The following is a 54,822-nucleotide window of genomic DNA, read 5'->3' as shown; positions in this document are numbered from 1 at the left end:
GCGCCTGCAAGTCGCTGATGCGCGTGGGCCCGGACGGGTGGGTGGAGAGGAATTCCGGCCCGCTGCCGCCACCGGCGCTCATCATCTTGTTCCATACATTCACTGCGGCATTGGGGTTGTAACCGGCGCGCGCCATCAGCTCCAGGCCAATGATGTCGGCTTCGGATTCCATGGTGCGGCTGTGCGGCTTGCTCAGCGTGACATCCGTCACCATGCCGGCCAGGTTGAGCTGGCTCTGGCTGAGCCCGGCCAGCGAACCCACTACCGACAGGCCCATCTGCTGGGCATAGGCCTGGCTCAGGGTTTCCCGGCTGTGTTCGCGCAGCGCATGGGCGATTTCATGGCCGATCACCGCTGCCATTTCGTCATCCGTCAGCTGCAAGCGTGTCACCAGGCCGGAATACACCATGATCTTGCCGCCGGCCATGGCGTAGGCGTTCAGCTCCGGCGTCTGCGCCACATTGACTTCCCACTTCCAGTTGGCGGCATCCGGACGGAATACCGGCGTCTGGGCAATCAGCCGCTGCGCCACCCGTTTTACCCGGGCAGTCAGTACTTTGTCGGTATTGAGTTTGCCCGCACTGCGTGCCTGGCTGAGCTGCCCAGCGTAGGATTTGGCCGAGGACTGCTCCACCTCCTGCGCGCTCAGCCACATGCTCTGGCTGCGGTTGATGCCCACCACACCGCTATTGGTGGTGTTGACCTGGGCACAGCCCACCAGTGCCAGCAGTAGCGCTGCGTGGGAAAAGACTTTTCTGCAAACTTGATTCATGCCACATTCCTTGCCACGGCCTTGGGCCGTGAGTGCATGCGTGCCGCCAGCTCAGATTTCCACCATTTCGAAATCGTCCTTGCGGGCATCGCAATCGGGACAGGTCCAGTTGGGCGGGACATCTTCCCACGGAGTTCCCGGCGCGATGCCGTCTTCCGGCCGCCCGGCTTCTTCGTCGTAGATGAAACCGCAAATCAGACACATCCAGGTGCGCATACGTTTATTCCAAGCTCGGTTAAAATAGGCATTCTAATTGCTGCCGCACGATCTGACCAAAGAGGTTACCGCCTTGTCCACATTGCCCCCTCCACCAGCAGTACTCACCCTGGCTGGTTCCGACCCTTCCGGCGGCGCCGGTATCCAGGCCGACATTCTCACCCTGGCCAGCCTGGGTTGCCACCCCTTGTCCGTGATTACCGCCATTACCGTGCAGGACACGGTGGGCGTGGACGACTTCATGGTGCTGGATGCCGACATGGTGAACGACCAGGCGCGCTTCCTGCTAGAAGACATCCCGGTGCTGGTGTTCAAGATCGGCATGCTGGGCAGCGTGGAAAACGTGGCCGTGGTGGCACAGCTGATTGCCGACTATCCGGACGTGCCGGTGGTGCTGGACCCGGTGCTGCGCAGCGGTGGCGGCCACGAACTGGCCGATGACGACCTGATTGCCGCCATGCGCGACTTGCTGATTCCACAGGTGTCCATCATCACCCCCAACAGCATGGAAGCCCGCCGGCTGGCGATGAACGACCCGGACGAGGACGAGGAACTGAGCCTGGACGAGTGTGCCAAACGGCTGCTGGCACTGGGCTGCCCGCATGTATTGATTACCGGCACGCACGAAAATACCAAAGAAGTCATAAACAGTCTGTACAGTCCCAATGGCGTGGTGCGTGCCGACCGCTGGGAGCGCTTGCCGGGCAGCTATCATGGCTCGGGCTGCACGCTGGCCTCGGCCATTGCCGGCATGCTGGCCACCGGGCTGATGCTGCCCGAAGCGGTACGCGAAGCACAGGAATATACCTATCAAAGCCTGGTGGCGGGTTTCCGCCCCGGCATGGGCCAATACATCCCGGACCGGATGTTCTGGGCCCGCGAAGAAGAAGGAGCAGAGGGTGACAGTGATTAAGGGCTTGTATGCGGTATCGCCGGAGGCAGAAGACAGCGAGCAATTGCTGGCCAAGGTCAGCCGCGTGCTGGATAACGGCGTGGCCATCCTGCAATACCGCAACAAGAGCGACAACACCGTGCGCCGCCTGCGTCAGGCCAGCTTGCTGGCCAGCCTGTGCAAGAGCCGCCAGGTGCTGTTCCTGATCAACGACGACGTCACCCTGGCACGCGCGGTACAGGCCGATGGCGTGCACCTGGGCAAGACCGATGGCTCGGTGGCCGACGCCCGTGCAGTACTGGGCGCGGATGCCATCATCGGCGTGTCCTGCTACAACGACATCCGCCTGGCCGAACAGGCCGCGCGCGACGGTGCCAGCTATGTGGCTTTTGGCGCGGTGTTTCCTTCCCGTACCAAACCGCATGCCGTGGCAGCACCGCTGTCGCTGTTTGCCGAAGCAAAAAAGCTGGGCCTGCCATCGGTCGCCATTGGCGGCATCACCCCGGAAAATGCGGCTGAAGTGGTGGCTGCCGGTGCCAGTGCCATTGCAGTGATTGGCGGCCTGTTCGACGCCCCCGACCCCGCCGCCGCCGCCCGTCAGATGGCGGCCTTGTTCGACTGAAGCCGTTCTCTGCTGTCAGCCCCCTCAAACCGCAGTCCAAGCAGCCGTCAGGAGTGATGATGATTGATTTTGCTTTCGCACCGGCCTCCGCGGCCGATTTCGATGCCTTGCTGGCACTGCGTCTGCGGGCCTTGCGGGTAAGTCTGGAAGCACTGGGACGTTACGATCCGGTGCGGGCCCGCCAGCGCTTTGCCGATCATTTCCAGCCGGAATACTGTCGTCACATCGTGGTGAATGGCCAGCGTGTCGGCTGTGTTTCGCTCAAGCCAGCCGAAGATGGGCTGCTGATCGACCAGTTCTATCTGCAACCGGCCTGGCATGGCCGTGGGCTGGGCAGCCAGGTATTGCAGGCCTTGCTGGCCGAAGCCGACGAGCAGGGCCTGCCGGTGCAGGTGGAAGTGCTGAAAGGCAGCCGCGCCAATGGTTTTTACCAGCGGCAGGGCTTTGTGCTGCAAGCGGACGGACAGTACGACAATTATTACCAGCGTCCGGCCTGTGTGGCGGCCTGAATCATTTTTCCAGCATTAGCACCCACTTCCCGGCCACCAGCCGGGAGGCTTATCTGACATCCCCACCCAGGGTCTTGAACAGCGCCACCAGGTTTTCTGCCTGTGCCTGACGCGATGCCAGCCAGGCTTCGCGCTGCTGTGCCTCGGCCTGTTGTTGCGCCAATACCTCGGTTTGTGCCGCCTCGCCTACGTGATAGCGCTGGCGGGCAATCTCCAGCTGCCGCCCGGCAAGCTGCAGAGCGCTTTGCAGCGCCTGCTGCCGCTGAGCTTCCTGCTGGTAGCGCAGCAAGGCGGTTTCGGTATCGGCCAGCGCCGTCAGCACTTTTGCCGATACACCGCCAGCGCCGCATCCCGCGCCGCTTCACGCGCTGTCACCTGGTTTTTCAGCCGTCCGCCGGTAAACAGGGGCAGACTCAGTTGCGGGCCGACATTCCAGAAGCGACTGGCGGCGGCCGTGAGACTGCCTTCGTGGATGGAATCCCAGCCACCACTGCCCACCAGCACCAGCCGTGGATATTGTTCGGCCACCGCCACGCCGATATCGGCCGTGGCCGCCGCCAGTTCGCGCTCGGCCTGACGGATATCCGCCCGCCGCCGCAACAAGTCAGCCGGCATGCCCACCGGTGCCTGCGTGAGCGTGGCAGGGATGGGCCGTTCCGCTGCCAGCGTGGCCAGCAACTGGGACTGGGACTGGTCCAGCAATACGCTGAGGGCGGCCACGGCGGCACCTTGTGCGGTTTGCAGGGCTGGCAGCGCCGCTTGCAGGCTGGCTACAGCCGCACTGGCCTGGTTGAGCTCGCTGTCGGAAATCTCCCCAGCCTGACGTTGCAGCACAATCAAGCGCAGGTTTTCCCGCGCCGCTGCCAGCTGGTTTTCCAGATTGCGCTGGCGCGCCACCCAGCCACGGTAATCAATCACATTGCGTGCCACTTCCGCCGCCACCCGCAGCGCCACATCGGCCTGCTGTTCCTGCATGCTGTCCAGCCGAGCGCTGGCAGCTTCGCGGCTGCGCGCAGTATGGCCGAACAGGTCGATTTCCCAGCTGGCATCCAGTTGCAGGCGCTGGTCGTTAAAGCCGGTGCGCGGATTGGCAAACGGGATGTTGGCAAAATTTTCGCTATTGCGGCTGAACTGGTCGCGCCCGCTGCGCGCACCGGCATTCAGTTGCGGCCACAGCGCACTGTCCACCACACCCAGGCTGGCTCGTGCCTGCCGCACGCGGGCATCTGCCTGGGCCAGATCCGGGCTGGACTGCAAGGCCTGCTCCACCAGTTGGCTGAGCGCGGCGTCATCAAACACCGTCCACCAGCGCTGCAACTGCGGCTGATTGCTGCCTGCCTGATATTGGTACTGCGCCGGCAAGGTGGTTTGCGGCGCGTGGTAATCCGGGCCGACGCGCAGGCGGTGAGCGCCAGCGCCAGCCAGGGACAGAGCAAAGGGAAGAGGATACGGTGTGACATCAGTGACTCCTCTGCAGGAACATCCGGTAGGCCAGCAACAGGGTACCGGCGGCAATGGCCAGCAAGGGCCACAGGTGTGGCCAGGCCTCCGCCAGGCCATAACCCTTCAGGAAGATGCCCTTGACGATGACGATGAAGTGGGTGAGCGGGTCCACCGCGCTGACCATACGCAACGGCAGCGGCATGTTTTCCACCGGGGCCATGTAGCCGGACAGGATGACCGCGGGCGACATGAAGGCAAACGAGCCAAGAAAAGCCTGCTGCTGATTGCTGCTGAGAGCGGAAATCAGCAGGCCGAAACCCACCAGCGACAGCCCGTAGCACAGCATGGACACAATCAGCAGCCCCACCGTGCCGCTGAACGGCACCTGATACACCCATACCGCCGCCGCGGCAATGATGCAGCCCTGCACCAGCGCCACCAGCATGCCGGGCAGCGCCTTGCCGGCCATGATGTAGGCCGGGGTCAGCGGCGACACCAGCAGCTGTTCGAAGGTGCCTTCTTCACGCTCACGTGCCAGCGACAGCGCAGTCACCATCAGGCAGCCGATGGTGGTGATGATGGCCACCAGACTGGGCAGCACGAACCAGCGGTATTCCAGATTGGGGTTGTACAGGTTTTGTACCAGCAGCCGCGCCGGTGCGGCTTGCCGGCTGCGCTCGGCGGCGAACTGCTGCACCACTTGCAGCGCGTAGCCATAGGCAATCTGCGCGCTGTTGCTGCGTCGGCCATCAATGATGGCCTGCGCCGTCACCCCCTGGCCGCTGGCAAGGCGGCGCGAGAAATCCTGCGGCAGGCTGATGGCCAGCAAGGCCTGCTGGCGGTCTATCACCTGCTGCATGTCTTGCTGGCTGTGCAGCATCAGCACGTGCGGAAAGGCCTGGGTAGCGGCCAGCCGCTGCACCAGCTCGATGGATGCGGCACCGCCATCCTGATTGAACACCGCCAGTGTGCTGTTTTTCACTTCCAGCGTGGCGGCAAACGGAAACAGCAGCAGTTGCAGTAGCACCGGAGCGATCAGCAGGCGGCGGCTTTGCGGCGTGCGCAACAGCGCCTGCATTTCCTTGCGGATGAGGGTGAGCAGACGTTGCCACATCTCAGTTGCCATCCAGTCGGCGCGGTGTCCGCCAGGCGGTCAGCCCCAGCCAGAAGGCGGCGGACAGCAGCAGAAACAGCAGGTTGATCAGCAATACCGGCCAGATTTCGCCAGCCTGGAACAGTGTCTGCAAGGCGCTGACAAAATAACGCGCCGGAATCAGGTAAGTCACCGCCTGTACCGCCAGCGGCATGCTGCGGATTTCAAAAACAAAGCCGGACAGCATGATGGCGGGCAGGAAGGCCGCGGTCAGCGCAAACTGCGCGGCAATGAACTGGTTGCGCGTGGTGGTGGACAGCAACAGGCCCAGCCCCAGCGCGCTACCCAGAAACAGGCTGGTAACCACAAACAGCACCCACAGCGAACCGCGCAGCGGTACGCCCATCACCAGCGTGGCCACCAGCACGCACATGCTCATGGCGGCCATGCCCAGCAGGTAGTAGGGGATGATCTTGGACAGCAGCAGCTCGGCCCGTGTGACAGGGGTGGACAGCAGCGCCTCCATGGTGCCGCGCTCCCACTCGCGCGCCACCACCAGCGAGGTAAGCAGCGCGCCGATGATGGTCATGATGACCGAGATGGAACCGGGCACCAGATAGTTGCGGCTGACAGTAGTAGGGTTGAACCAGTAACGCGGCTGCACGCTCAGCGTGGCCGCTGGCGGCTGGCCGCTCTGGCGCTGGTTCAGCCACAGCTGGAATACCCCTTGCATATAGCTGGCAACAAAATTGGCGGTATTGGGCTCGGCCCCGTCGGTCAGCAACTGGATGGTGGCAGCACCCTGTCCCTGCCTGACCCTGGCGGAGAAATCGCTGCGCACAATCACTACCCCGCGCACCTCGCCCAGCTGCAATTGCTGACGCATGGCGGACTCGGAGGTGGACAAGCTGGCGGCGATATAGGGCGAGGCTTGCAGCGTTTGCACCAGACGACTGGCTTCTGCGCCGCCATCCTGCTGCACGATGCCCAGACGCACCCGGTTGGCATCCAGATTGATGCCGTAGCCGTAGATGAACAGCAGCAGCACCGGCAGCACGAAGGCAATCAGGATGCTGCTGGGGTCGCGCACGATCTGGTAGCTTTCCTTGCGGCACAGCGCAGCAAGGCGGCGCAGGCTGATACTCATGTGGCCTCCCGCAAGCGGTCGTCACGCTCCACCAGCGCGATGAAGGCGTCTTCCATACTGGGGTCGGGCAGATCGGTACTGATCACCATGGCCTTGAGTTCATCCGGCGTGCCACTGGCGATCATGCGGCCGCGATACACCAGGCCGATGCGGTCGCAATATTCGGCTTCGTCCATGAAGTGGGTGGTCACCATCACCGTGACGCCCTTGTCCACCAGGCTGTTGATATGGCTCCAGAATTCGCGGCGGCTGACCGGGTCCACCCCCGACGTCGGTTCGTCCAGAAACAGCAGCGGTGCTGGTGCATCAGCGCGCAGGCCAGTGCCAGCCGCTGCTTGAAACCCAGCGGCAGTTCGCCGGCATTCATGGCCAGAAACGGCTGCAAGGCAAACACCCGCACCATGTCGGCCACTGCCTCCCGCTGGCGCACACCGGACAGGCCGTAGATGCCGGAGAAAAACTCGAGGTTCTGCGCCACGCTGAGGTTGCTGTACAGGGCGAATTTCTGCGCCATGTAACCGATTTGCTGCCGCGCCTGGCTGGCGGATTTTTTCAGGTCCAGCCCCATCACCCGCGCAGCACCGCTGCTCACCGGCAACAGGCCGCACATCATCTTGAAGGTGGTGGATTTACCTGCGCCATTGGGGCCGAGCAGGCCGAAGATTTCCCCACGGCGGATGCGGAAATTCACATGGTCGGTGGCGACAAAATCACCAAAGCGGCGGGTGAGCTGTTCCGCCACGATGACGGCGTCGGCATCCACCCCGCCCGGCAATCGCGCTGGCGGCATGTGTTCGGCCAGCGGTGAATCGCCCCCAGGCCCGCCACCCAGCAAATCGATGAAGGCATCTTCCAGCCGTGGTTTGACCGCCTGCAGGCTGGCATCCGGCCCGGCATCCAGACTGGCAAGATCCGGCAGCTCGCCTGCCGTGCGCAGCACCAGCCGCACCGCGTGGCCTTGCAGCGCACCGTCTATCACCTGCGGGCAACGCAGTGCACGGCGCAATACCTGACGACGGTTGCCGGCAATGCCCTGCAACAGCAGGCTGCGGCCCTGCATGCTGTCCATCAGCGCCTGCGGGCTGCCGCTGTATTGCAGGCGGCCTTCGTGCATCAGCAATACTTCGCCGCACAGCTCGGCCTCGTCCAGATACGAGGTACTCCACAGCACCGCCATGCCGCCATCGGCCAGACTGCTGACCATGCGCCACAGCTCGCGGCGTGAGATGGGGTCCACCCCGACACAGGGTTCGTCCAGCAACAGGATGCGCGGCGAACCCAGCAGGGTGCAGGCCAGGCCCAGTTTCTGTTTCATGCCGCCGGACAATTTGCCGGCCAGCCGCTCGGTAAAACGGGCCAGATCGGTAAAGGCCAGCAGGCGCTGAAAACTTTCCTCCCGCACCGCGCCGGTGACGCCACGCAGATCGGCATACAGGGTGAGGTTTTCCAGCACGGTAAGGTCTTCGTACAGGCCGAATTTTTGCGGCATATAGCCCAGTTGTGTACGCAGTGCGTCACCCGCCGTCACCGGGTCCAGCCCTTCCACCTGCAAGCTGCCGCTGTCAGGCTTGAGCAGGCCGGCCATCAGCCGCAGCAGGGTAGTCTTGCCGGCACCATCCGGCCCCACCAGCCCGGTGATGATGCCACGGCGGATGTCGGCATCCAGCGCATGCAGGGCCGGGCGGCCGGCAAAGGCATGGCCCAGCGCGCGCAGGCGGATGGCGATATCGCTGTCTGCCGTACTCATGGCCGGGCCAGCTTCACCGTCACCGGCATGCCCTGACGCAAGGCGGCATCCGGCTGGGAGATGATGACGCGCAGGCGGTAAACCTGCGCGGTACGCAGGTCGGCGGTTTCCACATTCTTGGGGGTGAATTCCGCCGTGGGCGAGACAAAGCCCACCACGGCGGCATAGGGCTGGCTGCGGCCATCGCGATAAACCCACACCTTGCGTCCCGGCTGGGTCTGGCCCAGCTGGGTTTCGCCTACATAGGCCCGCACCCACACCGGCCGGGTGAGCGACAGGGTCAAGGTGCTGGCTCCGGCGGCCAGCATGCTGCCCGGCTCCAGCACGCGGGTGAGGATGATGCCGTCCGACGGTGCACTCAGCACGGTATCGGCCAGTTGCAACTTGGCGCTGGCCAGCTGGGCCTCGGCCCGTTTCACATTGGCGTCCACTTCGGCCACTTCCTGCGGCCGGTAGCCCTTGCTCAGTGCCTGGTATTGCTGTTGCGCGGCCTGATACTGCGCTTGTGCCTGCTCGCGAGCGGAGCGGGCGGCATCCAGCGCCTTCACCGCTGCGGCACCGCTGCCGGCCAGTTCCTGTTGCCGCTGCCAGGCAGCATTGGCATCGGTCAGCACGGCCTGGCGGGCATCCAGCGTGGCGCGGGCCTGTGCCACATCTTCCGCCCGATACCCCTGGTGCATCAGCGACTGCCGGGCCTTGAGTGCAGAGAGTGCCGCTTCGGCATCGGCCACGGCATTGCGTTGCGGGGCATCGTCCAGCCGGGCCAGAATCTGCCCGGCCTTCACCGTTGCGCCTTCGTCCACCAGCACTTGCTGCAGGCGGCCACCCACGCGGAAAGACAAATTCACCTCGCGGATATCCACATTGCCGGACAGCACCAGCTCAGCACCATTCTTGCCCTGCTGCCAGTGCCAGATACCTGCGGCCAGCAGCCCCAACACCAGCAGTCCCGCCACCATGCGTTTCTTGTTCATTGCGCCAGCTCCCTGGCACTGAGGCCTTTCAGGGCCCAGTGCAATCTTTGCTGCAAATGTTCCGGTTCCAGCGCATAGCTGGCCAAACCCTGCTCCAGCAGCGTGGGCAGGATGTGCTTGCCGCTGCTCAGCTGTTGCAACAACACCGGAAAACCCAGTGCCGACATCAGATACATCAGCTGGTGCAAGGGTGGTGCCTGACACAGCTGACCGGCCTGCTGCGCCTCGCTCAGGCATTGCAATAACAACTGTGGATGACGTGGTGCCAGATTGCGGATGAATTCCACCGCGGCCACCTCGCCCGCGCCGGCATCCAGCAGCAACTGGCTGATCACCCCGCCCTCGGCTTTGGCAAAAGCCACCAGCTGCAGCAGCATGGCCGACAGGCGGCTCAAGGGTTCGCCCTGCTGCTGCAGGCTGTCCTGCAATTGCCGGTACAAGGGCGCGTACCACAGCTCCAGCAGGGTGCTGACATAGTGCTGGCGGTTGCCAAAGTGATAGACAAAACCACCGGGATTGACCCCGGCCTGCTGGCAGATGCCCCGTACGGTCAACTGGCGCAGGCCATGCTGACGCAAGTGCTGCAAGCCATGTTGCAGCAGCAGGCTACGGGTGGGATGAGAAGCTGTTTCGCTGTTCATGCTGCCAATTTATACATGTGTATAAAAATGGCAAAGCAATATTCGGTAATGATTGATGCAGGACAGGAAATGGCTGGCCCGCCGTGGCGGGCAGGCAACAGCGGCCCATGGCCGGGCCGCGGTATCAGGCAGGCAGATGCGCCTGCAGTAACTGGACAATACGCTTGCTGGCACCACGGTGCGCCGCGGTAAACGCCAGCGCGGCACTGTGCATCTGCTGACGGCGGGCGTCGTCCTGCAACAGGCCCAGCACCTGCTGCACCAGAGCCGCAGCGTCTGCCACTTGCCAGGCAGCGCCAGCCTCCAGCGCCAATTCACTGGCCTGGGCAAAGTTGAACATGGACGGGCCAAACAAGACCGGCAGGCCGAGGCTGGCGGGCTCGATCAGGTTCTGCCCACCCAATGGCAGCAGGCTGCCACCGACAAAAGCCACATCGGCACAACCATAGTAGGCAAACAGCTCGCCCATGCTGTCGCCCAGCCACACGCGGGTAGCGGCAGCAATCTTGCTGTTGTCACTACGCCGTTGCACGGCAAAGCCCATGTCCTGTGCCAGCGCGGCAACGCTGTCGAAGCGTTCCGGGTGACGCGGCACCAGCAGCAGCAGGGTATTGCCCACCTCGGCCTGTTGCCAGGCCTGCAGGATCAGCTGTTCCTCGCCATCGCGCGTACTGGCGCAAATGAATACCGGGCGGCTGCCAATGCGCAGGCGAAACTGCGCTGCCAGTTCGGCCATGGCGGCTGGCGGGGTGAAATCGTACTTGGTATTGCCACAGACTTGCGGGGAAACAGCGCCCAATTGCTGCAAACGTTCGGCATCCTGCTGGCTTTGCGCAGCAATGGCCGTCAAATCACGCAAGGCCGGGCCAATCAGCCCCTGAATGCGGCGATAGCCACGCAGCGATTTTTCCGACAGCCGCGCATTGGCCAGGAAAACCGGCACGCCTTGCTGGCGCGCCGCATGCAGCAGATTGGGCCACAGTTCGGTTTCCATCAGCACGCCAAAGCGTGGCTGCCATACGGCCAGAAAATCCCGCACCGCACCGGGATAGTCGTAGGGCAGATAACGCACTTCGGCATCGGGGTAGAGCTGGCAGGCGGTATCGCGCCCGGTGGGGGTCATCTGGGTGAGCAGCAGCGGCGCATCCGGCCAGTGCTGGCGAATGGCCTGGATCAGCGGCAGGGCGGCACGGGTTTCGCCCACCGATACCGCGTGAATCCAGATGGCCCCGGTCGTCCGCGGCTGAGTCGCCTGGCCGAAACGTTCGTCCCAGTGCTGCAGATAGGCCGGTGCCTTGCGTGCGCGTTTTTTCAGATAATGGCGAATCAGCGGCGTGGCAGCCCACCACAGCATGGAATACAAGCCGCGCCGCCAGTTCATTGCATGTCCTTGCGCGCCAGCAATGCCTGATACACCGCTTCCACCGTCGGGCACTGGCCGATATTGCCCAGATTGGTCGCCCAGGCGGTTTCCACCACGCCGGTCTTGCTTGGGTCGGTATCGGTATAAATGGCCACCAGCGGCACATTCAGCGCATTGGCCAGATGACACAGGCCGGTATCCACGCCGATGACAGCGCGGGCATGGCCGAGCAAGCCACAGGCTTCGATCAGGTCCATGCGTGGTGCCACCATGGCCTGCGGCATGGCCGCGGCCAGGCGCTGTGCCCTTTGCTGTTCGGCAGCATTGCCCCAGGGAATGATCAGTTGCAGGCCATGTTGTGCTGCAAGTTTTTCACCCAGCGCAATCCAGTGTTGTTCCGGCCATTCCTTGGATGCACGGCTGGTGGCATGCAGCAGCACCGCGTATTCGCCTTGCGGCAACCAGTCTGGACGGGCTGCCGCCGGTACGCCAAAACGCGGGCTGCCTTCCGGCTGGTAGCCAAACACCTTGGCCAGCAGCAAACGGCAGCGTTCCACCGCAGACAAGGACCAGTCCACCCGGTGGGTCTTGTCGTACAACAGGCAGGCCAAGGGTTCGCGGATGCTGTGACGGTCGTAACCGGCCAGCGGGCCACGGCTGAGCTTGGCTGGAATGGCACTTTTCAACAGGCCCTGGCAATCCACCACCAGATCCCACTGTGTGGCTTGCAGCTGTTGATAAACCGCCTTCATTTCCGCCCGGGTTTCCGCCGCAAACAGGCGCTTGCGCCAGCGACGCCATGCCATGGGAATAACCTGCTCCACCGCCGGGTGCAAACGCGGGATGTCGGCAAAGTTTTCTTCGGCCAGCCAGCTGATACGAAGGTTGGGGTAGTGCGTTTTCAGCTCGGTAATGGCAGGCCAGGTGTGGATAAGGTCGCCCATCGACGAGGTACGCACGATCAGTACGTTCATCATGGCGCGCATTGTAACCGAAGCTTGCGCCAAACCGTTGTGATTAAGCTGGCTGAATCCACAGGCAAGTATTGTGGATAAACGCCTGTGAATAAAAATGTGCTGATTTATCCACAATCTGCCACCGTGTGGCCAGCCTGATTAATCCCAGTGCCATCAACAAGGCAAACTACTGACAGAACATGGGTTTTTCCGGGTTATCAACAGAAACGCTCTCCTCTCATTAGTCTCTTCATAATAAAATTCGGTTTAAGATAAATAAGGGAAGCAGCACAAAAATGCCTGCTCACAGGGTGGCATGGGCATGCGGCTGACAGCATGTGGATAAACCGGGTTTTCAGACTGGACGACAAGTTATCCACAAACCGTCATGGACAGCACAATGCGCTGTTCAACACCTTTTGCAGTAGCCTAAATCATTGAACAGACTGGTAAAAACAAGGTTATCCACAACAAATGACCTTCTTCTACCAGTTTCTTCCATATACATATGGGAATAACAAGAAAAGATGCGAGAGCCGCTCAGCGTTGTACTCATCACCAAAAATGCAGCTGCACAACTGGAAAAAACACTGGCCAGCGTGCAATGGGCAGACGAAATCGTGGTGGTGGATTCAGGCAGTACAGATGAAACCGTGGTGATAGCTTCTGCCTATAAGGCAAAGTTATCCACCAGGACTGGCTGGGATTCGGTCCCCAGAAGCAATTTGCCGTACAGGCTGCCAGCCATGACTGGGTATTGTGTCTGGATGCAGACGAATGGCCATCAGCAGAATTGACCAATCAAATCAAACAGATACTGAACAATCCACAGGCCGCTGCCTACCGTTTTGCCCGCAGCAACCGTTTCATGGGTCGTTTTCTGAAGCATGGAGAAGGTTATCCGGACTGGAGCTTGCGGCTGTTTGACCGACGTCAGGCACGCTGGTCGGATGATGTGGTGCATGAGTACGTGCAGTGCGATGGCACTGTGGAAAAACTGTCCGGCGACCTGATGCACGAATCGGGCGAGGACATTGCGCTTTACCTTACCAAGCAGAATCGCTACACCAGTTTGCAAGCCGAAATGCTGTATAAGCGCGGGAAAAAGGCGGGATGGAGCAAGCTGGTGTTCAGCCCGCTGTTGCGCTTTACCAAGTTTTACCTGGTACGCCGTGGTTTTCTGGACGGTTTGCCCGGACTTGTCCACATCAGCATTGGTTGCTTCAACAGCTATATCAAATACGCCAAGCTCAATGAGTTGCACCGGCTGGGCAAAAAATACTGAATCACCGCCTGTCAGGTGCAGTTACATGACCATGCCGGGGCATGAACACAGTTTTAAGCCGTTCTGAGCGTTCAGACCAATAATGAGCTGCTGACAGCACAGGAAGGCGGCAAACGGCCTTTCTGCGCTGTTGAAGCAGGAAACTGCATGGCACAGGGCATCGATGAGGGGAAAAACATGCAAATTCGTGCGGCCCAGCCTGCCGATCAGGCTGCATTACTGCAATTGATCATGAGCCATGGCCCGAATGACTGGAACTACCTGCCGCAACAGGGGGTGGAGCAGACACTGTCCGGCCTGGCCAGCGGAACCGTACAAGGCTTGCTGGCAGAACAGCAGGGCCAGTTGCTGGCGGTGATGCTGTTTGACCGCTCTGACGCCTACCCGGCACATCGTCCGGCTGACATCGCAGCCAGCGAGGCTGCTTTTCTGATTGAAGCGGTGGTAAGCCGTGAGGCGGCCGGTCAGGGCCTGGGCAGCCGTTTGTTGCTGATGGTATGTGAGGTATTGCGCCAGCAAGGCTGTCGCTGGCTGTGTGCGGACAGGCATCAGCAAAATGCCGGCTCGGCCGGCATGATGCAGAAGGCGGGTTTACAGGAGCTAGAGAGTTTTGCCGACCCGGAACGACGCTGGAGTGGTTCCCGCATGAGTACGGTGTGTGGCAGGCGCTTGTAGCCCCGCTGACGCCATATTGCGAGCCGTGCTCAGTACAACTTGCAGTTGATGCCGAGTACCGCTTGCCAGCCCGCGCTGTGGCTGGCCTGTTGATCTGCCATCCAGCGTGAGCCTGCACCCACATCCAGCGACCAGCGCGGGTTGAACGGGTGGTTCAGCATCAGCAGCAGATTGCTTTGTTCCAGATGCCAGCCACCACCAACGGCCTGGTGCCCCAGGCTTTGTGCCCGTTGTGTGTTGGCCAAGCTGGCCCAGCCCAGCAGGCTGATGCGCTGGTTGCGCCAGTTGCCCAGGGTGAGATCCAGATTCATCAGCAGCATCTTGCCCGGACTGCTATTGCCCAGCCTGTCGGCATAGCCGATGGACAGCGAGCCATCCTGCGGCAGATCCACACCATAGCGCAGCACACCCATCCAGTGGCTGGAATTGGCCCCCAGCTCCCACTGGCTTTCATTGGCGGCTGCCAGCGTCATCCAGCCGCCCGGCGCGGGCAGGCCCAGCCCGGCTTCACCTTGTTGCACGAACAGGCTGCCATAGGCGGTATCGTGGCGTAGCGACAACGAGGGTTGCAGCTTGCTGCCGGTGCCGGCATCCGTCTGGTACAGGTTGCCGTCCAGGCTCAGTGTCATGCTGTGTACGGGTTCGTCGGCAAATACCGACTGGCAGCAAAGCAGGGCGGGCAACAACATCAACACGGCAGGGCAACGCATGCAGGCTCCGGGGCTGGAAAGATGGGGATTGAAGGGGATTGCAAGTGCTCAGAGCATACGCTCCCACCCGGGTGCTGCAAACCGCAGCGCATGCAATGACAGGGGCAGAAGGGAGCTGGACAAGGCAGGATGACATGTCCGCATGACTGCATGCTGCTTGTTTTGTTACCAGAGCCTTTCCATGCTGGAAAATCCGCTACAAGTGGATGAATTCACAAGGATAAGCGCGGACTGGCAGACAAACTGCCAACATGAAATTTTATGCAAAATAAGTTAATTTTAATATTTTGCTGAAATTTTGATATTAAGTGGAACTACATCGATATTCCGGCAATCTGTCATGCATTGAAACTGGAATGGAGGGCTGAGCCATGCTTCATCATTCACCCCTGATTGCCACCATTGTCGGCAGTCTGGTATTTGCCTTCATGCTGGGCACGCTGGCCTTCCGCCTGCGTTTGCCGCCGCTGATCGGCTATCTGTGTGCCGGCATCGTGGCCGGTCCGTTCACCCCTGGTTTTACTGCGGACAGCCAGATCGCACCACAATTGGCGGAGATGGGCGTGATTTTGCTGATGTTCGGTGTGGGTTTGCATTTTTCGGTCCGAGACTTGCTGGCGGTAAAAACCATTGCACTGCCCGGTGCCATCGGGCAGATCCTGCTGGCCACCGTACTGGGGCTGGGCATGTCCCAGCTGCTGGGCTGGCCTGTGGGGGAGGGTGTGGTGTTTGGCCTGGCGCTGTCCACCGCCAGCACGGTGGTATTGCTCAAGGCCTTGCAGGAAAAGAATCTGGAACAGACTGACGATGGCAAGATCGCCATTGGCTGGCTGGTGGTGGAAGACCTGGTGATGGTGCTGACGCTGGTGTTGCTGCCCATCTTTGCCGGCGTGCTGGGTGGCAAGGGCGCGGATACGGTGATCAGCGGCAGCGCAGTGTTGTGGACCATCCTGCTGACGCTGGGCAAGGTGGCGGCCTTTGTCGCGCTGATGCTGGTGTTTGGCCGACGTTTTTTGCCATGGATGCTGGAGCGCATTGTCTACACCGGCAGCCGCGAACTGTTTCGCCTCGCCGTCTTGTCCACCGCACTGGGTGTGGCCTACGGCGCGTCCTTGCTGTTTGATGTGTCGTTTGCGCTGGGCGCATTCTTTGCCGGCATGGTGCTGGCCGAATCGCCACTGAGCCATCGTGCGGCCGAAGAATCACTGCCGCTGCGCGACGCTTTCTCCGTGCTGTTTTTTGTCTCGGTCGGCATGCTGCTCAACCCGTCGGTATTGCTGCATAACTTCTGGGAAGTGCTGGGAACGCTGCTGATCATCGTGGTGGGTAAATCGCTGGGGGCGTATGGCATCGTGCGCCTGTTTGGCCGTAGCCCGGCCACGGCGCTTACCATTGCCGCCAGCCTGGCGCAGATTGGCGAGTTTTCTTTCATTCTGGCCGGGCTGGGTATTGCGCTGGGTCTGATGAACGAACACAGCCATTCGCTGATTCTGGCCGGGGCCATTCTGTCCATTCTGCTCAATCCGCTGTTGTTCTTGTGGACCGAGCGCTACCGCAAGCGTCTGGAACCGCAGCCCGGTCAATAAAAAACCGCCCTCGGGCGGTTTTTCACTTTCTTAGTTGTCGTTCTGCTCCAGGCGGCTGGAGGGCAGCCGGCTGACGAGGATTTTGTCCACCCGGGTCTTGTCCATGTCCATCACTTCAAAACTGAAGCCTTGCCAGTCAAAGCGGTCTGCCGCTGATGGTACCCGGCCCAGCTGGAACATCATCACGCCGCCCAGCGTGTGGATATTGCCGGTGTCTTCTCCCGGCAGTGACTGATCAACCTCAAAATACTGGCGGAAGCTGTCCAGCGTCACCATGCCATCCACCAGATAGCTGCCATCCTCGCGCCGCACGATCTCGTCGTCTTCACCATCGGCATGGATGGAAGGCAAATCGCCCACCACTGTTTCCAGCACATCATTCATGGTGACCAGGCCTTCCAGTTCGCCGTATTCGTCCACCACCAGTGCCAGATGGGTGTGGGCCAGACGGAACTGTTCCATCAGCTGCATCAGCGTTACCGTGGCCGGAACGTAGAGCGGTATTTGCAGGTCGGCAATGAAATCCACGCTTTGCCCGGCCAGTACCCGGTCCAGCATGCGTTTGGTGTCCAGAATGCCCAGCACATGTTCCATGCCGCCCTTGCACACCGGGAAATGGCTGTAAGCGTGCGATATCAGCAGCTGGCGGTTGTCGTGTTGCTGGTCTTCGATATCAATGGAAACGATGTCCTTGCGCGGGGTCATCACCGCGGCAACCTTGCGATCGTCCAGCCGGAAGATGTTTTCCACCAGCTCCTGCTCGGCACGGTCGAAAATGCCTTCGTCCGCACCCTGTTCCATCAGCACCCGGATTTCTTCTTCGGTAATGGAGGGTTCATTGCTCTTGCGCGCGCCGATCAGTCGCAGCAGGGTGTCGGTCAGCCGTGACAGCAAGCGCACCAGCGGGGCAGCCAGGCGCGAGAGCAGCAGCATGGGCGGGGCCAGGGTGCTGGCGATGCCTTCCGGGTTCAGCATGGCCAGCCGCTTGGGCACCAGCTCGCCAAACACCAGCGACAAGGCGGTGATGGCGGCCACCATCAGTGCTACGGACAGCGGCTTGTTATAGGCATGCAGCTGCGGCAGGTTCATCTCCAGCCAGTCCTGCAAATGTTCGGACAGCGCCGCTTCACCGTACACGCCGGAGAAAATGCTGATGCTGGTGATGCCGATCTGTACCGTTGACAGGAAACGGGTGGGTTCCTCTGCCAGACGCAGTGCCGAGCGAGCCCCGCGACGCCCTTCTTCTGCCCATTGCTGCAGGCGGATCTTGCGCGAAGAAACAATCGCAATTTCAGACATGGCAAAGGCGCCATTCAGCACAATCAGTACAAACAGAAAGAAAATATCCACGATGGGCGGCGGGGAGGAAGATGACCCTTGCTAGCTTAGGGCAATGCTGACTGGCTGAAAAGCCGGGTTTTGCGCTGCAAGGTTGTGCTGGGCAACCCTGCAGCCATTCCGTATCAGAACAGGCTGTTCTGGCTGCTGGCGGGCATCCAGCGGATGGTGTCGCGGCCATGGGCAGCCAGCCAGGCATTGACCTGCGAGAAATGCCGACAGCCGTGAAAGCCTCGGCTGGCGGATAGCGGAGAAGGGTGCGCTGCAGTCAGCACCAGGTGGCGGCCGGTATCAATCCGCTCGGCCTTGGTCTGTGCCCAGTTGCCCCATAGCAAGAATACACAGCCGGGGTTTTGCTGGTTGACCGCATCAATCAGCGCGTCGGTGATGGCCTGCCAGCCCAGCTTGCCATGGCTGCCTGCCTTGTCCATTTCCACGGTCAGCACGCTGTTAAGCAACAGTACGCCCTGTTCGGCCCAGTGGGTCAGGTCGCCACTGGCCGGCATGCCGCCACCCAGGTCTGCCACCAGTTCCTTGTAAATATTGCGCAGGCTGGGCGGAATACGCACGCCGGGCGGAACCGAAAAGGACAGGCCCATGGCTTCTCCTGCTCCGTGATAAGGGTCCTGCCCCAGAATCACCACCTTGATGTCAGCCGGCGCCATGGTGCGCAGGCTGTTGAAAATGAGCGGCTGCGGCGGAAACAGCGTTTTGCCCTGACTGGCTTGCTGTTGCAGTTGCTGGTCGATCTGGCGCAGGCGGGCAAAGATGTCCGGCGTATTGAGGACGGCTTCCCAGGCCGGGTGTACCGGGGCCAGGGCCGGAGCAAGATAGGGGAGGGATTGCTGACTCAAAACGGATTCCATTTTGTCGGTTGATTGCCGGTTTGGATGTGGCAAACGGCGGCCGGTTCCAAAACAAAAGCCATTCCCGCTGGCAGGAATGGCTTGCTTGTGCTGCGATCTGTTGCTGCTGTCTGTACCGGACTGTCCGGCTCAGTAATGCGCCATGCCCGGGTCTACATCATTGGCCCAGGCTTCGACGCCGCCTTGCAGGCTCAGCACCTGTTCGAAACCGGCATTGGCCAGATACAGGCCAACCTGGAAGCTGCGTACGCCATGATGGCAGACGGTGACAATAGGCTGGTCATCCGGCAGTTCGCTCATGCGCAGCGGAATCAGGTTCATCGGGATGTGCAGCGAACCGGCAATGCTGGCCAGCTGCACTTCCCAGTCCTCGCGCACATCCAGCAACAACGGCTGTGCTGCCGTGCTGTCGGCGCGCCAGGCGGCCAGGTCGCGGGCGGAGATTTCGCGAATCATCAGAATACGAAACGTTCCGGCTCGATGGCTTCAGCCTTGGCCAGACGGGAAATACAGGTTTCGAACAGATTGGTTTCGCTGAAGCCGCTTTCGCTGACGCGCTTGATCAGCTTGCAGCTCATGGCCGGCAGGTCACCCACCACCACAATCATGCGGCCACCGACGGCCAGCTGGGCTTTCAGGGTTTCCGGCACCACCGGCAGCGAACCACCCACCACGATCACGTCGAACGGGGCTTGTTCCTTCAGGCCATCCAGGCCGTTGCCTTCCACCAGGGTGACATTGCCGATGCCGGCTTTTTTCAGGTTGGCGGCAGCGCTTCGCGGGTGGCGGCATTAATCTCGACGCTATATACGTGGGCCGGCCCAGGCTTGGCCAAGAGAGGCGGTCACGACGAGCCGCGCGTGCCGACTTCCAGAATCTTGTCTTGCGGCTGTACGGCGACATCCTGTGCCAGACGTGCTTCCAGCTTCGGTTGCAGCATCTTGCCGCCATTGGGCAGCGGCAGTTCGGTGTCGACAAAGGCCAGCTGGCGCTTGTCGGCAGCGACGAAATCTTCGCGTTTCACGTGAAACAGCAGGTCCAGAATCTTGGGGTCAAGTACGTCCCACGGACGAATCTGCTGCTCGACCATGTTGAAACGGGCATTTTCAAAATCCATCAGCTTACTCCGAAGGGCTGGCTGCCAGCAGCAGTCAATCGGTATCCCGAAAAACCGGCCGCCCGGACAGCGTGTCATGACGATAACTTGCGATTATCCCACATTTACCTTACCTTCACAGCATCGCTAGGGGTCCTGTGCGCTGTGTTGTGGTGTCCATATCCAGTCTGATTGTGGAATGTTGCCGCTTCATGTTGCACGGGTGAGAAATACCCTTGGAACCTGACCCGGTTAATCCCGGCGTAGGGAAGCGTCATCTGCTTGGTTCTCACCCCTTCCTTGCAGCCGGTCTTGCCGGATTTCGCTCCTTGCGCCGTTTCATCGCATGGAGGAAACCCGATGAACGCGCCCACCAAACTCAACGCAGCGATGACGGTAGATACTGCCGCCATCCAGCCCTTGCCCAATTCCCGCAAGATTTACGTGCAAGGCAGCCGTGCCGACATCCGCGTGCCGATGCGCGAAATCAGCCAGAGCGACACTCCCACCCAGTTTGGTGGCGAGCAAAACCCGCCCATCTATGTGTATGACACCAGCGGTATCTATTCCGACCCGGCCGCCAACATCGACATCCAGAGTGGCCTGCCTGCCTTGCGCGCTGCCTGGATTGCCGAACGAGCCGACACCGAGCAGCTGGCCGGCCTGTCCAGTGAATATGGTCGTGCCCGCGAGGCCGACAGCAAGCTGGACGACCTGCGCTTCAACCTGACCCGCAAGCCGCGTCGCGCTTTGCCGGGCAAGAATGTCAGCCAGATGCACTATGCGCGCCAGGGCATCATCACCCCGGAGATGGAATATGTCGCCATCCGCGAAAGCCTGAACCGCAAGGCCTATATCGAGAACCTGCAAGCGGCGGGTGGCAAGAACGCCAAGCTGCTGGAACTGATGACCCGCCAGCATGCTGGTCACAGCTATGGCGCTGCGCTGCCGGAGGAAATCACCCCGGAATTCGTGCGTCAGGAAGTGGCTGCCGGCCGCGCCATCATTCCGTGCAACATCAACCACCCGGAATCCGAGCCGATGATCATCGGTCGTAACTTCCTGGTGAAAATCAACGGCAATATCGGCAATAGTGCGGTAACGTCGTCGATTTCCGAAGAAGTGGACAAGATGACCTGGGGCATCCGCTGGGGTGCCGACACCATCATGGATTTGTCCACCGGCAAGAACATCCACGAAACCCGCGAGTGGATTCTGCGCAACTCGCCGGTCCCCATCGGTACCGTGCCCATCTATCAGGCGCTGGAAAAGGTGAATGGCAAGGCCGAGGATCTGACCTGGGAAATCTTCAAGGACACGCTGATCGAGCAGGCCGAGCAGGGGGTGGACTACTTCACCATCCACGCCGGTGTGCTGCTGCGTTATGTGCCGCTGACTGCCAATCGCATGACCGGCATCGTGTCGCGCGGTGGTTCCATCATGGCCAAGTGGTGTCTGGCGCATCATCAGGAAAACTTCCTGTACACCCATTTCGAAGAGATTTGCGAAATCATGAAGGCTTACGACGTGGCCTTCAGCCTGGGCGACGGCCTGCGTCCGGGCAGCGTGTGGGATGCCAACGATGCCGCCCAGCTGGGTGAACTGAAAACCCTGGGCGAGCTGACGCAGATTGCCTGGAAACACGATGTGCAGGTGATGATCGAAGGCCCCGGCCATGTGCCGATGCAGCTGATCAAGGAAAACATGGACAAGGAACTGGAGTGGTGCCACGAAGCGCCGTTCTACACCCTGGGCCCGCTGACCACCGACATCGCTCCAGGTTACGACCACATCACTTCCGCCATTGGCGCGGCGCAGATCGGCTGGTATGGCACTGCCATGCTGTGCTACGTCACCCAGAAGGAACACCTGGGCCTGCCCAACAAGGATGACGTCAAGGAAGGCATCATCACCTACAAGCTGGCCGCCCATGCCGCCGACCTGGCCAAGGGCCACCCCGGCGCACAGATTCGCGATAACGCCTTGTCCAAGGCGCGTTTCGAATTCCGCTGGGAAGACCAGTTCAATCTGGGCCTGGACCCGGACAAGGCGCGCAGCTTCCACGACGAAACCCTGCCCAAGGACAGTGCCAAGGTGGCGCACTTCTGTTCCATGTGCGGCCCGCATTTCTGCAGCATGAAAATCACCCAGGATGTGCGCGAATTCGCCGCCCAGCAGGGCATCAGCGATGAAGCCGCGCTGCAGAAGGGCATGGAAGTGAAGTCGGTGGAGTTTGTGAAGGGTGGGGCCAAGCTGTACGACAAGATCTGATCCTGTTCATCACCTGACTTATCCACAGGTCTGGAAAAAACGGCAGCTGCGGCTGCCGTTTTTTGTGTCCGGGTTTTATCCACAACCATCGGCGATGCGCGCAGCCTGCTGCTGGTGTTGAATCTGCATTGCAAGAAATAGTCGGCATTGCTGGACTTGCTGGTGTGCAGAATCAAATCCTTTTAATTTCAATGTGTTGATGAATTAATGCTGGCTGTGGATAAATGACAGCTCTGCATCTTGCTGTGGATAAGCAGCTTGCCACTTGGCAAAGTGGTTCCATCCATCTTGTGTTCACTGGCTCTGCCCATGGAGCCATAAGCCGTGCAGCATAATGGCTTATCCACAGGAGAGTGCCATGACCCAAGCCGTTTCCATCCGCCCGCTCGCCGCCGACGATTTTGCTGCCTGGCTGCCCTTGTGGCAGGGCTATCTGGATTTTTATCACAGCAGTCAGAGCAAAGCAGATACCGCCATTACCTGGCAGCGCTTTCTCGATGCGGCCGAACCGATGCAGGCCTGGCTGGCCTGGCAGGGTGAGCAGGCGGTAGGTTTGGTACATACGGTACTGCATCGCAGTAGCTGGACGCCGGGCAATTACTGTTATCTGCAGGATTTGTATGTACAGCCTGATGTGCGCGGCACGGGGGCCGGACGGGCGCTGATCGAGCAGGTGTATGCCTATGCGGCAGATGCCGGCTGCAGCCGGGTGTACTGGCTCACCCATGAAAGCAATGCCACGGCGCGCCAGCTATACGACCGGCTGGCAGAAAACCTGGGCTTCATCCAGTACCGCAAACAGGTAGGCTGAGGCTGGAGTGCCGGCTGCGATGCGATTATGCTGATGGCCTCACCACCAAGGACATGGTCATGATCAACGTCAGCATTCTCTATCCGTATAGCGCAACTGCCCGTTTCGATTTCGACTACTACCTGCAACAGCACATGCCGCTGGCCAGCAAGCTGCTGGCTCCGGCCTTGCTGGACATGCGGGTGGAGAAGGGCATCAGCGGCAGCGAGCCGGGCAGTACCCCCAGTTTCACCGCGCTGTGCCAGTTGCAGTTTGAATCGGTGGAGTCGTTTCTGGGTGCTTTCATGCCGATCGCGGAACAACTGCAGGGCGATATCGCCAATTACACCGATATCACGCCGCAGATCCAGTACAGCGAAATCCTGCTGGGTTAGCCTGTCTTCAGGTGTACGGCCAGTTCGCCCGGGCCCTGCTGCAACACCAGCTGTGGTGTGCCATGCCAGGCGGCCAGTTTGTGCAGCATGGCTGCCAGATCGCGGCATAGCTGTGCGGTGGGCCTGATGCCGGGTTCCAGATACAGCGCCTTGATTTCAAACACGCCTTGCTGACGGTGGGCCTTGGCATCCATGCGTCCCACCAGCCGGCCACGGTTGAGCAGTGGCAGCACGAAATAGCCAAAGCGGCGCTTGGCGGCCGGGGTATAGCATTCAATGCGGTAATCGAAGCCGAACAATTCGCTGGCGCGCTTGCGGTCCCACACCACCGGGTCAAACGGTGACAGCGCGGCGCTATGGCTGGATTTGAGCTTCCCTGCCGCAGCCTGTTGCAGCTCGGCCTGCAGGCTGTGATGGACGAAAACATCGTGCTGCCAGCCCTCGATGCGGGCGGGAATCAGCTCTCCCTCATCCGCCAGCTGGTGTAGCAAAGCGTCGTACTTGCCCCGACGCAGCCGGTAGTAATCCGCCACCCAGCCCGCCTTGACCACACCCAGCGCCCGGCAGCTGTTGCGCACCATGTCGCGCTGTGCGGACTCTATGCTGGGTAGATCGCGTGCGTCCTCCCACTCCGGCATCACCCGTTCTGCCACATCGTAAACGCGCTGAAAGCTGCGTCGCTCCTTCACCATCAACTGCCCCAGCGTGAACAGCACTTCCAGATGGCGTTTTTCCGGCTTCCAGTCCCACCAGCCATCCCCCTTGCCGCCACTGCGTTTGAAATCGGCAGAGCGCACCGGGCCGTGGGTGCGGATTGTCTGCAGCAGTGCGTCAACGGCCGGCTGGTGTTGTTCCAGCCAGCGCTGCGGGTATTTCCAACCCATTTGCGTTGGGTCCAGCATGCGGTGGCGCAGCAGGCGGTAATCCTCGCGTGGCACAAAGCAGGCTTCGTGCGCCCAGTATTCGAACAGCTTGCCCGCTGCCAGGCAGTCATCCAGCCAGACGGGGTCGTACTGCCCCAAACGGCTGAACAGCACCAGATAGGGGCTGCGCGCCACCACGCTGATGGTATCTATCTGCAGCAAGGCCATGCGGCGGATGGCGGCCAGCACATCGGCAGACGTGGCTTTGCGCCGTGCTGGCTGTAACAGCCCCTGGGCAGCCAGATTCAGAAGTCGTGCCTGGGCGAGTGAAAGATGCAGGGTCATGAGGGGCGGCGTAAGTGGTGGGTAAACACACTATATCAAGGCGGTGAGGGTGATGGGGCCCGTGCTGTTGGTGCTTTGCCATCTGTCGGTAGCAGGCAACAACCCTTGCGCTGCATGGGTGCAGTCTGCATTTGTGCATTGCATGCCGGTGTGAAATGGGGCCATCCTGCACCTCTGCACTGGAGCAAGAGGAAAACAAGATCATGGATACCGGCAAGCATCAGCTGGAACAACTATTCGCCCAGCTTGGGCTGGATAACGACGTCACCGCCATCAAGGTGTTTCTGGCCCGCCACTGGCTGGAGCCAGGCCAGGCATTACCCGAGGCGGCCTTCTGGAACCCGGCGCAGGCCGACTTTTTGCGTCAGGCGCTGGCCAGCGACGCCGAATGGGCCGAGGCGGTGGACGAACTGGCGGTATTGCTGAGCCAGAAATAAACCCCTGGCAAGTCAATCAAAGCGGGCAGTGACCAGATGGCGACTGCCCGCTTTTGCATGCGGCCCGCGGTGTCAGCTTCAGCGGGACAGGGCAAGTTGTACCGCACCGGCTGGTGGCTGCTGCTGACGTAGCGGCTGGCCGGCTTGCGGCAGGGTGAAATAGCTGATGGCGGCTTGCAGTTCGTGTGCCATTTTCTCCATGGCACTCGCAGAACTGGCGGTCTGATTGGCCGCGGTACTGGTTTCTTCCGACATCTGCGCCACTTGCTCCACATTGCTGGCAATGCCGCTACCGGCTGCCTGCTGTTCGGCCAGTGCCACCGAAATGGCACTTACCGACTGCTTGATGCTGTTCACATTGTCGTTGATGCGGCTGACCGTATCCCTTGCCTGACCGGCCTGACGCAACCCGGCTTCCATGCGTTCCACCGTGGCGTGCACATTGTTGATCACCAGTTCGCTGCTCTCCAGCATTTCGCGGATCATGCTGCTGATTTCGGTGGTGGACTGGCCGGTGCGCTCCGATAGCTTGCGCACTTCGTCGGCCACCACGGCAAAACCACGGCCCTGCTCGCCGGCGCGGGCGGCTTCGATGGCGGCATTGAGCGCCAAGAGGTTGGTCTGGTCGGCCACATCGCGGATCATCGCCACCACATTGGAAATCTTTTGCGAGCGGTCGCCCATCAGATCGGCCTGTTGCTGCGATTGCTGTGCCAGCTCGGCCACCGACTGGATGGTGCCCAGTGTTTCCACAATCACCTGTTCACCCGCTTCTGCCAGTTCACCGGACATGCGGGCATCCTTGGCCACATCCTGGGAATTGTCGCTGACCGAGCAAATGCTGACCGACAACTGTTCCACCGAGGCGGACATGGACGAGGCGGCCCGGGTTTGCTCTTCGGCACTGACCGCCACCTGTTCGGATGCGCTGGCCAGTTCGCTGGCATGCACGGTGAGCTTGCCGGTGATGCCGTCGATATGGCGCACCAGGCGGATCAGCTCTGTCTGCATGTGGGCCATGGACGTCACGATGCTGCCCTGTCTGGCTTGATCCGTTTGCAGCTTTTCCGCCAGGTTGCCCTGGGCAATGCGGCTGGCCAGCGCCACCACATCACGCGGTTCCCCGCCCAGTTCCGCCAGCAGGCGGCGGATGATGATGGTGGCCACTACTGCACCTGCGACAATGCCACCGAACATCAGCAGCAAGGACAGGATGGAGAACTCGCGGGCGTGTTGTCGGGATTTGGCAAAGTTTTCTGCCGCCACGCGCAGTTGCAGGTCGATCAGCGCATCGATGCGGCTGGAGATGGGGTCGATGGCAGGGTAGAGGCTCTTGTCGACAAATTGCTGCAGTGCTGTATGGTCGTGGCCTTGCACGATCTGGCGCAATTGCCGGATCTGTCCGTCGGCATTGTGCATGGCGGCTTCTGCGGCATCAGCCAGGCTTTTTTCTTCGTCGGTCAGGTAGGTGGCCCGATAGCTGCCCCATTGCTGTTTCAGGGTTGCCTGTGCGGCATCCAGCCCGTGCAGGAAGTCGCTGTCGCTCATGCTGCCGGCGCGCAGTTTGTGGGCGGCATCGACAATATTGACCGCATAGCTGTCACCAGCCTGTTTCAGCTGCTTCAGGCATACCACCCTGTCGTTGTAGGTGGTGGCAAAGTCGGCAAGGATATTCTGCTGGGTCAGCCAGCCAAAGCTGCCGACGCCCAGCGTAACCAGTTGCAGCAACAGGATGAGGGCAAACAGTTTTTGCCCTATGGTGAGTCGGTCCAGCATGATTAAACCCCTTGAAAGCACCGTGGCGCGGTGAGTGGTGTTATTGTGGTATTTAGTTTTAGCGTCCATTCTCATGTCATGCCAAGCGCTGTTTTGGCTTTAAGTAAGCGCACTTAGTAAGCCTGCGCAGCATGTCATCAGCCTGTCATTTCCCTTGCATGTTTCCTCAACATGGCTCCCGCCTTGCAATATGTTGCTGCTATCTATAAGCCACTGATTACGTTATAATTCCGCCCCTTCCTGCCACTGGTATTGCTTGCAGGAAAGCCCTTTTTACAAGTCAGGAATCGTCATGAGTCTGTTGTCGCACCAGATCGAGCTGCTGTCCCCCGCCAAAACTGCCGAAATCGGCCGTGAAGCCATCCTGCATGGCGCGGATGCGGTGTATATCGGCGGCCCCGGTTTCGGTGCCCGGCACAATGCCAGCAACAGCCTGGAAGACATTGCCAGCCTGACGCAGTTTGCCCACCGCTACCATGCGCGCATTTTTGCCACGCTCAACACCATCCTGCATGACGCCGAGCTGGAAGCCGCGCGCAAGCTGATCTGGCAGCTGTACGACGCCGGAGTGGATGCGCTGATCATCCAGGACATGGGCATCCTGCAGATGGACCTGCCGCCCATCCAGCTGCATGCCTCCACCCAGTGCGATATCCGCGATGCCGACAAGGCGCGCTTTCTGGCTGATGCCGGCCTGTCGCAGCTGGTGCTGGCGCGCGAACTGAGCATTCCCGACATCAAGCGCATTGCCGCCCGCGTGGGCGATGCCGCCACCATCGAATACTTCATCCACGGCGCGCTGTGCGTGGCCTTCTCCGGCCAGTGCTACATCAGCCATGCCGACACCGGCCGCAGCGCCAACCGCGGTGATTGCTCGCAAGCCTGTCGCCTGCCTTACACCCTGACCGACAAGGACGGTGGTGTAGTGGCCTTCGACAAGCACTTGCTGTCGATGAAGGACAATAACCAGAGCAAGAACCTGGAAGCGCTGCTGGATGCCGGTGTGCGTTCGCTCAAGATCGAAGGCCGCTACAAGGACGTGAGTTATGTGAAGAACATCACCGCGCACTACCGTCTGCTGCTGGATGAAATCATCGAACGCCGCCCGGAACTGGCGCGCGCCTCCAGCGGCAGCAGCGAAATCTTCTTTGCGCCGGACCCGGACAAGACCTTCCACCGTGGCAGCACCGACTACTTTGCCACCGGCCGCAAGATCGACATCGGCGCCTTTGATTCGCCCAAATTCGTTGGTGTGGCGCTGGGCGTGGTACACAAGGTGGGGCCGGACTGGCTGGAGATTGCCACCCCGGAAACCATGAGCAATGGCGATGGCATTAACTTCATGAAAAAGCGTGAAGTGGTGGGCATGCAGCTCAATACCGTGAAGCAGATCGGCCATGTGCCAGGCGGCGACCTGCTGTGGCGTTGCCAGCCGAATGATCCGGCTTTGCTGCAAGGGCTCAAGCCGGGAACCGACCTGTGCCGCAACCGCGACCACGCCTGGGAGCTGGCGCTGCTGAAGAAGTCCGCCGAGCGCAAGGTAGGCGTGTGGCTGACCCTGGACGAACAGGCCGACGGCCTGCGCCTGACCGTGACCGATGAGGATGGCTGTAGCGCCAGCGCCAGCGCGCTGCTGGCACTGGAACCGGCCAAGGATGCCGCCAAGGCGGAAAGCGGCCTGCGTGACAACCTGGCCAAGCTGGGCAACACCATGTTCGTGGCCAATGATGTGGCACTCAACCTGAGCCAGCCGTGGTTTGTACCCGCGTCCGCCATCAATGGCTTGCGCCGCGAGGCCATCGAGCAGCTGGAACAGGCTCGCCTGAGCGCCTGGGTGCGTCCGCCGCGCAAGCTGGCGGTGGAGCCGCCGGTGGAATATCCGGAAAAGACGCTGAGCTATCTGGCCAATGTCTACAACCAGTTGGCCTGGCAGTTCTACCGCAAGCACGGTGTGGAGGTGATCGACGCCGCCTACGAGGCGCATCAGGAAGAGGGCGAAGTCAGCCTGATGATTACCAAGCACTGCCTGCGCTTCTCCTACAATCTGTGCCCCAAGCAGGCCAAGGGCGTGAAGGGGGTGATGGGTCAGGTGCGCGCCGAGCCGATGACGCTGAAATCCGGCAATGAAACCTACACGCTGAAGTTTGAGTGCCGCCCCTGTGAAATGCATGTGATGGGCAAGATGAAAAAGCACATCCTGAAAGCACCGGCCCCCAGCGAAGTGCCGTATACCGCACCGCTGACTTTCTTCAAGCAACGTCCGCAATAAGGCAGGCAAGATGGCGGATATCGAAAGACTGGAAACCTGGGTCAAGTACAAGAACGGCCTGTGCAGCGATTGCATGGGCAGTTGCTGCTCGATGCCGGTGGAAGTGCGCCTGCCAGACCTGGTACGTATGGGCGTGGTGGACGAATTCGAGCTGGAAGAGCCGATCAAGAACATTGCCAAGCGGCTGGAAAAGCAGCGGGTGATCCAGCATTTCAATTTCAAGCACGGCATTTTCACCCTGGCGCGGCGTGCCAATGGTGATTGCCAGTATCTGGACCAGCAAACCCGTTTGTGCACCATCTACGAGCGGCGACCCAATACCTGCCGCAACCATCCCAAGGTCGGCCCCAAGCCGGGCTTTTGCGCCTACACCCGTAATCCCAAGGCCGCCCGCCCGGTACAGGCGGTGAAGCTATCTGGCTGATGTGGCAGCGGTTTCACGTGAAACCGCGCTTTTTTCCAAGCAAAGGACAGACATGAATCCGGTTTTTGCCCTGATGGCCTTTGCCATCGGTGTGGTGGTGCCCTTGCAGGCTGCGGTCAACAATCAGCTCAAACTGTTGCTGGGCGGCAGTACGGTGCTGGCGGCGATGATTTCCTTTGCGGTCGGCACCATCAGCCTGGCCTTGCTGGCCGTGTTCAGCGGCCAGAAATTCAGCGGCCTGAGCCAGCTGGCACGCGGCGAGTGGTGGATGTTCATCGGCGGCCTGCTGGGCGCGTTTTTCGTATTCGGTACCACCTTGCTGGCACCCCGGCTGGGCGTGGCGGCCATGCTGTCGCTGATCATTGCCGGGCAGGTGTGCGCGTCCTTGCTGTTCGACCGCTTTGGCTGGCTGGCCATGCCGCTGCGTGACATCAACCTGCCGCGGCTGGCGGGCGCGGCGCTGGTGGTGGCTGGTGTGCTGCTGGTGAACTTTGGCGACAAATGGTTCAGCCGCTGATGTGCTGAGCCGGTGTGAAATGGGAAAGGGGCTGGTCTGACAGACCAGCCCCTTTGTCTTTTACTGCCAGATCAGGGCAGACGCGGTGGCGGATAGTAGGGCGAGCTGTAACCCTGCTGACCGGGAACCTGATTGCCCTTGGCATACATGCACTGGCTGTAAGCCAGGTTGTAGCGATACTGGGCATCGTGGCCGCTGTAGCGTGCTTCACCGCTACCGGCTGCCGTGCCGGCAATCAGCCCCGCGCCTGCGCCGACACCGGCACCCTGATGGCCACCCATCAGCGCACCTGCGGCAGCGCCGACAACCGTGCCCAGCGCCATATTGCCGGCCATGGCATTGGTGGAGGCATCGGCGCTGCTGCCACCGCTGCTTGCCTCCGCATACTGGCGGCATTGCTGTTCTTCCTGGGCAAACACATCAAAGGGTTTGCCGGGCGCAGGCATCACCGCCACCGTCGGACCAAGCGGCACGGTACTGCATGCCGTCAGCCCGATTGCCGTCAATGGCAACCACAGCAGTTTGTTCATGATCTTGCTTCCTGGATTATTTGGGTGGCTGCGCCGGGACAGTCTTCCAGCCACCGGGACATTCGCTGACATAGGGGTAGTACTGCCTGGCCGCCTTGCAGTAGTACCAGACCTGGGCTGGCGGCGGGCTGGGTATTTCCTGCACCGGGGCAGGTGCCGGGGGTGCTGGCGGTACCGCCGGGGCAGCCACTACCACAGCAGGCGGATAGGGTGCCGGATAGGGGTAGACCGGTGCGTCATACCAGTACCACACGCCACCGGCTATCCACCACCAGCCCAGTTGGCCGTGGTAATAGCCGTGATGCCAGTAGCCGTCATGCCAATGGTTGATCAGCGGTGGGCCTTCATAAAAGCGCGGGTGTGCTTGCGCGACCGGGATGCCGCTGATGGCACAGCCCAACAGCAAGGCCAGGCTTGTCATGCGCGCTAGCGTTGTCATATTGCTTTCCTCATGCGCAAGGCTGGCGGGCAGACCAGCTGCCGTACACGCTACCGGGGCTGGTCTGTTCCATCCGCGCACTTTCAGTTGTTCGGCATGGGAGCGGATGCCGGACGGTGATGCGGCATGCGGCGCTGCATGCCTTCATGCATGTGCCGTGCTTCCTGGTCGAACAGCTTTTGCTGTTCCGGGCTCAGCTTCTGGTACAGCGCCTTGGTGGCAGCGGCATGCTGCTGCATCATGTCCAGGTGTTGTTGCATCATCTTGATGCGGCCATCCAGTTGCTCGGGCAGGGTGGCATCCGGTTTGGCTGGCGGCATGGCAGGCATGGCGGCCGGTTTCAGGGCATCTACATAGCTTTTCCAGCTGGCTTCCTGGGCCGGCTGGATTTTCAGCCTGTCATGCAGCATGTGCAGGTGTTGTTCCATCATGGCCTGACGTTTGGCCGGGTCCATCTGCCACATGTGTGCGGACATGTCCTTGCCGCCCATCGGACAATCATTGCCCATGGCATGAACGGTGGTGGCAGCTGCGCCGCCCAGGAGGCCGACAATCAACAGCGATTTGATCAGTTTCATGATGCGTTTCCTCGTGCAGGTCATTGTTGACGTTTGCAGTATCAGACACAGATGTCAGCCAAATATTGCCTGCCATCAGCCAATTGTTAGCAATGATGAAACATGCAATTCATGTCAAGCAGCAGTCTGCTGGCTGTTTGTCGCGGGCGGGGCTACACTGCGTCGGTTTCTCTGGCAGCAGCGTGTCTGCTGTCCATAACAGGATGATAGGCATGAGTGAAAAACAGTCCGCCGACCCGATGCACGGCATGACGCTGGAAAAGATACTGCAGGCGCTGGTGGAACACTTTGGCTGGCCGGAACTGGGGCGGCGCATCGCCATCCGTTGTTTCAATCACGAGCCCAGCATCAAGTCCAGCCTGGTTTTCCTGCGCCGCACGCCGTGGGCGCGCAGCCAGGTGGAAGCCTTGTTTGTCGAAATGAAAACCCGCCCGGCCAGCACGGCCGGCAAGGACATGCGGCCCAGGCTGTTTTCGGCGCGGCAGAAGTGATGCAGGCATGGCAGCTTGAAAATGAGGCGAAGCTGCCCCAATTGCAGGAGATGGCGGTGCCGCTACCGTAATGGCACCTTGTTGCGCGTTCTGTTGATCAGGAGATGGGATGAAACTCTACTACTCGCCGGGAGCCTGCTCCCTGTCGCCACATATCGTGCTGCATGCCAGCGGTCTGCCGTTTTCGGTGGAAAAGGTGAATCTGCGCGTTAACCCGCACCTGACCGCCAGCGGTGTCGAGTTTGCCAGTATCAATGCCAAGGGCTATGTACCGGCCTTGCAGCTGGAAGACGGCACGGTGCTGAGTGAAGGGGTGGCCATTGTGCAGTACCTGGCCGACCTGGTGCCGGAACGCAAACTGGCTCCGGCCAATGGCACACTGGCGCGCTACCGTCTGCAAGAATGGCTGAACTACATTGCCACCGAAGTTCACAAGAGTTTCTCTCCGCTGTTCTATCCGGGCAGCGATGAGGTGAAGAATGCCGCCTGGGACAAGCTGCGTGGCCGCTTTGGCGTGATTGAAGCCCAGCTGGCAAAAACGCCTTATCTGCTGGGTGATGACTTCAGCGTGGCGGATGCCTACCTATTTACCTGCCTGAACTGGGCGCACATGGTGCATCGTTCGCTGGAAGACTTCCCGGCCATCAGCGCCTTCATGAACCGGGTTCATGCACTACCGGCGGTACAGGCTGCGCTGAAGGACGAAGGCCTGCTGCGCTGAACCCACGGTAGCAAACCCAGGTACGCCCGCAATTTGCTGCGGGCGTTTTGTTTTGATATGGCAGTGCGGTTTCACGTGAAACCGTCATTGCAGGAGCAAGCGCATGGCACAACCGCCTTTGATAGAAACCGCCGCACTGGAAGCCGCCTTGCAGCGTTTTGCCGACGAACGTGACTGGCAGCGCTTTCACACCCCGCGCAACCTGATGCTGGCCCTGACCGGGGAGGTGGGTGAGCTGGCGGAAATCTTCCAGTGGCTGACCGACGAGGAAGTGGCACGACTGGCAGACGACCCGGCCCGCTTCACCCATTTGCAGGAAGAGGTGGCCGATGTGCTGCTGTATCTGGTGCGGCTGGCCAGCGTGCTGAAGCTGGATATCAATGCTGCCGTGCGCGACAAATTGCAAAAGAACGCCATCAAGTACCCGGCACCGGCGGCAGATGCCCCAGCAGCTTGATGTCGGGCAAGCTTGCTGCATTGGATTTTTGCCTGTGACAGCAATGCACGACTAAGCTTGGCAACAATAAAAAGCAGGTGCAGGAGACAGTAAATGCAGCAGGACATCATGCAACTGGCCAGTGCCATCCGGCAGGCTGGGCATATCGTGGTACTGAGTGGAGCCGGCATGAGCACCGAATCGGGCATTCCGGACTTCCGCTCGGCCAAGGGCTTGTGGCAGCAGGGCATGCAGCTGGAGGAGCTGGTGTCCATCGATTACTTCCGTGCCGACCCGGAAGCCTTCTGGCATAGCTTCAAGCAGCTGTTCCACACCAAGCTGCTGGGCAATTACCAGCCCAATGCCGGACACCGGTTTCTGGCCTGGCTGGAAGAAACCGGCAAGCAGGTGTCGGTACTGACGCAGAATATCGACGGCCTGCACGGCGTGGCGGGCAGCCGTCATGTTTCCGAGCTGCACGGCACCTTGCGCACGGCCAGCTGCCCGTCCTGCGGGCGACAGCAAGGGCTGGAATACATCAATCACCATGTGCTGCCGCTGTGTACTTACTGCATGGACGTGCTCAAGCCGGACGTGGTGCTGTATGGCGAGCCGGTACCGCTGATCGAGCATGCTTTTGACGTGGCCGTGTCGGCGGATCTGCTGCTGGTGCTGGGTTCGTCACTGGAAGTTTCCCCGGTCAACCATATCCCGCTGGAAGCAGCCCATGCCGGGGTGATGACGGCGCTGATCAACTACACGCCCACCCGCATGGACCGGGTGTTCGACCTGACCATACAGGCCGGTATTGGCGATACCTGCCAGCAACTGCGCAGCCTGTTGCCATAAGCCATTCTCACGGCCAGACCGTGCTGGCTGGCATTTTGTCGGCGCTCATTCTATTTTTAAGTGTTTTCTACCAACAGCTTAAATAGGATAGCCATGACAGACATCAACTGGACTCACTGGGGTGATCTGGCGGTACAAGCCGGCATCAATATCGTTTCGGCCATCGTGCTGTGGGTGGTGGGCCGCTGGTTCATCGGCCTGGCAGGCCGCCTGATGGATGAACAGCTGGTGGCGCGCAAACTGGACCCCACCTTGCGCCGTTACGCGCATTCCTTCCTGTCCGTCAGCCTGACCGTGGTTTTGGTGATTGCCATGCTGGGCTTCTTTGGCGTACAGACGGCCAGCTTTGCCGCCATCATCGGCGCTGCCGGCGTGGCAATTGGCCTCGCCTGGAGTGGCTTGCTGGCCAATTTTGCCGCCGGCATCTTCCTGGTGGTGTTGCGTCCCTTCAAGGTGGGCGATGTGGTGAGTGTGGCCGGCATCAGCGGCACGGTGCGTGAGGTGGGGTTGTTTTCCACCATCATCGACACCCCCGACAATGTGATGACCCTGATCGGCAACAACAAGATTTTTTCCGACAATATCCAGAATTTCAGCGCCAACAACTATCGCCGGGTGGATCTGAAAGCCCAGCTGGCCGGCAGTGCCGATCATGGCCAGGCCATCAGCCTGCTACGGGAAAAAATTGCCGCCATTCCCAATGTGCTGGCCGAGCCTGCGCCCACGGTTGCCCTGCTTGAATTCACCAACCTGGGCCCGGTACTGGCCGTGCGTCCCTATTGCCAGCCTGCCGACTACTGGCAGGTGTATTTCGACAGCAACCGGGTGATTCGCGAAGCGCTGGCCGAGGCCGGTTTCCCCAGCCCCGAGCACGCGATGGTGGTGCGTCAGGGCTGAGGATGATTCCGGGCTTCCGATGATTGACAAACACTTCTCGCTTTCTGAAAAGAAAGCGAGGCACCCCTTCTTCAATTGGCCGGGAAAGGGCGGGGGGAAAGGGAACAGATGGGAAGGCTGCGGAAGTAATCACTCTGTCGGAAGGCCCGGCTTTGCCGGGGCCGTGCAATTGCACCAGATAACCTTGTTGGCAGCCTGAAGCCCTGAATCATCAGGGCTTTTTTGCATTCACAGAAAACGCATCGGGTCGATGCGCCACTTGGTGGGCGATTCGTGGCTGACGATCTTGTCTGCCCCGCCGGCCCCCATGCTGCGCGACAGGTCCACCATCTCCGGCGGGATGTAGGTATTGCTCTTGGTGCTGAAAAACACCTTCACCTTGGGCGATACCAGATTATTGTCATTCTGTTCGATCACCACGCCAAGTTTGCCGCTTTCCAGCCGTACCAGGGTGCCGATGGGATAAATGCCGATACAGCGCATGAAGGCCTGCACCAGCACCGGGTTGAAGTGGAACTTGGACCACTCGAAAATCTTGCGCAGGGCATCGGTTGGCGACATGCCCTTGTGGTAGCAGCGGTCCGAAGTCAGCGCATCGTACACATCGACAATGGCTGCCATCTGGCCCAGCTGGGAGATTTCCTCGCCTTTCAGCCCTTCGGGGTAGCCGCTGCCATCGTGCCGTTCGTGGTGCTGGGCGGCTACTTTCACTGCGGTATCGGAGATGCCCTGGGTAGAGAGCAGGATCTGCTTGCTCTCCACCACATGGCATTTCATTACCGCAAATTCCTGTTCGGTCAGCTTGCCCGGCTTGTTGAGAATGCTGTCCGGTACTTTCATCTTGCCGATATCGTGCAGCATGCCGCCAATGCCGGCATGGTGAATCACCTCACGGCTCATGTTCATTGCATTGCAAAAGCTCACCATCAGGGCGCCGACGCTGACCGAATGCTGGAAGGTGTAATTGTCCTTGTCCTTGATGCGGCACAGCGACAGCAGCGCACCGCCGTTGCGCAGGATGGAGGAGGTCATCTTTTCGATGGACGGCTCCACCATTTCCAGCTGCACCTGCTTGCCCAGGCGCACATCCTGCAAGATGCTGCGCACGATCAGGTTGGCTTCGTTGTGAATCAGCTGTGCACGGCCGTATTCGGCTGCAGCATCCACCCGGCGTTCGGTTGGCACTTCGCGGCTGGCCAGGTCGATGATTTCCTGTTCCAGCTTGTGTTTGACTTCGGAAATGGTGGGGGCATGAGGCAGGTCCATGCCTTTGCCGGTATCGATGTAGACTTCGTGGATACCCGCATCGGCAATCTTGCGGATTGCGGCTTCATCCTTGACCAGAAAACGTTTCAGCAGAAACGGGTGAGACATCCAGTCGCAGTTCAGGTCGTGAATGTACATGCCAACCTTGAGGTCGGACACGTCGATGCACTTGATCATTTCGTGTGCTCTAAACTTGTTGGCAGCGGGAGGCTGTTGCTTGGTGTTCCGTAAATCGCGGAAAGATGTTTTTCGTTATTGTAAATTATCTGTGTCCGATTGACAGTTGGCTTGCATCTGCTTTGTGGTATGGTGGCCCGTTTTCCTGCCCCTGTACCCCCTGTTTCCATGCAATGCCGTCTCCATTGCGGTGCCTGCTGCATCGCACCGTCCATTTCCTCCCCCATTCCGGGCATGCCTTCGGGCAAGCCTGCCGGCGTACGTTGCATCCAGTTGAGCGCGGACAATCTGTGCCTGCTGTTCGGTCATCCGGAGCGGCCCGCCGTTTGTGCCGGCCTCCAGCCATCTGCTGAAATGTGCGGAGAAAGCAACAGCCAGGCCATGCACTGGCTGACCGAACTGGAAGCCAGAACCGCGCCCTAATTCTTTGTTATCAATATGTAAATCAATTTGTCATTAATAAGGCAGGGCCGCGCTATGCCGATGTGATTTATAGCTTTTTGATCACAAATTACGGCAGCACAAATGAATTTCCCCCATTATGCTAGAGGGTATGCGACTAAAAACATGCAGCTAAACAGCCAGCGCAACCATCACAACTGGATTCGGGGAAACGAGTATGGCGACGGAAAAGTGGGGTCATCTGAGTACACGCATCATCGTGGTGGCTGCGGCAGCCATCGCGGTGGGTTTCGCGGTGATGATAGGCCTGATTGCATGGCAAAGTTATTCGGCAGCCGTTGATGTGGGCTACAAGCTGGCTTCCGAGCAGGCCAGCAGTTACGCCAAGGATGCCGAGGGCGATTTCAATCAGGGCTTTACCCTGCCACATCATCTGGCCGACAGCATTCTGGGTATCAAGCGGGTGGCCGCACCAGACCGCAAGCTGGCTGACAACATGATCCAGCAATTGCTGGATGGCGCTCCGCAGTCGGTTGGCCTGTGGATGTTGTGGGAACCGAATGCCTTTGATGGCAACGATAATGCCTTCCGCCTGGACTGGCCGCGCCATGACCCTACCGGGCGCTATCAGCCCTACATTACCAAGAATGCCCAGGGCAAGGCGCAGATGGACACCATGATGTCGCCTGACCGCGTCAAGGATTTCCCGAAGTTCAAGGACCACCCGGAAACCTATCAGCCGGACTACGAAAAACCGGGCTGGGGTGATTTTTACTACGTGCCCAAGCAGCGCGGCCGCGACACCATTACCGAGCCTTATCCGTACGAAGTGCAGAACAAGAAAATCCTGGAAAGCTCGCTGGCCGTGGTAATGAAGGATGCCGCCGGCAAGATTCTTGGCGTGTCGGCCACCGACGTGGCACTGGACCAGTTGCAAAAGCGTTTTGGCGCCATCCACCTGTTTGAAACCGGCTATGTGCGCATGGTGTCCGAAGGCGGGCTGTACGTGGTGTCCGACAAGCCCGATCTCCTGGGCAAGCCGGTGCCCAAGGAGGATGCGCTGGCCAGCCATCTGGATCAGATCAAGAAGGGCGAGTCCTTCATTTACGAGGATGGCGGTTTCACCCATTTCTTCCACCCGGTCAAAGTGGGCGATACCGGACAGTTCTGGACGCTGGGGGTTTCCATCCCCACGGCAGCCATTACTGCCGATGCGAAAAGGCAATCGCTGACGGCCATCCTGATTGGCGTGGTGGCGCTGGTGGTGATCCTGTTGGTATTGACCGCCGTGGTCCGCACGCTGACCCGGCCGCTCAACAAACTGGCCGACACCATGGACCAGCTGGCCTCCGGCCGTGGCGACCTGACCGTGCGCATGCAGATTGCCAACCGCGATGAAATCGGCCGTACTGCCGATGCCTTCAACCGCTTTATCGACAGCCTGCGCGAGATGTTCATCGAAGTGCGCCAGCAAAGCCACGAAGTCAGCGTGGCGGCTGCCAGCCTGGCCGAATCTGCCAGCCAGGTGCAGCAGGCGTCCGCCAGCCAGACCGATGCCGCCAGTGCCACCGCGGCCGGGGTCGAGCAGGTTACCGTGAGCGTGCACCATATTGCCGATACCGCCGAAGAAGCCGAGCACACCGCGCGCGAAACCGGCGAGCTGACCACGCAAAGCGTGGCCACGGTCACCCGCATCACCGGCGAGATCGAGCGCATGACAAGCAGCATGCAGGCGCTGGCCGAACGTATGAACGGGCTGGGCGAACGCTCCGAAGAAGTCAGCACCATCGTACGGGTGATCAAGGACATCGCAGACCAGACCAATCTGTTGGCGCTGAACGCAGCCATTGAAGCCGCACGTGCTGGCGAAATGGGCCGCGGCTTTGCCGTGGTGGCCGACGAGGTGCGTAATCTGGCGGGCCGTACTGCCGAAGCCACGGTGCAGATCTCCCGCATCGTCAATGCCATCAGCAGCGAAACGCGCGACGCAGTGGCAGATGTGAAAAACAGCCGCGATCAGGTCAGCCAGAGCGTGGAGATTGCCGCCGAAGCCAATGCAGCGATGAATACCGTGCTGGGTCGCAGCCAGGGTCTGGTGGCCAGCATTGTGGACATTGCTGCTTCCACCCGTGAGCAATCCTCGGCCAGCCAGGAAATTGCCCAGAACGTGGAACGCATCAGCGCCATGGCACAAAGTAATGCCGATGTGGTGCAGCAGGTGTCCGATTCGGTGACGCAATTGCGCGAGCTGTCCGCCAACCTGGAAAGCCTGGTCAGCCACTTCAAGCTCTAGTTGCTGATTGTCGGCTGATGATGACAACGCCACCCTCCGGGGTGGCGTTTTGTTTGTGCGCTGAATTGGCCGATCAACATGCCTGGGGTCATGGAATTGGCAAAATGCGACACCGCTCTTATCAAGCGCAAGGTTTGGGATTAGAATCGCGGGGTTTGTTCGGAGGAGCCGTCTTGTCGCCATTTGCAGTTGTTGTCACCCGCCTCACCACCACCCGCGACGGTGGCGCAAAAGCGTTGCTGCAAGGCCTGACTGTTCCCGAACCCCGGCTATTCCAGAAAAAAAGCTCCTGATTGTTCAGGGGCTTTTTTTTTATGGGCAAAACAACATTCGCAGAATTCGCAGAACCAAGGACCCCTATCATGGCAAACCCGCTCTATCGGAAACACATCATTTCCATCCCGGATTTCTCACGCGAGGAGCTTGAGCTCGTGGTTGAAACGGCGGGCAAGCTCAAACGCAATCCGCGCAACGACCTGCTGCAAGGCAAGCTGGTGGGCAGCTGTTTCTTCGAGCCGTCCACCCGTACCCGCCTGTCCTTCGAAACCGCGGTACAGCGCCTGGGTGGCGACATCATCGGCTTTGCCGACGGTGGCAATACCAGCGCCAAGAAGGGCGAAACCCTGGCCGACTCCATCAAGATCATCAGCTCCTATGCCGATGCCGTGGTGATGCGCCACCCCAAGGAAGGCGCGGCGCGACTGGCCAGCGAGTTCTCCAGCGTACCGGTGATCAACGGTGGCGACGGCTCCAACCAGCACCCCACGCAAACCCTGCTGGACCTGTTCACCATCCGTGAAACCCAGGGCACGCTGGAAAACCTCACCATCGCCTTTGTCGGCGACCTGAAATACGGCCGTACCGTGCATTCGCTGACCCAGGCGCTGTCGTTGTTTGGTGCACGCTTCTACTTTGTTGCGCCGGAACAGCTGGCCATGCCGGAGTACATTTGTGAAGAACTGGACGAAAAGGGCATTGAATACACCCTGGTGGACAGCCTGGACGATGTGATTCCGCTGGTGGACATCATGTACATGACCCGTGTGCAGCGCGAACGCTTTGACGAAGCCGAGTTCAAGAAAATCCAGGGCCAGTTCGTGTTGCGTGCCGACATGCTGAAGACCGCGCGCACCAATATGAAGGTGATGCACCCGCTGCCGCGTGTGGATGAAATCACCGTGGATGTGGATGCCACCCCGCATGCCTATTACTTCGAGCAGGCCAAGAACGGTGTGTATGCCCGTCAGGCGCTGCTGTCGCTGGTACTGAACGAAACCGTCTAAATCAGGGAAGGAAACATCATGCAATACACCCGTACCGTCGAAGCCCTGAAACAAGGCACCGTCATCGACCACATCCCGGCCGGGCAGGGCGTCAACATCCTGCGTCTGTTCAAGCTGGCCGAAACCGGCGAGCGCATTACCGTTGGCCTGAACCTGTCCTCGCGCCACATGGGTGCCAAGGACATCATCAAGGTGGAAAACGTGGCGCTGACCGAAGAACAGGCCAACGAACTGGCCCTGTTTGCCCCCAAGGCCACGGTGAACGTGATCGACAACTTCGAAGTGGTGAAGAAGCACAAGCTGGAATTGCCGGAAAGCATCGAAGGCATTTTTGCCTGCCCCAACTCCAATTGCATCTCGCATGCCGAACCGGTGAAGAGCTTTTTCTCGGTACGCGCACAATCCAAGGACGTGAAAATGAAATGCAAGTATTGCGAAAAGGTGTTCAGTAAGGATATTGTTGCAGTCGTGCGCTAAGTCGTGCAGAGGCAGAGAATAGAGAACTTCAAGAACGGACGCTGTTTCAACAGCGCAGTAGCAGAACAGAAAACGCCGCAGGAAACTGCGGCGTTTTTCTTTATTCTCGCCTTCGGTAAGGAAGGCGAGGCACCCTTGCAGGGCAAGGGCGGGGGGAAGGGAGTAGACCGGAAGGCTGCCTGCCGGGCAGCCAGCTTGTTGATCAGGCCGGGCCTTCGCTCTGGCCGTCGATGAATTTCTGCATGTAGACCAGGTCCAGCCAGCGGCCAAACTTGAAACCCACCTGCGGCAGCACGCCCACCTTGATGAAGCCCAGTTTTTCGTGAAAGCGGATCGAGCCTTCATTGGCGGCATCCACCGCGCCCAGCATGGTGTGCTTGCCCAGCGCCTGCGCGCGCGGGAACAGGGCGCTGACCAGAGCGCTGCCAATGCCCTTGCCACGGGCGGCCGGGGCCAAGTGCACGCTGTGCTCCACGGTAAAGCGGAAACCGGGGCGCGGGCGGAAATCGCCAAAACTGGAAAAGCCCAGGATTTCGCCGTTTTCTTCGGCTACCAGCACCGGATAGCCTGCGGCCAGACGGTCCTGGAACCAGACGGCAAACTCGCCGGGATTGAGCGGGTCGTCATTGTAGATGGCGGTGGAGGTGGCAATCACCTCGTTGTAGATATCCAGGATGACGGCCAGATCTTCCAGCTTGGCATCACGAATTTGCATGGTTTCTCCTCTTGCTTGCTTGGTGGCCGGGCAGGGCAGTGCCACGGCCGATAGTCTGTTTCAGCCTTGTTCGGCCGGGGTATCGGTTTTCTTGCGCGGGCTGCGTTTTTTACGCACGCTGGCCGGCTTGCCGGTGCTGGCTGACTCTGTGCTGTCCGGTTTTGCCGCCGTGTTGTTGGCCGTCTCGCTGCTGTCGATTTCCTTGAGCCGGATTTCGCTGTGCAGCTTGGAGCCGTTGCGCTGCTCCTGCACGGTGAGGAAATCCAGTTTTTTCACCATTTGCGACAGGCGCGAATGGCCGTAATTGCGCGGGTCGAACGAAGGGTCGTTCTTGGCGATGTAAGACCCCACGGCGGATAGCTCGGCCCAGCCGCTTTCCCGTGCCACCGCGTCGATGGCAGAGGTGAACATGGCCTGCAGCGGGTGGATGTCCCTGGGTGCTGCGGGTTTGCTCTTGCTTTGGCGCGTGCTGCGTGCCTTGGGCTTGTCGCTGCTGACTGCCACCTCCGGTGTTTTTTCCGGGCGCAGGATTTCGGTAAACACGAACTTGTCGCAGGCGGCGATGAAGGGGCGCGGTGTCTTGGATTTTTCGCCGATGCCGATGACAGTGAGCCCGCCTTCGCGCAGGCGGGTGGCCAGCCGGGTGAAGTCGCTGTCGGATGACACCAGGCAGAAGCCATCGAAGTTGCCGGTGTACAGCAAATCCATGGCGTCGATGATGAGGGCCGAGTCGGTGGAGTTCTTGCCGCTGGTGTAGGCAAACTGCTGAATGGGGTGAATGGCGTGTTTGTGCAGTACCTCTTTCCAGCTCTTGAGCTGGGTGGTGGTCCAGTCGCCATAGGCGCGCTTGACAATGGCGGTGCCGTATTTGGCCACTTCGGCCAGCAGTTCGGCGGTGAGGCTGGCCTGGGCATTGTCGGCGTCAATCAGTACAGCGAGTTTGCGGTTTTCCATGCACGCGGTTCCCGTGGAGCAATGGGTCATGCTAAGCCGCAGGCAAGCGGACGTCAAAAACTGTGCAGCTTGTGATCAGACGGCTGCGCTGGCTTTTCATGTTGCCTTGCACAAAGCTGGCACGGCATTTGCTGTACCAACAGTGGCATATCGCCCAACAGGAGGTTTCGCCATGCCCTTCTTTTCAAGCCCGCGCAAGCATACCCCCGCTGTGCAAAAAACCAGTGATATCGTGATGTTCAACTACCGTCGTCCGGTGCGTGCCCGTCAGGTGGCACTGGGCAGCAATGGCCGGCTGTGGCTGGTGGAGGCGCTGGATGCGGTTCATGGCATCTGGGTCTGGCAGGATGAATACAATGGTGTGGACCAGGCGCTGGATGAAGCGCGCCGCCTGAGCCTGATGCTGTCCTGATGGCCCAGCGAGGCTTTTGTCGCATCGGCACTGCCTTGAAACAGTGCAGTGATTCACCAGAACCGGGATTTTTTGATCAAAAAAAGGGCGCGGATGATGTCATCCGCGCCTGAACCACCCTCTCTTTACTGCTACAACACTCACAAATCCATCAGGCTACCTTGCGTTTGCCGGCCTGCTGGCGAAACTGCTCCAGCAAGGTTTTCTGTTTGTCACTGGCCTGACGATAGGCCGCTTCCTTGATGTGACCAAAGCCACGCACGCCTTCGTATAGCTTCACCAGCTCGGTAGCCGTTGCCAGATTGTCCAGGCTCAAACCAGACAGCAGGCCGTCAACCAGCTGCTCGAACTCGGTAATCAGCCGGCGTTCCAGTTTGCGGTCGGACTGCCAGCCAAACGGGTCCAGTGCAGTGCCACGCAAGAAGCGCAGCTTGGCCAGCAACTTCATGCCCTTGAACAGCCAGGGGCCGAAGGCGATTTTCTTGGCCACGCCACCGGTAACCCAGCTGGCACCAATATGGAAACGCAGCTGGTAATCACCTTCGAACTGGCTGGCAAGCTCGCGCAGGAAGTCGCCGTCGGTGTACAGGCGGGCTACTTCGTACTCGTCCTTGTAGGCCAGCACATGGAAGTAGGCACGGGCCACCGCCAGCGACAGGCTGCTGCTGGCCGGGTTCAGCCCTTGTTCCGCTGCCTGAACCTTGCCCACCAGCGCTTTGTAACGCTCGGCCAGTGCCTGGTTCTGGTAGTTCAGCAGTTCCTTGGCGCGGTGATGCAGTACGCCATCCAGCGTTTCACGTGGAACAAACTGCACCACGGAAGACGGGTTGGTGAGTGCTTCCACCCGGCCCGGATCGTGGGCGGCATGACGCCCCCAGATAAAGGCCTGCTGATTGAATTTCACCGCAGCGCCATTCAGGCGGATGGCTTCCATCAGCGCTTCTTCGCTCACCGGCACCAGGCCCTTCTGCCAGGCGTAACCCAGCATGAACATATTGCTGGCAATGGCATCGCCCATCAGCGCGGTGGCCAGACGGGTGGCATTGACTTCCCAGAAGCGGCCGGCACCGACCGATTCGATCACCGCATCCTTCATGGCACGGCTGGGGAAGCGTACGTCCGGGTTCTTCAGGAAAGCGCTGGTAGGGGATTCGTAGCTGTTGACGATGGCGTGGCTGAAGCCCTCGCGCATCTTGGCCAGTGCTTCCTCCGCGGCGGTGACCACCAGGTCACAGCCCAGCACCAGGTTGGCATCGCCAGCGGCAATGCGCACGGCATGCAGTTGCTGCTGGCTGTTGGCAATACGCACGTGCGACCACACCGAGCCGCCTTTTTGTGCGAGGCCTGCCATGTCCAGTACGGTAACGCCCTTGTTGTCCAGATAGGCGGCCATGCCCAGTACCTGGCCGATGGTGACCACACCGGTGCCGCCCACGCCGGTAATCATGATGCTGAACGGGTCTTCAAGCGCCGGAATCTGCGGCGCAGGCAGGGTGGGCATGCTGTCCAGCGTGGCGGCGGCACCGCTTTGCTTTTTCAGTTTGCCGCCTTCCACGGTGACAAAGCTGGGGCAGAAGCCTTCCACGCAGGAGTAGTCCTTGTTGCAGCTGGACTGGTCGATCTTGCGTTTGCGGCCCAGTGCCGTTTCCACCGGCAGCACCGACAGGCAGCCGGATTTCTTGCTGCAGTCGCCACAGCCTTCGCACACTTTTTCGTTGATGAAGGCGCGCTTGGCCGGGTCGGGGAATTCACCGCGTTTGCGGCGACGGCGTTTTTCTGCGGCGCAGGTCTGGTCGTGAATCAGCACGGTGGTGCCTTCGGTTTCACGCAGCTCTTTTTGCAGGCGGTCCAGTTCGCGGCGGTGGAACACGTCCACGCCGGGAGCGAGGCCTTGCACGCTCTGGTATTTGTCCGGGTCGTCACTGGTGATGACGATGCGCTTGACGCCTTCGGCCGCCAGCTGGCGGGTAATCATCGGCACGTCCAGATAGCCATCCACATGCTGACCGCCGGTCATGGCCACCGCGTCGTTGTACAGCAGCTTGTAGGTAATGTTGACCTTGGCCGCCACCGCCGCGCGGATGGCCAGCAGGCCGGAGTGGAAGTAGGTGCCGTCACCCAGGTTGGTGAAAATGTGTCTGGTATTGGTGAACGGTGCCTGGCCTACCCAGGTAATGCCCTCGCCACCCATCTGGGTGAAGGTTTTGGTGCTGTCGCCTTCAATCCAGTGCGCCATGTAGTGACAGCCGATGCCGGCCACGGCGCGGCTGCCTTCCGGCACGCGGGTGCTGGTGTTGTGCGGACAGCCGGAGCAGTAATGCGGCACGCGGGCAATGGCTTCGCGCGGCTTCACCAGCTGGGCTTCTTTTTCGTCGTAGAACTTCAGCCGGTCGTGAATCACCGGGCTGTCGAAAATCAGCGCCAGGCGGCTGGCAATGGCGCGGGCAATCATGGCCGGAGTCAGCTCGCCGGCAGCGGGTAGCAGCCAGTCGCCGTGCGGCAATGCCCATTCGCCTTTTTCGGCAAACTTGCCCACCACGCGCGGGCGCACGTCATCACGCCAGTTGTATAGCTGTTCCTTCAACTGGTATTCGATGATCTGGCGTTTTTCTTCCACCACCAGGATTTCATCCAGCCCTTCGGCAAAGTGGCGCACGCCTTCCGGTTCCAGCGGCCACACCATGCCCACCTTGAAGATGCGCAGGCCGATGTCGGCGGCCAGGGCTTCGTCGATGCCCAGGTCGTCGAGCGCCTGCATCACGTCCAGATAGCTCTTGCCACAGGTGATGATGCCCAGACGCGGCTTGGGCGAATCCAGCGTGATGTGGTTGAGCTTGTTGGCGCGGGCATAAGCCAGCGCGGCATACAGGCGGTGGTGCAGTACGCGTTTTTCCTGCACCAGCGGCGGGTCCGGCCAGCGGATGGACAGGCCGCCTTCCGGAATGGGGAAGTCCTGCGGAATGACAAAGTTGAAGCGTTCCGGCGAAATGTCCACTACCGCCGAGCTTTCGATGGTGTCGGAAATGGCCTTGATGGAAACCCAGCAGCCGGAGTAGCGGCTCATCGCCCAGCCGTGCAGGCCGAAGTCGATCACTTCCTGCACGCCGGACGGGGACAGTACCGGAATCATGCTGGCGGCCAGGATGTGGTCGGACTGGTGCGGAAAGGTGGAGGACTTGGCCGCGTGGTCGTCACCGGCCACCAGCAGCACACCGCCCTTGGCACTGGTGCCGGCCACGTTGCCGTGCTTGATCACGTCGCCGGAGCGGTCCACGCCGGGGCCCTTGCCGTACCACATGGCGTACACGCCATCGTACTTGGCCCCTTCGAACATGTTGACCTGTTGCGTACCCCACACCGCGGTGGCGGCCAGGTCTTCGTTCAGGCCGGGATGAAACACCACATTGTGTTGCTTGAGGTAGGGCTCGGCCTTCTGCATGGTCTGGTCGACATTGCCCAGGGGCGAGCCACGATAGCCGGTGACATAGCCTGCGGTATTCAGCCCGGCTGCACGGTCCAGCTCCTGTTGCAGCATGGGCAGGCGAACCAGCGCCTGGATGCCTGTCATCAGCACCTGGCCGGTGGGGGCGGTGTATTTCTCTTCCAGATCAACATGACGGATCGACATGGTTTCTCCTCCTGCCGCTCAGGTCCTGTCCGGTAAGGTGGCCGGTACGGCCTGCGGCTTGTTTTCGCTTGTGGCGGGGGCGGGTTTTCCGGCAAGAAAGCACCCGCCTTTCATTATGTTGTAGGCCGTTTTGCTGCCAGAGAGCAGCCTTTTGGCAGGCGCAGTGGCAGGGGCTTCATGTGGCGGACTGTAGCTTACGTTTACGTCAACGTCAAAGGTATTGACGGACAGGCAGGTCAACTGCGGCGATTGTGCCAGTGCAGCATGGTCTGGCCGTGTTGCCGCGGCCGATTGTTTGTCTGGCAGAACAGCATGTTATGGCAGCCATGGTTTTTCTGCGCGGCAGAAGCCGTTAAGCTGCACAATCAAAAAACCAGTCATCGAGCGTGTCATGTCCGCTATCCCTTCCCGTCAGGATGCCACCCGTGGCGTCCTGTTTGCGTTTATTGCCTTCGTCATCTGGGGCCTGTTTCCGCTGTACTGGAAGCCGCTGCACCAGGTGCCTGCCTTGCAGATTCTCTGTCACCGCATTGTCTGGTCTGCCGTGTTTGTGGCCGGCATCCTCACCGTGCGCCACAACTGGGCCTGGCTGGGCGAGGCAGTGCGCCAGCCACAAAAGCTGGCCATTTTCGGCTTGTCCTCGCTGATGCTGTCGCTGAACTGGCTGATTTACATCTGGGCGGTGAATGCCGGCCACGTGGTGGAAGCCAGCCTGGGTTATTTCATCAACCCGCTGTTCAATGTCTTGCTGGGGCGTCTGTTCCTGGCGGAGAAGCTCACGCCCATCCAGCGTACGGCGGTGGCGCTGGCTGCGGCCGGTGTGGCCTGGATTACCTGGTGTACCGGCACCTTGCCGCTGATTGCCCTGTCGCTGGCGGCTACCTTCGGCCTGTATGGCCTGCTGCGCAAGAAAGCACCGCTGGCCTCGCTGGAGGGACTGGCGCTGGAAACCTTCCTGATGGCACCGCTGGCCTTGCTGGCGCTGGGCTGGTTTCAATGGCAGGGGCAGGGTGCTTTCCTGCATCAGGCGCTGTCGCTGGATGTGCTGCTGGTGGGTGCCGGCGTGGTGACTGCCATCCCGCTGTTGCTGTTTGCCGCCGGCGCGCGACGGCTGAAGCTGGCCACGGTGGGACTGATCCAGTACATCGGCCCCACCATTCAGCTGGCACTGGGCGTGTTGTTGTTTGGTGAGCCCTTCGATAGCGGCAAGCTGTTCGGCTTCAGCCTGATCTGGCTGGCCTTGCTGCTGTATTCGGCCGCCGGCCTGCTGCAAATGCGGGCCGACAAGCGGACAGCTGCCGCCTGATGTCGCCCTGAGTACCAGCTGAGCAGCAATAGGTAATCACCACGACTTGGCACTTTAATGACTTTGGCATTAAATGTGCAATTCATGGCCTGTCATCTTTTATTCCCAGTCAGGCCGGGTTTTTGCACAGGAAATGTCAGCATGGTACGCATCTTTTCCCGGGTGAAGCACAGGCGGCAAGCCCGGTCCTCCTCCTTGCCCGAAGAGCTGTCGGCGCATGAATATGCCCGCCTGAGCCAGACCTCAGGCGAAGTGCCCACAGCGGTGGCGACACATGCCGCCCCGGATAGCTGGCTGCAACGCTGCTGGCAATACTGTAAACAGCGCATGCACCGTGAATAGCCGTTGACCGCAAACGGCTTCCGGTCGACACTGCCAGCTGGCCTGACCGGCGCGTCCATACCGCCTTGTCGGGCAGCAATGCCTTGATCCGGCAACCATTGCCGTGGCATTGAATGCAGACACCGTGTCGGCCTCATCCGGCACCGACCATTACGGAGCGTGCGCATGCCTCAGTCGCTGCCACTGGAATTTGATTGTGATCCGGCCCGGCTGGACCGCGACATGATTCACCATTACCTCAGCCAGCAGTCCTATTGGGCTGCGGGGTTGCCGCGTGACATTTTCGAGCGCTCGCTGGCGGGCTCGCTGTGCTTCGGTGCCTATGCCGACGGTCAGCAGGTGGCCTTTGCCCGCATGATTACCGACCAGGCCACCTTTGCCTATCTGGCCGATGTTTTTGTGCTGCCCCAGTGGCGCGGGCAGGGCATCAGCAAGGCCTTGATGGCTTTCATCATGGCGCATCCCGGCCTGCAGAACCTGCGGCGCATGATGCTGGCCACGGCGGATGCGCATGGCCTGTATGCCCAATATGGCTTTACCGCGCTCTCCAGCCCGGAGCGCATGATGGAAAAGCTGGATCAGCAGGTCTATCAGCGGCTATCCGCTGAATTGAGCGCGCAACAAGGATAGGAATCATGGAACTGGCAACACAGTACTTGCAGGGCAAGGGAATCGAGCTGGGGCGCGGCGCGCATAATCCGCTGGCTCCGGCCGACTGCATCAGCGTGGCGCCGTGTGACGGGGTGCGCTATGTGGATGAACGCGACCTGGCCGACTACCGGGTGTATGCCGCCGAACAGCAGCGGCATGGCCGCGGGGTGGATCAGGTGGATGTGGTGGCCGAGGCTACCGACCTGCCGTTTGCCAATGGCGAGCTGGACTACGTGGCCAGTTCGCATGTGCTGGAGCACCTGCCTGCCATCTTTACCGCCTGGCAGGAATGGTTGCGGGTGCTACGTCCGGGCGGCATCAATTTCATGATCGTCCCCAAGCGCGATGCGCTGGTGGAGGACAGCGTGCGGCCGATTACCGGCTTGCAGGCCCATGTCGAGGCCTTCGAGCAAAGGGTGACGCCGCAATCCCTGCTACCGGAACTGCCCTGGCGCACGCATTATCACGTGTTCACCCTGCAAGGCCTGTTCGATGCACTCAACTGGTTCAACCAGCAAGGTCTGGGCGCTTACTGGCTGCTGGAAGCACAGGAGGAAAGCGACAGTAATGTCGGCAACGGCCATACCCTGGTGCTGAGCAAGCAAACCAGCTTGCCGGTACTGGAAGGCAGCGTTGGCCAGCTGGGCAGCGCCTTTAGCAGCGAACGCTATGAGGAGGCGGCCTTGCTGGCCCGCCAGGCCCTGTCGCTGAATTTCCGTATTCATGAAGCCTGGTTCATCCTGGCCATGTCCCAGCTGCAACTGGGCGATTCGCGCGCGGCCGTGCAGTCGCTGACCCAGGCACTGGTCTTGCAGCCCAAGCATGCCGAGTACCGCAATGTGTACCAGCAACTGCTGGGCCAGCCATTCAGCTACCCGATGAGCCTGGTCGACTACCTGGCGCGCATGCTGTGACCGGCAAGCTGTTCTGGACTGATCCCTACCAGACCACGCTCACCACCACCGTGGCGCGGGTGGACGGCCAGCAGTTATGGCTGCAGGACACCATCTTCTATGCCTTTTCCGGCGGGCAGGAAAGCGATGCCGGCACCATTGCCGGCTGGCCTGTCGAACTGGCGGAAAAACAGGGACAGGACATTGTCTACACCTTGCCGCCGGAGCATGGTCTGACTGCCGGGGCGCAGGTGACGGTGGCCATTGACTGGCCGCGCCGCTACCGCCTGATGCGCTTGCACTTTGCCGCCGAACTGACGCTGGAAACCATTTACCGCGACTTTGCCGGGGTGGAGAAAATCGGCGCACACATTGCGGCGGACAAGGCGCGCATCGACTTTGCCCTGCCCGAACCCATCACCCCGCATCTGCCCGCCATCACGGCCAGGGTGCAGGGCCTGATAGATGCTGACAGCGAGATTGTCAGCGCCTTCTCCGACATGGAAGCCCAGCGGCGCTACTGGGAAGTACCCGGCTACTGCCGGGTGCCCTGCGGTGGCACGCACTTGCGCCGTACCGGCGAGGTGGGCCACATTGCACTCAGGCGCAAGAATATCGGCAAGGGCAAGGAGCGGGTGGAAATCACCCTGCTGGACGGTGCGCCATGCTAGGCAGCTGTCTGTGCGGTGCCATCACGTATGAAGCGGATCAACTGGACCTGCCCGTCAGCCATTGTCATTGCCACACTTGCCAGAAAGCCCATGCCGCGCCCTTTGTGCCAACGGCCGGGGTGCTGCGCCAGCATTTCCGCTGGCTGTGTGGCGTGGAACAGCTGGGCAGTTTTCAGTCCTCCCCCGGCAAGCTGCGCCATTTCTGTAGCCAGTGCGGCAGCCATCTGCTGGCCGAGCGCGAGGGCAGCCCTTATGTCATCCTGCGCGTGGCCACGCTGGACGAGGCCCCGGCACAGCAGGCCAGTCAGCATATCTGGACCAGCCATGACCGGCCCTGGCTACTCGCCGACACGGCACCGCGCTGGCCGGAGTGGCCGCCGGACAGGTAAGCTGGCACTTTTCCCAACACCTATCCGGCCCTGTGCCGGGGACTGACTGGATTGTCATGTGGTACGACCTTGCCGCCGTGGGCGCGGCAGCCTGCTGGGCCTGGGGCGCCATTCTGGGCGCCGGCCCGGCCATGCATTTTGGCCCCTTCACCTTTACCCGCCTGCGGCTAAGCCTGATGACGCTGCTGTTGGGCGGCATCAGCCTGGCCATTGGCGGCTGGCACAGCATGCAGTGGGCCAATGTGCTGCCCGCCTTGCTCTCCGGCCTGACCGGCATTTTCCTGGGCGACACCCTGTATTTTTCTGCGATGAACCGGCTGGGGCCGCGGCGTTCCGGCCTGCTGTTTGCCACGCACTCGGTATTTTCCGTACTGCTGGGCATGTTGTTTCTGCAGGAAAAGCTCAGCCTGCTGGCCTTTGTCGGCAGCGTGATGGTGTTTGGCGGCGTGATGCTGGCAGTGGCATTTGGCCGTGGCAAGCAGCAAGGCAAGGCCTGGGAGCATCCGGCCCATTTCAAGCTGGGCGTGGCACTGGGCATGGCGGCAGCACTGTGCCAGGCCTTGGGCACCTTCTTTGCCAAACCGGCCATTGCCGGCGGGCTGGAGCCGGTCACTGCCTCGGCCATCCGCATGGGTGTGGCTTGCCTTGCGCATAATGTGTTGTGGCTGGGTGGCCTGCCGCTGGCCAGGAGCCGTGGGCCTTATACATTGCGCATGCTGGGGCAGACGGGGCTGAACGGCGTGGTGGCGCTGGGCCTGGGCATGACGCTGATCATGCTGGCACTGCAACATGCCAATGTGGCCACGGTGGGCATGCTCTCCGCGCTCAGCCCGGTGTTGATCCTGCCCATGCTGTGGTGGGTGAACAAGCAGCCGCCGGCGCTGGTGGCCTGGCTGGGCGCTTTTGTCAGCTGTGCCGGTACGGCCTTGATCGTGCTTCGCTGAAATTTACCCGCCTGCCATTTCCTGTGGCAGAGGGCATCGGGGTATGATGTCGGGGCTGGCACAAGAGCCAGCCCTGTTTACTGGTGGCAATGGCAGTGTGCCTTTGCCCGCAAGCATGATGGATCGCTGATGATTTCCCATATCCAGTCCAGCCTGACTGAAGCGCAAACTGCACTGAACAATCTGCTGGCTAATCCAGAGGCGCTGGCCAGCATCGAGGCCGCTGCGCAGCAACTGATTGCCAGCCTGGCCGCCGGTGGCCGCATCTTTTCCTGCGGCAATGGCGGCTCCATGTGCGATGCCATGCACTTTGCCGAAGAGCTGACCGGCCGTTACCGCAACAACCGGCGCGGCATGGCGGCCATTGCCATTTCCGACCCCAGCCACATGAGCTGCGTGGCCAACGACTTTGGCTACGAACACGTGTTTTCGCGCTATCTGGAAAGCCATGGCCGGGCTGGCGATGTGCTGATCGGCATCAGCACCAGCGGCAATAGCCAGACCATCGTCAACGCCGCCACCGTGGCGCGTGAGCTGGGCATGAAGGTGATCATCCTCACCGGCCGTGCCGCCACCCGGCTGGAACCGCTGGCCGATGTCTACGTCAACACACCGGGCGGCCAGTATGCCGACCGCGTGCAGGAGCTGCACATCAAGGTGCTGCACATCCTGATCGAGCTGGTGGAGCGGCATTTCTGCCCGGAAAACTACTGATTGCTGCATTGTTGGATCGGTAATGGAAAACGGCCCTGACGGGCGTTTTAGGCTGCTGACAAAGTAATCTGGTTCGCTTGCACCGGACCTGGCAAAGCCGGGCCTTACGGCCAAGCACCTGATTCCGCAACCTTCCCGTCTAATCCCAATCCCCCCGCCCTTTCCCTGCCAATTTAAGCAGCGAGCCTCGCTTTCTTTTCAGAAAGCGAGAGGCGGTTTGTCAACAAGTTGAAACGGCCCTGACGGGCTTTTTTACTGATTCGCCCGCACCCAGCGGTGCCACTGGCAGTACAGCTCGGGATCGATGGCGGCAATCACCGAACGTTTCCACACGGTATCCGTCCAGTAGTCGTCAGTATTCAGGCTGGCCAGCCGGCCGCCGGCTTCTTCCAGGATGACCGCGCCGGCAGCGTAATCCCACAGCCGCTGACCGCCATGCAGGTAGAGGTCGTAGCGGCCTGCTGCCAGAAAGCACCAGTCCAGCGTGCTGGAACCCATGCTGCGCTGGCTGCCGAACGGTGCCACGCTGCTCATGCGTGCCGCCAGTTTGCCGGAGCGCAGGTATTTCACTTCCACCGCAGCAATGGCATCGCCCATGCTGTTGCGGGTGGTTTTCAAGGGCAGGCGACGGCCGTTGAGCCAGGCCCCCTGGCCGCGGCGGGCATAGAACATTTCGTCTGACACCGGGTTGTAGATCACCCCCAGCTCGCTGACGCCGCGCACCACCAGCGCAACGGAAATGGCAAAGTAGGGCAGGCCGTTGACGAAGTTGGTGGTGCCGTCGATAGGGTCCACCACCCACAAGCCGTCAGGGTTGTCCTGCCACAGCGCATCCTGCTCTTCGCGCGTCATTTCCTCGCCCAGCACCGGGTGCGGCAACACGCGCGGCAGCAGTTCGCCCAGCGCTTGCTGGCAGGCCATGTCGGCTTCGGTAAACAGCGAGCCGTCGTCCTTGCGCGTTTTACCCACGCGCAAAAAGCGCGGCATCACCTCCTGGCGTGCCACGTCACGGACAACCTGCATCACCTGTTCAACCACCTGCATTATGTTCTCCTGGGTCCCGCTGCTATCGGTCAGCCGCTGCGGGCAAGGTAGGGTAAGCTTGGCTCACTCTGGAAGAATAGTTGCAAATCCGGCATGCCATGCCCCCATTCAATGGTGGTGCTCATCAGGAATGCGGACGCGTCATGCGTCGTCAGGGCCGGGCCTGGCGGGAAAAGCTGTCAGAATAGCCACTTGCCAAAGACGAGTTGTTGCAACTGCAGCAAACAAAGCAAAATACCGTTATCACCACGGACTTTCAATACGCCATGCCAAGGTTTTTTATCGAAACAGCCCTGGCGGCAGGCCAAACCCTGTCGCTGCCCGATGCCGTTGTCCGTCACATCCAGGTGCTGCGCCTGAAGGAAGGCGACAGCCTGACCCTGTTCAACGGACAGGGTGGGGAATACCAGGCCAGCTTGCTGTCACTGCAAAAGCGCGATGCCAGCTGTGAAATCACCCGCTTTGACGACATCAGCCGCGAATCGCCCATCTGGCTGGGCCTGGCGCAGGCCATTTCCAGTGGCGACCGCATGGAATTCACCCTGCAAAAGGGGGTGGAAATGGGCGTATCGCTGTTTCAGCCGATTGCCGCCGAACGCTCGGTGGTGAAGCTGTCCGGCGACCGGGCCGACAAGCGGGTGCAGCGCTGGCAGGAAATCGTGCAATCTGCCTGCGAGCAATGCGGCCGCAATACCTTGCCGCAGGTGCTGCCCATCCTCAGTCTGAATGAATGGCTGCAGCAGCAACAGCAGGCGGATGCGCGCCTGATCCTGTCGCCCCTGGGGACGCAAAAGCTGGCGGATATCGCCAGCGCACCCAAGCGGGCCTGGCTGATGGCCGGGCCGGAAGGTGGTTATTCCGCCCGCGAGGAAAGTGCCGCGCTGGATGCCGGCTGGACTCCGCTGAAACTGGGCCCGCGCATCCTGCGTACCGAAACCGCTGCGCTGGCGGCGGTGGCGGCGGTGCAGGCGGTGTGGGGGGATTACTGTATCTAGAGCTTGGTTGGTAGCGCCATTCCCATCGTGTTTGGAAATATGGCGAACCGCTTCGCGGTGATGTTTACATGGCGGGGCAGCGACAAGAGTGGTCGCCATCACGCTGACGATGCATGACATTCCCCGTGGCGCGCGCCGTCGGAGCTGCGTTGGGCAAGGTTTTAAGCCGCTGCATGTTTGAGCCATTCGACGTTAGCGAATGGCGAGTTCACGCTGACGATGCATGACATTCCCCGTGGCGCGCGCCGTCGGAGCTGCGTTGGGCAAGGTTTTAAGCCGCTGCATGTTTGAGCCATTCGACGTTAGC

General features: G+C 60.6%; 57 protein-coding genes, 2 pseudogenes and 1 riboswitch (1 of these 60 only partly in view). Of the genes and pseudogenes, 32 read left to right on the top strand and 27 right to left on the bottom strand.

Going from position 1 to position 54,822, the window contains the following annotated elements; genetic code table 11:
• Both AWT75_RS09375 and AWT75_RS09370 read right to left on the bottom strand, forming a co-directional pair.
• Window positions 1–772 carry the 5' portion of a M48 family metallopeptidase gene (locus tag AWT75_RS09375; protein ID WP_045845914.1) on the bottom strand. Its footprint begins 47 nt before the window's first position, so only the first 772 of its 819 coding nucleotides appear in the window; it begins with the start codon at window positions 770–772; its stop codon lies off the left edge, out of view.
• 51 nt (window positions 773–823) lie between these two features.
• A complete protein-coding gene (locus tag AWT75_RS09370) occupies window positions 824–988 on the bottom strand; it encodes a rubredoxin (protein WP_045845915.1) in 165 nt (54 codons plus the stop codon).
• Window positions 989–1,061: 73 nt separating this feature from the next.
• Here AWT75_RS09370 and thiD point away from each other — a divergent pair, with 73 nt between their 5' ends.
• The 3 genes from thiD to AWT75_RS09355 are packed head-to-tail and all read left to right on the top strand — an operon-like array spanning window position 1,062 to window position 3,011.
• Window positions 1,062–1,901, top strand: a complete 840-nt coding sequence (thiD, locus tag AWT75_RS09365; RefSeq protein WP_045845999.1) for a bifunctional hydroxymethylpyrimidine kinase/phosphomethylpyrimidine kinase — start codon at window positions 1,062–1,064, stop codon at window positions 1,899–1,901.
• Entirely contained in the window at window positions 1,888–2,502 is a 615-nt protein-coding gene (gene thiE, locus AWT75_RS09360) for a thiamine phosphate synthase (RefSeq protein ID WP_045845916.1), read from the top strand. Before thiD ends, thiE begins: the two co-directional genes overlap by 14 nt.
• 59 nt (window positions 2,503–2,561) lie before the next feature.
• On the top strand, window positions 2,562–3,011 hold the full coding sequence (locus tag AWT75_RS09355; protein WP_204376916.1) for a GNAT family N-acetyltransferase: 450 nt from the start codon (window positions 2,562–2,564) through the stop codon (window positions 3,009–3,011).
• A gap of 49 nt (window positions 3,012–3,060) precedes the next feature.
• Here the strand turns inward: AWT75_RS09355 and AWT75_RS09345 are convergent.
• From AWT75_RS09345 to waaC, 9 genes and pseudogenes are all read right to left on the bottom strand, one after another.
• A pseudogene (locus AWT75_RS09345) lies at window positions 3,061–4,571 on the bottom strand (efflux transporter outer membrane subunit).
• A complete protein-coding gene (locus AWT75_RS09340; protein WP_062788971.1) occupies window positions 4,471–5,568 on the bottom strand; it encodes an ABC transporter permease in 1,098 nt (365 codons plus the stop codon). The pseudogene AWT75_RS09345 and the gene AWT75_RS09340 overlap by 101 nt, the downstream one beginning before the upstream one ends.
• Window position 5,569: 1 nt before the next feature.
• Window positions 5,570–6,694 (bottom strand): ABC transporter permease, encoded by a 1,125-nt coding sequence (locus tag AWT75_RS09335; RefSeq protein WP_062788970.1) that lies wholly within the window; start codon window positions 6,692–6,694, stop codon window positions 5,570–5,572.
• Window positions 6,691–6,888: an ATP-binding cassette domain-containing protein gene (locus tag AWT75_RS22130; protein ID WP_204376915.1), complete on the bottom strand. Its 198-nt coding sequence runs from the start codon at window positions 6,886–6,888 to the stop codon at window positions 6,691–6,693. The genes AWT75_RS09335 and AWT75_RS22130 overlap by 4 nt, the downstream gene beginning before the upstream one ends.
• The gene (locus AWT75_RS09330) at window positions 6,888–8,441 is read right to left on the bottom strand and encodes an ATP-binding cassette domain-containing protein (RefSeq protein WP_204376914.1); all 1,554 of its coding nucleotides are present in this window, start codon (window positions 8,439–8,441) and stop codon (window positions 6,888–6,890) included. Before AWT75_RS09330 ends, AWT75_RS22130 begins: the two co-directional genes overlap by 1 nt.
• Entirely contained in the window at window positions 8,438–9,415 is a 978-nt protein-coding gene (gene hlyD, locus AWT75_RS09325) for a secretion protein HlyD (protein WP_062788969.1), read from the bottom strand. The genes AWT75_RS09330 and hlyD overlap by 4 nt, the downstream gene beginning before the upstream one ends.
• The gene (locus AWT75_RS09320) at window positions 9,412–10,056 is read right to left on the bottom strand and encodes a TetR/AcrR family transcriptional regulator (RefSeq protein WP_062788968.1); all 645 of its coding nucleotides are present in this window, start codon (window positions 10,054–10,056) and stop codon (window positions 9,412–9,414) included. Before AWT75_RS09320 ends, hlyD begins: the two co-directional genes overlap by 4 nt.
• Window positions 10,057–10,180: 124 nt before the next feature.
• A complete protein-coding gene (gene waaA / locus AWT75_RS09315) occupies window positions 10,181–11,437 on the bottom strand; it encodes a lipid IV(A) 3-deoxy-D-manno-octulosonic acid transferase (protein WP_062788967.1) in 1,257 nt (418 codons plus the stop codon).
• Window positions 11,434–12,393 (bottom strand): lipopolysaccharide heptosyltransferase I, encoded by a 960-nt coding sequence (gene waaC, locus AWT75_RS09310; protein ID WP_193394074.1) that lies wholly within the window; start codon window positions 12,391–12,393, stop codon window positions 11,434–11,436. Before waaC ends, waaA begins: the two co-directional genes overlap by 4 nt.
• Window positions 12,394–12,902: 509 nt before the next feature.
• On the opposite strand from waaC, the pseudogene AWT75_RS09305 reads away from it, so the two are divergent.
• Both AWT75_RS09305 and AWT75_RS09300 read left to right on the top strand, forming a co-directional pair.
• Window positions 12,903–13,660 (top strand): annotated as a pseudogene (locus AWT75_RS09305) (glycosyltransferase family 2 protein).
• A gap of 177 nt (window positions 13,661–13,837) precedes the next feature.
• A complete protein-coding gene (locus AWT75_RS09300) occupies window positions 13,838–14,335 on the top strand; it encodes a GNAT family N-acetyltransferase (protein WP_062788996.1) in 498 nt (165 codons plus the stop codon).
• Window positions 14,336–14,364: 29 nt separating this feature from the next.
• Here AWT75_RS09300 and AWT75_RS09295 read toward each other — a convergent pair whose 3' ends face one another.
• A complete protein-coding gene (locus AWT75_RS09295) occupies window positions 14,365–15,045 on the bottom strand; it encodes a hypothetical protein (RefSeq protein ID WP_062788966.1) in 681 nt (226 codons plus the stop codon).
• 371 nt (window positions 15,046–15,416) lie between these two features.
• On the opposite strand from AWT75_RS09295, the gene AWT75_RS09290 reads away from it, so the two are divergent.
• Window positions 15,417–16,631, top strand: a complete 1,215-nt coding sequence (locus AWT75_RS09290) for a cation:proton antiporter domain-containing protein (RefSeq protein ID WP_052693845.1) — start codon at window positions 15,417–15,419, stop codon at window positions 16,629–16,631.
• Window positions 16,632–16,661: 30 nt separating this feature from the next.
• Here AWT75_RS09290 and AWT75_RS09285 read toward each other — a convergent pair whose 3' ends face one another.
• The 5 genes from AWT75_RS09285 to AWT75_RS23470 form a co-directional block, all read right to left on the bottom strand.
• Window positions 16,662–17,981, bottom strand: a complete 1,320-nt coding sequence (locus AWT75_RS09285; RefSeq protein WP_082086355.1) for a hemolysin family protein — start codon at window positions 17,979–17,981, stop codon at window positions 16,662–16,664.
• A gap of 113 nt (window positions 17,982–18,094) precedes the next feature.
• Entirely contained in the window at window positions 18,095–18,823 is a 729-nt protein-coding gene (gene ung, locus AWT75_RS09280; RefSeq protein WP_269429332.1) for a uracil-DNA glycosylase, read from the bottom strand.
• Between the two features lie 141 nt (window positions 18,824–18,964).
• The gene (locus AWT75_RS09275; protein ID WP_370302995.1) at window positions 18,965–19,294 is read right to left on the bottom strand and encodes a rhodanese-like domain-containing protein; all 330 of its coding nucleotides are present in this window, start codon (window positions 19,292–19,294) and stop codon (window positions 18,965–18,967) included.
• Window positions 19,291–19,563 (bottom strand): protein-L-isoaspartate O-methyltransferase family protein, encoded by a 273-nt coding sequence (locus AWT75_RS23475; protein WP_275575728.1) that lies wholly within the window; start codon window positions 19,561–19,563, stop codon window positions 19,291–19,293. Before AWT75_RS23475 ends, AWT75_RS09275 begins: the two co-directional genes overlap by 4 nt.
• Before the next feature lie 116 nt (window positions 19,564–19,679).
• Window positions 19,680–19,952, bottom strand: a complete 273-nt coding sequence (locus AWT75_RS23470) for a protein-L-isoaspartate O-methyltransferase family protein (RefSeq protein ID WP_275575727.1) — start codon at window positions 19,950–19,952, stop codon at window positions 19,680–19,682.
• 118 nt (window positions 19,953–20,070) lie between these two features.
• A riboswitch (TPP riboswitch) is annotated at window positions 20,071–20,218 on the top strand.
• A 73-nt stretch (window positions 20,219–20,291) separates the two neighbouring features.
• Between AWT75_RS23470 and thiC the strand changes: the two genes are divergently transcribed.
• The 3 genes from thiC to AWT75_RS09255 all read left to right on the top strand — a co-directional run bounded on the left by thiC (window position 20,292) and on the right by AWT75_RS09255 (window position 23,387).
• Complete coding sequence (gene thiC / locus AWT75_RS09265; RefSeq protein WP_062788965.1) at window positions 20,292–22,202, top strand: phosphomethylpyrimidine synthase ThiC; 1,911 nt, start codon at window positions 20,292–20,294, stop codon at window positions 22,200–22,202.
• A 358-nt stretch (window positions 22,203–22,560) separates the two neighbouring features.
• Complete coding sequence (locus tag AWT75_RS09260; protein ID WP_045845933.1) at window positions 22,561–23,013, top strand: GNAT family N-acetyltransferase; 453 nt, start codon at window positions 22,561–22,563, stop codon at window positions 23,011–23,013.
• A gap of 59 nt (window positions 23,014–23,072) precedes the next feature.
• Window positions 23,073–23,387, top strand: coding sequence for an EthD family reductase (locus tag AWT75_RS09255; RefSeq protein WP_045845934.1), 315 nt, complete (start codon window positions 23,073–23,075; stop codon window positions 23,385–23,387).
• On the opposite strand, the gene AWT75_RS09250 is transcribed toward AWT75_RS09255, so the two are convergent.
• Window positions 23,384–24,595 (bottom strand): winged helix-turn-helix domain-containing protein, encoded by a 1,212-nt coding sequence (locus AWT75_RS09250; RefSeq protein ID WP_062788964.1) that lies wholly within the window; start codon window positions 24,593–24,595, stop codon window positions 23,384–23,386. The two genes, AWT75_RS09255 and AWT75_RS09250, sit on opposite strands and share 4 nt — an antisense overlap.
• 155 nt (window positions 24,596–24,750) lie before the next feature.
• Between AWT75_RS09250 and AWT75_RS09245 the strand changes: the two genes are divergently transcribed.
• Window positions 24,751–25,032 (top strand): DUF2789 domain-containing protein, encoded by a 282-nt coding sequence (locus AWT75_RS09245; protein WP_231588828.1) that lies wholly within the window; start codon window positions 24,751–24,753, stop codon window positions 25,030–25,032.
• A gap of 78 nt (window positions 25,033–25,110) precedes the next feature.
• On the opposite strand, the gene AWT75_RS09240 is transcribed toward AWT75_RS09245, so the two are convergent.
• Window positions 25,111–26,808: a methyl-accepting chemotaxis protein gene (locus AWT75_RS09240; RefSeq protein ID WP_062788963.1), complete on the bottom strand. Its 1,698-nt coding sequence runs from the start codon at window positions 26,806–26,808 to the stop codon at window positions 25,111–25,113.
• A 292-nt stretch (window positions 26,809–27,100) separates the two neighbouring features.
• On the opposite strand from AWT75_RS09240, the gene AWT75_RS09235 reads away from it, so the two are divergent.
• From AWT75_RS09235 to AWT75_RS09225, 3 genes are read left to right on the top strand one after another with little or no spacing between them, the layout of a single operon-like run.
• Complete coding sequence (locus AWT75_RS09235) at window positions 27,101–29,077, top strand: peptidase U32 family protein (RefSeq protein ID WP_062788962.1); 1,977 nt, start codon at window positions 27,101–27,103, stop codon at window positions 29,075–29,077.
• A gap of 10 nt (window positions 29,078–29,087) precedes the next feature.
• Entirely contained in the window at window positions 29,088–29,501 is a 414-nt protein-coding gene (locus AWT75_RS09230; RefSeq protein WP_045845938.1) for a YkgJ family cysteine cluster protein, read from the top strand.
• Between the two features lie 52 nt (window positions 29,502–29,553).
• Window positions 29,554–30,018: a DMT family transporter gene (locus AWT75_RS09225; protein ID WP_062788961.1), complete on the top strand. Its 465-nt coding sequence runs from the start codon at window positions 29,554–29,556 to the stop codon at window positions 30,016–30,018.
• A gap of 71 nt (window positions 30,019–30,089) precedes the next feature.
• Here AWT75_RS09225 and AWT75_RS09220 read toward each other — a convergent pair whose 3' ends face one another.
• The 3 genes from AWT75_RS09220 to AWT75_RS09210 all read right to left on the bottom strand — a co-directional run bounded on the left by AWT75_RS09220 (window position 30,090) and on the right by AWT75_RS09210 (window position 31,565).
• A complete protein-coding gene (locus tag AWT75_RS09220) occupies window positions 30,090–30,548 on the bottom strand; it encodes a glycine zipper family protein (RefSeq protein ID WP_062788960.1) in 459 nt (152 codons plus the stop codon).
• Window positions 30,549–30,564: 16 nt separating this feature from the next.
• Complete coding sequence (locus AWT75_RS09215; protein ID WP_153013285.1) at window positions 30,565–30,987, bottom strand: hypothetical protein; 423 nt, start codon at window positions 30,985–30,987, stop codon at window positions 30,565–30,567.
• 83 nt (window positions 30,988–31,070) lie between these two features.
• Window positions 31,071–31,565 (bottom strand): Spy/CpxP family protein refolding chaperone, encoded by a 495-nt coding sequence (locus AWT75_RS09210; protein WP_062788958.1) that lies wholly within the window; start codon window positions 31,563–31,565, stop codon window positions 31,071–31,073.
• A 212-nt stretch (window positions 31,566–31,777) separates the two neighbouring features.
• Here AWT75_RS09210 and AWT75_RS09205 point away from each other — a divergent pair, with 212 nt between their 5' ends.
• From AWT75_RS09205 to AWT75_RS09185, 5 genes are all read left to right on the top strand, one after another.
• Entirely contained in the window at window positions 31,778–32,056 is a 279-nt protein-coding gene (locus AWT75_RS09205; protein ID WP_062788957.1) for a VF530 family protein, read from the top strand.
• A gap of 109 nt (window positions 32,057–32,165) precedes the next feature.
• Window positions 32,166–32,777, top strand: a complete 612-nt coding sequence (gene gstA, locus AWT75_RS09200) for a glutathione transferase GstA (protein WP_045845942.1) — start codon at window positions 32,166–32,168, stop codon at window positions 32,775–32,777.
• A 103-nt stretch (window positions 32,778–32,880) separates the two neighbouring features.
• The gene (locus tag AWT75_RS09195; protein WP_045845943.1) at window positions 32,881–33,234 is read left to right on the top strand and encodes a nucleotide pyrophosphohydrolase; all 354 of its coding nucleotides are present in this window, start codon (window positions 32,881–32,883) and stop codon (window positions 33,232–33,234) included.
• Between the two features lie 93 nt (window positions 33,235–33,327).
• The gene (locus tag AWT75_RS09190; protein ID WP_062788956.1) at window positions 33,328–34,062 is read left to right on the top strand and encodes an NAD-dependent protein deacylase; all 735 of its coding nucleotides are present in this window, start codon (window positions 33,328–33,330) and stop codon (window positions 34,060–34,062) included.
• A gap of 93 nt (window positions 34,063–34,155) precedes the next feature.
• On the top strand, window positions 34,156–34,959 hold the full coding sequence (locus AWT75_RS09185; RefSeq protein ID WP_045845945.1) for a mechanosensitive ion channel family protein: 804 nt from the start codon (window positions 34,156–34,158) through the stop codon (window positions 34,957–34,959).
• 228 nt (window positions 34,960–35,187) lie between these two features.
• Here the strand turns inward: AWT75_RS09185 and AWT75_RS09180 are convergent, their stop codons facing one another.
• Window positions 35,188–36,402, bottom strand: a complete 1,215-nt coding sequence (locus AWT75_RS09180; protein ID WP_062788955.1) for a cyclic di-GMP phosphodiesterase — start codon at window positions 36,400–36,402, stop codon at window positions 35,188–35,190.
• A 168-nt stretch (window positions 36,403–36,570) separates the two neighbouring features.
• Between AWT75_RS09180 and AWT75_RS09175 the strand changes: the two genes are divergently transcribed.
• The 4 genes from AWT75_RS09175 (at window position 36,571) to pyrI (ending at window position 40,857) form a co-directional block, all read left to right on the top strand.
• Window positions 36,571–36,825 carry a YkgJ family cysteine cluster protein gene (locus AWT75_RS09175; protein ID WP_131356848.1) on the top strand — a complete coding sequence of 85 codons (255 nt, stop codon included), beginning with the start codon at window positions 36,571–36,573 and terminating at the stop codon, window positions 36,823–36,825.
• Window positions 36,826–37,021: 196 nt separating this feature from the next.
• Entirely contained in the window at window positions 37,022–39,097 is a 2,076-nt protein-coding gene (locus tag AWT75_RS09170; RefSeq protein ID WP_062788953.1) for a methyl-accepting chemotaxis protein, read from the top strand.
• Between the two features lie 362 nt (window positions 39,098–39,459).
• A complete protein-coding gene (gene pyrB / locus AWT75_RS09165; RefSeq protein ID WP_062788952.1) occupies window positions 39,460–40,380 on the top strand; it encodes an aspartate carbamoyltransferase in 921 nt (306 codons plus the stop codon).
• An 18-nt stretch (window positions 40,381–40,398) separates the two neighbouring features.
• Window positions 40,399–40,857 (top strand): aspartate carbamoyltransferase regulatory subunit, encoded by a 459-nt coding sequence (gene pyrI, locus AWT75_RS09160; RefSeq protein ID WP_045845950.1) that lies wholly within the window; start codon window positions 40,399–40,401, stop codon window positions 40,855–40,857.
• Window positions 40,858–41,059: 202 nt separating this feature from the next.
• Here pyrI and AWT75_RS09155 read toward each other — a convergent pair whose 3' ends face one another.
• The gene (locus tag AWT75_RS09155) at window positions 41,060–41,572 is read right to left on the bottom strand and encodes a GNAT family N-acetyltransferase (protein WP_045845951.1); all 513 of its coding nucleotides are present in this window, start codon (window positions 41,570–41,572) and stop codon (window positions 41,060–41,062) included.
• 60 nt (window positions 41,573–41,632) lie between these two features.
• Complete coding sequence (locus AWT75_RS09150) at window positions 41,633–42,526, bottom strand: NYN domain-containing protein (protein WP_062788951.1); 894 nt, start codon at window positions 42,524–42,526, stop codon at window positions 41,633–41,635.
• Window positions 42,527–42,698: 172 nt separating this feature from the next.
• Here AWT75_RS09150 and AWT75_RS09145 point away from each other — a divergent pair, with 172 nt between their 5' ends.
• Entirely contained in the window at window positions 42,699–42,938 is a 240-nt protein-coding gene (locus tag AWT75_RS09145; RefSeq protein WP_045845953.1) for a hypothetical protein, read from the top strand.
• Between the two features lie 151 nt (window positions 42,939–43,089).
• Here AWT75_RS09145 and AWT75_RS09140 read toward each other — a convergent pair whose 3' ends face one another.
• Complete coding sequence (locus AWT75_RS09140; RefSeq protein WP_045845954.1) at window positions 43,090–46,566, bottom strand: indolepyruvate ferredoxin oxidoreductase family protein; 3,477 nt, start codon at window positions 46,564–46,566, stop codon at window positions 43,090–43,092.
• Between the two features lie 391 nt (window positions 46,567–46,957).
• Here AWT75_RS09140 and rarD point away from each other — a divergent pair, with 391 nt between their 5' ends.
• The 8 genes from rarD to gmhA all read left to right on the top strand — a co-directional run bounded on the left by rarD (window position 46,958) and on the right by gmhA (window position 52,476).
• On the top strand, window positions 46,958–47,872 hold the full coding sequence (rarD, locus tag AWT75_RS09135) for an EamA family transporter RarD (RefSeq protein ID WP_062788950.1): 915 nt from the start codon (window positions 46,958–46,960) through the stop codon (window positions 47,870–47,872).
• Between the two features lie 141 nt (window positions 47,873–48,013).
• A complete protein-coding gene (locus AWT75_RS09130; protein WP_062788949.1) occupies window positions 48,014–48,214 on the top strand; it encodes a hypothetical protein in 201 nt (66 codons plus the stop codon).
• A 165-nt stretch (window positions 48,215–48,379) separates the two neighbouring features.
• On the top strand, window positions 48,380–48,844 hold the full coding sequence (locus AWT75_RS09125) for a GNAT family N-acetyltransferase (protein WP_062788948.1): 465 nt from the start codon (window positions 48,380–48,382) through the stop codon (window positions 48,842–48,844).
• 5 nt (window positions 48,845–48,849) lie between these two features.
• Window positions 48,850–49,779, top strand: coding sequence for a methyltransferase domain-containing protein (locus AWT75_RS09120; protein ID WP_062788947.1), 930 nt, complete (start codon window positions 48,850–48,852; stop codon window positions 49,777–49,779).
• The gene (locus AWT75_RS09115) at window positions 49,776–50,429 is read left to right on the top strand and encodes an alanyl-tRNA editing protein (RefSeq protein WP_062788946.1); all 654 of its coding nucleotides are present in this window, start codon (window positions 49,776–49,778) and stop codon (window positions 50,427–50,429) included. The genes AWT75_RS09120 and AWT75_RS09115 overlap by 4 nt, the downstream gene beginning before the upstream one ends.
• The gene (locus AWT75_RS09110) at window positions 50,423–50,818 is read left to right on the top strand and encodes a GFA family protein (protein ID WP_062788945.1); all 396 of its coding nucleotides are present in this window, start codon (window positions 50,423–50,425) and stop codon (window positions 50,816–50,818) included. Before AWT75_RS09115 ends, AWT75_RS09110 begins: the two co-directional genes overlap by 7 nt.
• Window positions 50,819–50,874: 56 nt before the next feature.
• Window positions 50,875–51,762 (top strand): DMT family transporter, encoded by an 888-nt coding sequence (locus tag AWT75_RS09105; protein ID WP_062788944.1) that lies wholly within the window; start codon window positions 50,875–50,877, stop codon window positions 51,760–51,762.
• 129 nt (window positions 51,763–51,891) lie between these two features.
• Complete coding sequence (gmhA, locus tag AWT75_RS09100) at window positions 51,892–52,476, top strand: D-sedoheptulose 7-phosphate isomerase (RefSeq protein ID WP_062788943.1); 585 nt, start codon at window positions 51,892–51,894, stop codon at window positions 52,474–52,476.
• A 252-nt stretch (window positions 52,477–52,728) separates the two neighbouring features.
• Here gmhA and AWT75_RS09095 read toward each other — a convergent pair whose 3' ends face one another.
• Complete coding sequence (locus AWT75_RS09095; protein ID WP_045846006.1) at window positions 52,729–53,514, bottom strand: inositol monophosphatase family protein; 786 nt, start codon at window positions 53,512–53,514, stop codon at window positions 52,729–52,731.
• A gap of 272 nt (window positions 53,515–53,786) precedes the next feature.
• Here AWT75_RS09095 and AWT75_RS09090 point away from each other — a divergent pair, with 272 nt between their 5' ends.
• On the top strand, window positions 53,787–54,515 hold the full coding sequence (locus tag AWT75_RS09090) for a 16S rRNA (uracil(1498)-N(3))-methyltransferase (protein ID WP_062788995.1): 729 nt from the start codon (window positions 53,787–53,789) through the stop codon (window positions 54,513–54,515).
• Window positions 54,516–54,822 lie beyond the last annotated feature (307 nt).

Origin of the sequence: Aquitalea pelogenes (genome assembly GCF_001515305.1) — a bacterium.
GTDB lineage: Bacteria > Pseudomonadota > Gammaproteobacteria > Burkholderiales > Chromobacteriaceae > Aquitalea > Aquitalea pelogenes.
This window is presented reverse-complemented; position numbering and strand designations above follow the sequence as displayed.

What these genes read in the sequence shown, in the direction of transcription:
- AWT75_RS09370 (WP_045845915.1), bottom strand. Translation starts at nt 988, where the DNA reads ATGCGCACCTGGATGTGTCTGATTTGCGGTTTCATCTACGACGAAGAA.
- AWT75_RS09355 (WP_204376916.1), top strand. Translation starts at nt 2,562, where the DNA reads ATGATTGATTTTGCTTTCGCACCGGCCTCCGCGGCCGATTTCGATGCC.
- AWT75_RS09340 (WP_062788971.1), bottom strand. Translation starts at nt 5,568, where the DNA reads ATGTGGCAACGTCTGCTCACCCTCATCCGCAAGGAAATGCAGGCGCTG.
- AWT75_RS09335 (WP_062788970.1), bottom strand. Translation starts at nt 6,694, where the DNA reads ATGAGTATCAGCCTGCGCCGCCTTGCTGCGCTGTGCCGCAAGGAAAGC.
- AWT75_RS22130 (WP_204376915.1), bottom strand. Translation starts at nt 6,888, where the DNA reads ATGGTGACCACCCACTTCATGGACGAAGCCGAATATTGCGACCGCATC.
- AWT75_RS09330 (WP_204376914.1), bottom strand. Translation starts at nt 8,441, where the DNA reads ATGAGTACGGCAGACAGCGATATCGCCATCCGCCTGCGCGCGCTGGGC.
- hlyD (WP_062788969.1), bottom strand. Translation starts at nt 9,415, where the DNA reads ATGAACAAGAAACGCATGGTGGCGGGACTGCTGGTGTTGGGGCTGCTG.
- AWT75_RS09320 (WP_062788968.1), bottom strand. Translation starts at nt 10,056, where the DNA reads ATGAACAGCGAAACAGCTTCTCATCCCACCCGTAGCCTGCTGCTGCAA.
- waaA (WP_062788967.1), bottom strand. Translation starts at nt 11,437, where the DNA reads ATGAACTGGCGGCGCGGCTTGTATTCCATGCTGTGGTGGGCTGCCACG.
- waaC (WP_193394074.1), bottom strand. Translation starts at nt 12,393, where the DNA reads ATGAACGTACTGATCGTGCGTACCTCGTCGATGGGCGACCTTATCCAC.
- AWT75_RS09300 (WP_062788996.1), top strand. Translation starts at nt 13,838, where the DNA reads ATGCAAATTCGTGCGGCCCAGCCTGCCGATCAGGCTGCATTACTGCAA.
- AWT75_RS09295 (WP_062788966.1), bottom strand. Translation starts at nt 15,045, where the DNA reads ATGCGTTGCCCTGCCGTGTTGATGTTGTTGCCCGCCCTGCTTTGCTGC.
- AWT75_RS09290 (WP_052693845.1), top strand. Translation starts at nt 15,417, where the DNA reads ATGCTTCATCATTCACCCCTGATTGCCACCATTGTCGGCAGTCTGGTA.
- AWT75_RS23470 (WP_275575727.1), bottom strand. Translation starts at nt 19,952, where the DNA reads ATGGATTTTGAAAATGCCCGTTTCAACATGGTCGAGCAGCAGATTCGT.
- thiC (WP_062788965.1), top strand. Translation starts at nt 20,292, where the DNA reads ATGAACGCGCCCACCAAACTCAACGCAGCGATGACGGTAGATACTGCC.
- AWT75_RS09260 (WP_045845933.1), top strand. Translation starts at nt 22,561, where the DNA reads ATGACCCAAGCCGTTTCCATCCGCCCGCTCGCCGCCGACGATTTTGCT.
- AWT75_RS09255 (WP_045845934.1), top strand. Translation starts at nt 23,073, where the DNA reads ATGATCAACGTCAGCATTCTCTATCCGTATAGCGCAACTGCCCGTTTC.
- AWT75_RS09250 (WP_062788964.1), bottom strand. Translation starts at nt 24,595, where the DNA reads ATGACCCTGCATCTTTCACTCGCCCAGGCACGACTTCTGAATCTGGCT.
- AWT75_RS09245 (WP_231588828.1), top strand. Translation starts at nt 24,751, where the DNA reads ATGGGGCCATCCTGCACCTCTGCACTGGAGCAAGAGGAAAACAAGATC.
- AWT75_RS09240 (WP_062788963.1), bottom strand. Translation starts at nt 26,808, where the DNA reads ATGCTGGACCGACTCACCATAGGGCAAAAACTGTTTGCCCTCATCCTG.
- AWT75_RS09235 (WP_062788962.1), top strand. Translation starts at nt 27,101, where the DNA reads ATGAGTCTGTTGTCGCACCAGATCGAGCTGCTGTCCCCCGCCAAAACT.
- AWT75_RS09230 (WP_045845938.1), top strand. Translation starts at nt 29,088, where the DNA reads ATGGCGGATATCGAAAGACTGGAAACCTGGGTCAAGTACAAGAACGGC.
- AWT75_RS09225 (WP_062788961.1), top strand. Translation starts at nt 29,554, where the DNA reads ATGAATCCGGTTTTTGCCCTGATGGCCTTTGCCATCGGTGTGGTGGTG.
- AWT75_RS09220 (WP_062788960.1), bottom strand. Translation starts at nt 30,548, where the DNA reads ATGAACAAACTGCTGTGGTTGCCATTGACGGCAATCGGGCTGACGGCA.
- AWT75_RS09215 (WP_153013285.1), bottom strand. Translation starts at nt 30,987, where the DNA reads ATGACAACGCTAGCGCGCATGACAAGCCTGGCCTTGCTGTTGGGCTGT.
- AWT75_RS09210 (WP_062788958.1), bottom strand. Translation starts at nt 31,565, where the DNA reads ATGAAACTGATCAAATCGCTGTTGATTGTCGGCCTCCTGGGCGGCGCA.
- AWT75_RS09205 (WP_062788957.1), top strand. Translation starts at nt 31,778, where the DNA reads ATGAGTGAAAAACAGTCCGCCGACCCGATGCACGGCATGACGCTGGAA.
- gstA (WP_045845942.1), top strand. Translation starts at nt 32,166, where the DNA reads ATGAAACTCTACTACTCGCCGGGAGCCTGCTCCCTGTCGCCACATATC.
- AWT75_RS09195 (WP_045845943.1), top strand. Translation starts at nt 32,881, where the DNA reads ATGGCACAACCGCCTTTGATAGAAACCGCCGCACTGGAAGCCGCCTTG.
- AWT75_RS09190 (WP_062788956.1), top strand. Translation starts at nt 33,328, where the DNA reads ATGCAGCAGGACATCATGCAACTGGCCAGTGCCATCCGGCAGGCTGGG.
- AWT75_RS09185 (WP_045845945.1), top strand. Translation starts at nt 34,156, where the DNA reads ATGACAGACATCAACTGGACTCACTGGGGTGATCTGGCGGTACAAGCC.
- AWT75_RS09180 (WP_062788955.1), bottom strand. Translation starts at nt 36,402, where the DNA reads ATGATCAAGTGCATCGACGTGTCCGACCTCAAGGTTGGCATGTACATT.
- AWT75_RS09175 (WP_131356848.1), top strand. Translation starts at nt 36,571, where the DNA reads ATGCAATGCCGTCTCCATTGCGGTGCCTGCTGCATCGCACCGTCCATT.
- AWT75_RS09170 (WP_062788953.1), top strand. Translation starts at nt 37,022, where the DNA reads ATGGCGACGGAAAAGTGGGGTCATCTGAGTACACGCATCATCGTGGTG.
- pyrB (WP_062788952.1), top strand. Translation starts at nt 39,460, where the DNA reads ATGGCAAACCCGCTCTATCGGAAACACATCATTTCCATCCCGGATTTC.
- pyrI (WP_045845950.1), top strand. Translation starts at nt 40,399, where the DNA reads ATGCAATACACCCGTACCGTCGAAGCCCTGAAACAAGGCACCGTCATC.
- AWT75_RS09155 (WP_045845951.1), bottom strand. Translation starts at nt 41,572, where the DNA reads ATGCAAATTCGTGATGCCAAGCTGGAAGATCTGGCCGTCATCCTGGAT.
- AWT75_RS09150 (WP_062788951.1), bottom strand. Translation starts at nt 42,526, where the DNA reads ATGGAAAACCGCAAACTCGCTGTACTGATTGACGCCGACAATGCCCAG.
- AWT75_RS09145 (WP_045845953.1), top strand. Translation starts at nt 42,699, where the DNA reads ATGCCCTTCTTTTCAAGCCCGCGCAAGCATACCCCCGCTGTGCAAAAA.
- AWT75_RS09140 (WP_045845954.1), bottom strand. Translation starts at nt 46,566, where the DNA reads ATGTCGATCCGTCATGTTGATCTGGAAGAGAAATACACCGCCCCCACC.
- rarD (WP_062788950.1), top strand. Translation starts at nt 46,958, where the DNA reads ATGTCCGCTATCCCTTCCCGTCAGGATGCCACCCGTGGCGTCCTGTTT.
- AWT75_RS09130 (WP_062788949.1), top strand. Translation starts at nt 48,014, where the DNA reads ATGGTACGCATCTTTTCCCGGGTGAAGCACAGGCGGCAAGCCCGGTCC.
- AWT75_RS09125 (WP_062788948.1), top strand. Translation starts at nt 48,380, where the DNA reads ATGCCTCAGTCGCTGCCACTGGAATTTGATTGTGATCCGGCCCGGCTG.
- AWT75_RS09120 (WP_062788947.1), top strand. Translation starts at nt 48,850, where the DNA reads ATGGAACTGGCAACACAGTACTTGCAGGGCAAGGGAATCGAGCTGGGG.
- AWT75_RS09110 (WP_062788945.1), top strand. Translation starts at nt 50,423, where the DNA reads ATGCTAGGCAGCTGTCTGTGCGGTGCCATCACGTATGAAGCGGATCAA.
- AWT75_RS09105 (WP_062788944.1), top strand. Translation starts at nt 50,875, where the DNA reads ATGTGGTACGACCTTGCCGCCGTGGGCGCGGCAGCCTGCTGGGCCTGG.
- gmhA (WP_062788943.1), top strand. Translation starts at nt 51,892, where the DNA reads ATGATTTCCCATATCCAGTCCAGCCTGACTGAAGCGCAAACTGCACTG.
- AWT75_RS09090 (WP_062788995.1), top strand. Translation starts at nt 53,787, where the DNA reads ATGCCAAGGTTTTTTATCGAAACAGCCCTGGCGGCAGGCCAAACCCTG.